The 47,115-nt window shown below is 65.3% G+C and carries 46 protein-coding genes; 33 read left to right on the top strand and 13 right to left on the bottom strand.

Going from position 1 to position 47,115, the window contains the following annotated elements:
* The coding region (locus VL752_RS14300) for an MFS transporter (protein ID WP_325356398.1) at positions 1–1,149 on the top strand (1,149 nt) is incomplete at its 5' end.
* A 190-nt stretch (positions 1,150–1,339) separates the two neighbouring features.
* Entirely contained in the window at positions 1,340–1,996 is a 657-nt protein-coding gene (locus VL752_RS14295) for a hypothetical protein (protein WP_325356396.1), read from the top strand.
* Here the strand turns inward: VL752_RS14295 and hpnH are convergent.
* Together hpnH and ispH are read right to left on the bottom strand one after the other, a co-directional pair.
* Positions 1,922–3,097 (bottom strand): adenosyl-hopene transferase HpnH, encoded by a 1,176-nt coding sequence (hpnH, locus tag VL752_RS14290; protein ID WP_325356394.1) that lies wholly within the window; start codon positions 3,095–3,097, stop codon positions 1,922–1,924. The genes VL752_RS14295 and hpnH overlap by 75 nt on opposite strands.
* Positions 3,098–3,117: 20 nt before the next feature.
* Positions 3,118–4,047: a 4-hydroxy-3-methylbut-2-enyl diphosphate reductase gene (gene ispH, locus VL752_RS14285; protein ID WP_325356392.1), complete on the bottom strand. Its 930-nt coding sequence runs from the start codon at positions 4,045–4,047 to the stop codon at positions 3,118–3,120.
* Between the two features lie 359 nt (positions 4,048–4,406).
* Between ispH and VL752_RS14280 the strand changes: the two genes are divergently transcribed.
* The 4 genes from VL752_RS14280 to hpnK all read left to right on the top strand — a co-directional run bounded on the left by VL752_RS14280 (position 4,407) and on the right by hpnK (position 8,640).
* Positions 4,407–5,036, top strand: coding sequence for an ABC transporter substrate-binding protein (locus VL752_RS14280; RefSeq protein ID WP_325356390.1), 630 nt, complete (start codon positions 4,407–4,409; stop codon positions 5,034–5,036).
* A gap of 36 nt (positions 5,037–5,072) precedes the next feature.
* A complete protein-coding gene (gene hpnI, locus VL752_RS14275) occupies positions 5,073–6,275 on the top strand; it encodes a bacteriohopanetetrol glucosamine biosynthesis glycosyltransferase HpnI (protein ID WP_325356388.1) in 1,203 nt (400 codons plus the stop codon).
* Entirely contained in the window at positions 6,272–7,702 is a 1,431-nt protein-coding gene (hpnJ, locus tag VL752_RS14270; RefSeq protein ID WP_325356386.1) for a hopanoid biosynthesis associated radical SAM protein HpnJ, read from the top strand. The genes hpnI and hpnJ overlap by 4 nt, the downstream gene beginning before the upstream one ends.
* 65 nt (positions 7,703–7,767) lie before the next feature.
* Positions 7,768–8,640, top strand: a complete 873-nt coding sequence (gene hpnK, locus VL752_RS14265; protein ID WP_408863129.1) for a hopanoid biosynthesis-associated protein HpnK — start codon at positions 7,768–7,770, stop codon at positions 8,638–8,640.
* Here hpnK and VL752_RS14260 read toward each other — a convergent pair.
* Entirely contained in the window at positions 8,637–9,854 is a 1,218-nt protein-coding gene (locus VL752_RS14260) for a multidrug effflux MFS transporter (protein WP_325356382.1), read from the bottom strand. The two genes, hpnK and VL752_RS14260, sit on opposite strands and share 4 nt — an antisense overlap.
* 226 nt (positions 9,855–10,080) lie before the next feature.
* On the opposite strand from VL752_RS14260, the gene dapD reads away from it, so the two are divergent.
* Genes dapD through VL752_RS14240 form a run of 4 tightly spaced genes read left to right on the top strand, consistent with a single transcriptional unit; the run spans position 10,081 to position 13,266 of the window.
* Positions 10,081–10,935: a 2,3,4,5-tetrahydropyridine-2,6-dicarboxylate N-succinyltransferase gene (gene dapD / locus VL752_RS14255; protein ID WP_325356380.1), complete on the top strand. Its 855-nt coding sequence runs from the start codon at positions 10,081–10,083 to the stop codon at positions 10,933–10,935.
* Between the two features lie 2 nt (positions 10,936–10,937).
* A complete protein-coding gene (gene dapE, locus VL752_RS14250; protein ID WP_408863131.1) occupies positions 10,938–12,065 on the top strand; it encodes a succinyl-diaminopimelate desuccinylase in 1,128 nt (375 codons plus the stop codon).
* Positions 12,066–12,076: 11 nt separating this feature from the next.
* Positions 12,077–12,664, top strand: coding sequence for a hypothetical protein (locus tag VL752_RS14245; RefSeq protein WP_325356376.1), 588 nt, complete (start codon positions 12,077–12,079; stop codon positions 12,662–12,664).
* Positions 12,661–13,266 carry a hypothetical protein gene (locus VL752_RS14240; RefSeq protein ID WP_325356374.1) on the top strand — a complete coding sequence of 202 codons (606 nt, stop codon included), beginning with the start codon at positions 12,661–12,663 and terminating at the stop codon, positions 13,264–13,266. The genes VL752_RS14245 and VL752_RS14240 overlap by 4 nt, the downstream gene beginning before the upstream one ends.
* Before the next feature lie 57 nt (positions 13,267–13,323).
* Here VL752_RS14240 and VL752_RS14235 read toward each other — a convergent pair whose 3' ends face one another.
* Together VL752_RS14235 and VL752_RS14230 are read right to left on the bottom strand one after the other, a co-directional pair.
* Entirely contained in the window at positions 13,324–14,223 is a 900-nt protein-coding gene (locus VL752_RS14235) for a DUF2076 domain-containing protein (protein ID WP_325356373.1), read from the bottom strand.
* 127 nt (positions 14,224–14,350) lie between these two features.
* Complete coding sequence (locus VL752_RS14230) at positions 14,351–14,800, bottom strand: CoA-binding protein (RefSeq protein WP_325356371.1); 450 nt, start codon at positions 14,798–14,800, stop codon at positions 14,351–14,353.
* Positions 14,801–15,252: 452 nt separating this feature from the next.
* Here VL752_RS14230 and rplM point away from each other — a divergent pair, with 452 nt between their 5' ends.
* The 7 genes from rplM (at position 15,253) to VL752_RS14195 (ending at position 20,043) form a co-directional block, all read left to right on the top strand.
* Positions 15,253–15,717, top strand: coding sequence for a 50S ribosomal protein L13 (rplM, locus tag VL752_RS14225; RefSeq protein ID WP_325356369.1), 465 nt, complete (start codon positions 15,253–15,255; stop codon positions 15,715–15,717).
* Between the two features lie 2 nt (positions 15,718–15,719).
* On the top strand, positions 15,720–16,208 hold the full coding sequence (rpsI, locus tag VL752_RS14220) for a 30S ribosomal protein S9 (protein ID WP_325356367.1): 489 nt from the start codon (positions 15,720–15,722) through the stop codon (positions 16,206–16,208).
* 5 nt (positions 16,209–16,213) lie between these two features.
* A complete protein-coding gene (argC, locus tag VL752_RS14215) occupies positions 16,214–17,176 on the top strand; it encodes an N-acetyl-gamma-glutamyl-phosphate reductase (RefSeq protein ID WP_325356365.1) in 963 nt (320 codons plus the stop codon).
* Entirely contained in the window at positions 17,173–17,697 is a 525-nt protein-coding gene (locus VL752_RS14210) for a gamma carbonic anhydrase family protein (RefSeq protein WP_325356363.1), read from the top strand. Before argC ends, VL752_RS14210 begins: the two co-directional genes overlap by 4 nt.
* 75 nt (positions 17,698–17,772) lie before the next feature.
* A complete protein-coding gene (locus VL752_RS14205) occupies positions 17,773–18,336 on the top strand; it encodes a hypothetical protein (protein ID WP_325356360.1) in 564 nt (187 codons plus the stop codon).
* 89 nt (positions 18,337–18,425) lie between these two features.
* Complete coding sequence (locus VL752_RS14200; protein ID WP_325356358.1) at positions 18,426–18,941, top strand: adenine phosphoribosyltransferase; 516 nt, start codon at positions 18,426–18,428, stop codon at positions 18,939–18,941.
* Positions 18,942–18,963: 22 nt separating this feature from the next.
* Complete coding sequence (locus VL752_RS14195; protein ID WP_325356356.1) at positions 18,964–20,043, top strand: hypothetical protein; 1,080 nt, start codon at positions 18,964–18,966, stop codon at positions 20,041–20,043.
* Positions 20,044–20,124: 81 nt separating this feature from the next.
* Here VL752_RS14195 and VL752_RS14190 read toward each other — a convergent pair whose 3' ends face one another.
* On the bottom strand, positions 20,125–20,577 hold the full coding sequence (locus tag VL752_RS14190) for a DUF2934 domain-containing protein (protein ID WP_325356354.1): 453 nt from the start codon (positions 20,575–20,577) through the stop codon (positions 20,125–20,127).
* Between the two features lie 227 nt (positions 20,578–20,804).
* Between VL752_RS14190 and VL752_RS14185 the strand changes: the two genes are divergently transcribed.
* Positions 20,805–21,581 carry a gamma-glutamyl-gamma-aminobutyrate hydrolase family protein gene (locus VL752_RS14185; RefSeq protein ID WP_325356352.1) on the top strand — a complete coding sequence of 259 codons (777 nt, stop codon included), beginning with the start codon at positions 20,805–20,807 and terminating at the stop codon, positions 21,579–21,581.
* A 57-nt stretch (positions 21,582–21,638) separates the two neighbouring features.
* On the opposite strand, the gene VL752_RS14180 is transcribed toward VL752_RS14185, so the two are convergent.
* Together VL752_RS14180 and VL752_RS14175 are read right to left on the bottom strand one after the other, a co-directional pair.
* Entirely contained in the window at positions 21,639–22,742 is a 1,104-nt protein-coding gene (locus VL752_RS14180) for a potassium channel family protein (protein ID WP_325356350.1), read from the bottom strand.
* A gap of 25 nt (positions 22,743–22,767) precedes the next feature.
* The gene (locus VL752_RS14175; RefSeq protein WP_325356348.1) at positions 22,768–23,181 is read right to left on the bottom strand and encodes a VOC family protein; all 414 of its coding nucleotides are present in this window, start codon (positions 23,179–23,181) and stop codon (positions 22,768–22,770) included.
* Between the two features lie 467 nt (positions 23,182–23,648).
* Here VL752_RS14175 and cyoA point away from each other — a divergent pair, with 467 nt between their 5' ends.
* The 5 genes from cyoA (at position 23,649) to VL752_RS14150 (ending at position 28,996) form a co-directional block, all read left to right on the top strand.
* Positions 23,649–24,557: a ubiquinol oxidase subunit II gene (gene cyoA, locus VL752_RS14170; RefSeq protein WP_325356346.1), complete on the top strand. Its 909-nt coding sequence runs from the start codon at positions 23,649–23,651 to the stop codon at positions 24,555–24,557.
* A 28-nt stretch (positions 24,558–24,585) separates the two neighbouring features.
* The gene (gene cyoB, locus VL752_RS14165) at positions 24,586–26,586 is read left to right on the top strand and encodes a cytochrome o ubiquinol oxidase subunit I (RefSeq protein WP_325356344.1); all 2,001 of its coding nucleotides are present in this window, start codon (positions 24,586–24,588) and stop codon (positions 26,584–26,586) included.
* Positions 26,576–27,202, top strand: coding sequence for a cytochrome o ubiquinol oxidase subunit III (cyoC, locus tag VL752_RS14160; protein ID WP_325356342.1), 627 nt, complete (start codon positions 26,576–26,578; stop codon positions 27,200–27,202). Before cyoB ends, cyoC begins: the two co-directional genes overlap by 11 nt.
* Positions 27,202–27,588, top strand: coding sequence for a cytochrome o ubiquinol oxidase subunit IV (gene cyoD, locus VL752_RS14155; RefSeq protein ID WP_325356340.1), 387 nt, complete (start codon positions 27,202–27,204; stop codon positions 27,586–27,588). The genes cyoC and cyoD overlap by 1 nt, the downstream gene beginning before the upstream one ends.
* Positions 27,589–27,775: 187 nt before the next feature.
* Complete coding sequence (locus VL752_RS14150) at positions 27,776–28,996, top strand: MFS transporter (protein WP_325356338.1); 1,221 nt, start codon at positions 27,776–27,778, stop codon at positions 28,994–28,996.
* A 49-nt stretch (positions 28,997–29,045) separates the two neighbouring features.
* On the opposite strand, the gene VL752_RS14145 is transcribed toward VL752_RS14150, so the two are convergent.
* Both VL752_RS14145 and VL752_RS14140 read right to left on the bottom strand, forming a co-directional pair.
* Positions 29,046–30,884 (bottom strand): glycoside hydrolase family 15 protein, encoded by a 1,839-nt coding sequence (locus VL752_RS14145; protein ID WP_325356336.1) that lies wholly within the window; start codon positions 30,882–30,884, stop codon positions 29,046–29,048.
* Between the two features lie 125 nt (positions 30,885–31,009).
* Positions 31,010–31,684, bottom strand: coding sequence for a DUF1028 domain-containing protein (locus VL752_RS14140; RefSeq protein ID WP_325356334.1), 675 nt, complete (start codon positions 31,682–31,684; stop codon positions 31,010–31,012).
* Positions 31,685–31,760: 76 nt separating this feature from the next.
* Here VL752_RS14140 and VL752_RS14135 point away from each other — a divergent pair, with 76 nt between their 5' ends.
* The 3 genes from VL752_RS14135 (at position 31,761) to VL752_RS14125 (ending at position 34,852) form a co-directional block, all read left to right on the top strand.
* On the top strand, positions 31,761–32,585 hold the full coding sequence (locus VL752_RS14135) for a Cof-type HAD-IIB family hydrolase (protein WP_325356332.1): 825 nt from the start codon (positions 31,761–31,763) through the stop codon (positions 32,583–32,585).
* A 13-nt stretch (positions 32,586–32,598) separates the two neighbouring features.
* Positions 32,599–33,618: a zinc-binding alcohol dehydrogenase family protein gene (locus VL752_RS14130; RefSeq protein WP_325356330.1), complete on the top strand. Its 1,020-nt coding sequence runs from the start codon at positions 32,599–32,601 to the stop codon at positions 33,616–33,618.
* Between the two features lie 232 nt (positions 33,619–33,850).
* A complete protein-coding gene (locus tag VL752_RS14125; RefSeq protein WP_325356328.1) occupies positions 33,851–34,852 on the top strand; it encodes a fatty acid desaturase in 1,002 nt (333 codons plus the stop codon).
* A 75-nt stretch (positions 34,853–34,927) separates the two neighbouring features.
* On the opposite strand, the gene argE is transcribed toward VL752_RS14125, so the two are convergent.
* Positions 34,928–36,061 carry an acetylornithine deacetylase gene (gene argE / locus VL752_RS14120; protein ID WP_325356327.1) on the bottom strand — a complete coding sequence of 378 codons (1,134 nt, stop codon included), beginning with the start codon at positions 36,059–36,061 and terminating at the stop codon, positions 34,928–34,930.
* A 114-nt stretch (positions 36,062–36,175) separates the two neighbouring features.
* On the opposite strand from argE, the gene VL752_RS14115 reads away from it, so the two are divergent.
* The 3 genes from VL752_RS14115 (at position 36,176) to VL752_RS14105 (ending at position 38,959) form a co-directional block, all read left to right on the top strand.
* The gene (locus VL752_RS14115) at positions 36,176–37,069 is read left to right on the top strand and encodes an ABC transporter permease (RefSeq protein WP_325356325.1); all 894 of its coding nucleotides are present in this window, start codon (positions 36,176–36,178) and stop codon (positions 37,067–37,069) included.
* The gene (locus tag VL752_RS14110) at positions 37,066–37,878 is read left to right on the top strand and encodes an ABC transporter ATP-binding protein (protein WP_325356323.1); all 813 of its coding nucleotides are present in this window, start codon (positions 37,066–37,068) and stop codon (positions 37,876–37,878) included. Before VL752_RS14115 ends, VL752_RS14110 begins: the two co-directional genes overlap by 4 nt.
* Before the next feature lie 79 nt (positions 37,879–37,957).
* On the top strand, positions 37,958–38,959 hold the full coding sequence (locus tag VL752_RS14105; protein ID WP_325356321.1) for an ABC transporter substrate-binding protein: 1,002 nt from the start codon (positions 37,958–37,960) through the stop codon (positions 38,957–38,959).
* Positions 38,960–39,033: 74 nt separating this feature from the next.
* Here VL752_RS14105 and VL752_RS14100 read toward each other — a convergent pair whose 3' ends face one another.
* Positions 39,034–40,854 (bottom strand): DEAD/DEAH box helicase, encoded by a 1,821-nt coding sequence (locus tag VL752_RS14100; protein ID WP_325356319.1) that lies wholly within the window; start codon positions 40,852–40,854, stop codon positions 39,034–39,036.
* Between the two features lie 252 nt (positions 40,855–41,106).
* On the opposite strand from VL752_RS14100, the gene VL752_RS14095 reads away from it, so the two are divergent.
* From VL752_RS14095 to VL752_RS14080, 4 genes are read left to right on the top strand one after another with little or no spacing between them, the layout of a single operon-like run.
* Positions 41,107–41,376, top strand: coding sequence for an exodeoxyribonuclease VII small subunit (locus tag VL752_RS14095; protein ID WP_325356400.1), 270 nt, complete (start codon positions 41,107–41,109; stop codon positions 41,374–41,376).
* A gap of 25 nt (positions 41,377–41,401) precedes the next feature.
* Positions 41,402–42,310 (top strand): polyprenyl synthetase family protein, encoded by a 909-nt coding sequence (locus tag VL752_RS14090; protein ID WP_325356316.1) that lies wholly within the window; start codon positions 41,402–41,404, stop codon positions 42,308–42,310.
* Positions 42,311–42,315: 5 nt separating this feature from the next.
* A complete protein-coding gene (dxs, locus tag VL752_RS14085; protein WP_325356314.1) occupies positions 42,316–44,241 on the top strand; it encodes a 1-deoxy-D-xylulose-5-phosphate synthase in 1,926 nt (641 codons plus the stop codon).
* Positions 44,241–45,155 carry a flavin reductase gene (locus VL752_RS14080; protein ID WP_325356312.1) on the top strand — a complete coding sequence of 305 codons (915 nt, stop codon included), beginning with the start codon at positions 44,241–44,243 and terminating at the stop codon, positions 45,153–45,155. Before dxs ends, VL752_RS14080 begins: the two co-directional genes overlap by 1 nt.
* Positions 45,156–45,213: 58 nt before the next feature.
* Here VL752_RS14080 and VL752_RS14075 read toward each other — a convergent pair whose 3' ends face one another.
* Positions 45,214–47,037 carry a hypothetical protein gene (locus VL752_RS14075; protein WP_325356310.1) on the bottom strand — a complete coding sequence of 608 codons (1,824 nt, stop codon included), beginning with the start codon at positions 47,035–47,037 and terminating at the stop codon, positions 45,214–45,216.
* Positions 47,038–47,115: the final 78 nt, after the last annotated feature.

The following is a 47,115-nucleotide window of genomic DNA, read 5'->3' as shown; positions in this document are numbered from 1 at the left end:
GGCACCTGGATGCAGAGGATCGCCCAGGATTGGCTGGTGCTGACGGTGCTGACCCATCGCAACGCGACGGCGCTGGGTCTCGTCATGGCATTGCAATTCGGGCCACAGCTCCTGCTCCTGCCTTGGACGGGCTCGGCTGCCGATCGGCTTGACCGGCGGCGGCTGCTCATCGGGACGCAACTGGCGATGGGAGTGCTGGCACTTCTCTTTGGCATCCTGGTACTCACCGGCGCGGTGCGGCTTTGGGAGGCCTATGTCTTCGCCTTCCTCGCCGGTTGCGTTGCGGCCTTCGACGCGCCGGCGCGGCAGAGCTTCGTCTCCGAACTCGTGGGACCCGAGGATCTGGCCAATGCGGTGGCGCTGAACTCAGCATCCTTCAACGCGGCGCGAATGCTGGGGCCGGCTGTTGCCGGCCTGACCATCGCGCGCTTCGGTTCCGGCCCTGCTTTCCTGATCAACGGATTATCGTTCCTGGCGGTCATCGTCTCGCTGCTGCTGCTGCGGCGGGATGAGCTCGTGCCCGCGCCGCGTGCGCCGCGCCGCACCGGGGATTTCCTGGAAGGACTGCGCTACGCTTGGAAGACGCCAGAGATTCGGGCCTGTCTCGGCATGCTCGTCCTGCTCGGCACCTTCGGTCTCAATTTTCCGATCTTCATCTCGACGATGGCGACCGGCGTGCTGCATCGCGGCGCCAGCGGCTACGGCCTTCTCAATACCGTCATGGCGCTGGGCACCGTCGCCGGCGCTCTTTTCGCGGCCGGGCGCAGGCGGCCAGGATTGCGCCTGCTCTCGGCAAGTGCGGCGATCTTCGGCCTCGGCTTTCTGCCGGGCGTGTTCTGGCCGAATTTCTGGCTCTTCGCCGTCAGCCTGGCGGTGATCGGCTGCGCCGCGCTGATCTTCGCGACTGCGACCAACAGCCTCATGCAGCTTGCTTCCGTGCCTGAGATGCGCGGGCGGGTGATGGCGCTGCGCATCGCGGTCGCCCTTGGCGGCACACCGATCGGCGGCCCGGTCACAGGCTGGATCGCCGATCATGCCGGGCCGCGGGCGGCCTTGCTGGTGGGGGCAGCCGCCGGTCTCGGTGCTGCGATTGTGGGCCTGCGCGCAAGTTTTCGTCGGTGCCCGGACAGTCCGGCGCCGGTAAAATAAATCTAGACTGGCTCGAAAATCATTCTTTCATGCTTGTTTTACGCTGTTTTGTCAGATCAATTCTTGAATGCGACGAGTTCAAGCACCAAACAACGAAGGTTCGGCTTGCCCACAACCATGAACCGTTTCATGATGAGATAGATTTGGGTCAAAACGCGCGCTGATGAGAAAAATCGGGATCGTCGTTGGCATGATATCCGAGGCGCGCATCGCGCAGCGGGCTGGTTGGGCGGTGGCCGTGGGGGGCGGCCTTCCGATGGGAGCGCGCCGCATGGCCGAGCGCCTTGTAGAGGACGGAGCGACCGCTCTGATCAGCTTCGGCCTCGCCGGGGGGCTCGACCCCAGCATCGAGGCTGGCGCGCTCATTCTCCCCCGCGCCGTGTTGATGCAGAACAGATCCTTCGTCTGCGATCCCGCCCTCTTCCAGGATCTGGAGCAGGAAGCCTCTCCCGTAGACCGCGTTCTCGCCGGTGAGGCGGTAGTCGCCCGCGCCTCGGAGAAGGCGAGCCTGTGGCAGCAGCACGGCGCTGCCGCGGTCGATCTCGAAAGTGGGGTCGTGGCGGAAGTGGCGGCGGCGAGGGGCGTTCCCTTCGCGGTGCTGCGCGCGATCTGCGATCCGGCCTGGCGGGACCTGCCGCGTGCGGCGGTCGAGGCACTGGACGAGACGGGCCGCGTGCGGCCCATGAAAATGGCGGGCATTCTGGCCCGCCATCCTCTCGATATCCTCGGCCTGATCGCGCTCGGGCGGGATGCCGCCCGGGCGCGCCGGTCCTTAATCCGCGGCGCCGAACGCCTCGGACGACTTGCTCCGCGTCACGCGGACCTTGGGCTGAGCCTTGGCCTCTAGCTCGCGCATCTTATCTTCCACATGCTGGTTGAAGACGGCGTAATCCGCCGGACGCTGATTATCGAGGGGAATTTCCGCCGCCATCGCGCCTTCGGTCTTCGGCCCGCGGATGGCGGAGACAGCCATTTTGATCGGGTGACGGATGGCTTCCATGACCGCGGTCGCCTCATAACCGGAATGGACCATGCAATCCGCGCATTTTTCGTAATTGCCGGTGCCGTATTTGTCCCAGTCGGTCGTGGCCATCAGCTCCGCGAAGGTCTTCGCATAGCCTTCACCGAGCAGATAGCAGGGCCGCTGCCAGCCGAAGACATTGCGCGCGGGCTTGCCCCAGGGCGTGCAGTGGAAGGTCTGATTGCCGGCCAGGAAGTCCAGGAACAACGACGATTGGTTGAATTTCCACTTCCGGCCTTTGCCATAGCGGAAGATGCCGCGGAACAGTTCCTTGGTCTTCTGACGGTTCAGGAAGTGCTCCTTGTCCGGGGCGCGCTCATAGGCATAGCCCGGCGAGATCATGACGCCGTCGATGCCGAGGTCCATGGCATCGTCGATGAAGCGGCCGACACGCTCGGGCTGGGCACCGTCGAACAGCGTGGTGTTGATGCACAGACGGAAGCCACGCTTCTTGGCATCCTTGATGGCGCGGGTGGCAACCTCGTAGGTGCCTTCCTGGCTCACCGCGTGGTCATGCATTTCGCGGTCGCCGTCGAGATGGATATCCCAGGCGAAATTCTTGTGCGGCTTGTAGAGGTCGATCTTCTTCTCAAGCAGCAACGCGTTGGTGCAGAGGTAGATGAACTTGCCGCGCTTCAGCAGGCCCTCGACGATCTGGGGCATTTCCTTGTGCAGCAGTGGCTCGCCGCCGGCGATGGCGACGATCGGAGCGCCGCATTCGTCGGCTGCCTCCATGCACTCGTCGAAGGACAGGCGCTGATTCAGGATGGGCGCCGGATAGTCGATCTTGCCACAGCCGTTGCAGGCAAGGTTGCAGCGGAACAACGGCTCGAGCATGAGCACGAGCGGGTAGCGCTTGCGTCCGATCAGATGCTGCTTGACGACATAGGCGCCAACGCGGATCGCTTGATTGAGTGGAACACCCATGAGTGGTCAGCCCCTAATTGTTACGCGACGTCAGCGACTTCAGGCGGTAGGCGGAAACGCACGTCTTCAGGCACGCCGTCAAGCAGCCCGACTTCGACATCCCCGAAGCGACGCAGACCGTCGAGCACATTCTGGACGAGAACCTCGGGCGCCGAGGCCCCGGCGGTAACGCCGACGCGGCTGACGCCGGTGAACCACTCGGCCTTCAGCCCATCTTCATCATCGATGAGATAAGAGGGGCAGCCGAGCTCTTCCGCCAGTTCGCGCAGCCGGTTGGAGTTCGAGCTATTGCGCGAGCCGACCACGAGGATGACGTCGACCTGAGTAGCGAGATCCCGCACGGCCTGCTGTCTGTTCTGCGTCGCATAACAGATATCGCGGACGTCCGGCCCCATGATGGTCGGGAAACGCTCCTTGAGCGCCTGAATGATGCCGCGCGTATCGTCAACCGAGAGCGTTGTCTGGGTCACATAGGCCAGCTTGTCCTCGTCCACGACCGAGAGGGTGCCGACATCCTCGACCGTCTGGACGAGGTAGACCTTGGCGGGGATCTGACCAATCGTGCCTTCGACCTCGGCATGGCCGGCATGACCGATAAGGACAATCTCGCGCTCCTGAGCGGCATAGCGCCGGCCCTCGGCATGCACTTTGGCAACCAGAGGGCAGGTGGCGTCGATTACAGGCAAACCCAGGCTTACCGCCTCGTCCTGCACCTTCTTGGCGACTCCATGTGCGCTGAAGACGGTGATAGCACCTTCCGGTACCTCGTCTAGCTCGTCCACGAAGACCGCGCCGCGCTGGCGCAAATCCTCCACGACATGGCGGTTATGAACGATTTCGTGACGGACATAGATGGGCGGACCGTATTTCTTCAACGCCCGCTCCACGATGTCGATCGCGCGGACGACGCCGGCACAAAACCCGCGCGGCTGGGCCAGGAGGACACGCATGATGTCTGGTCTTCTCCAATTCGTTGGCCACCTGTCCCGCAGAGCTTCGGACGGGCACCTGGATCTCGATGGCTCGCAAGCCACTCATATCAACCGATAAGCAATTGCCGAAGCCGCGGCAAGGTATTGCTGCACCGCAAGGACAGAGCTCACGAAGCCGTGGGTTGCCGGCAAGGCTTGTTTTCGGATGACCCTTCTTTACAAGGCCGTGCCACCGGCGTCCGTTGCTGCAAAATTGTCGCGGCTGGCGATGACAGGACGTGGCAGAAGCCCAAGATCGGCAAGCAGGGCGGTTACCTCCGCCGCACTGGACCGGCCTGCGTAAACTCTGGAAGGCGGCGGCCCTGCCGCAAGGATGCATGATGGTGGCGTCAAGGCGCGTGTTTCTGACGGCGTTGGGATCAACAGCGCTCTTCCCCGCTCTGGGCTGGGCTGATGCTGGCACTGGGCCTACTGCGCCGGTGGAGGCTCTCAATCAGGCATTGATTGCGATCATGAAGGCGGGCGATTCGACCCCTTTCCTGAAACGCTTCCAGATGCTGGCTCCGACCGTCGACCAGGTTTTCGATCTTGCGCGCATTCTCCGGGTCTCGGTGGGCGCCTACTGGTCGACCTTGCCGGCCGCCCAGCAGCAAAAGCTGCAGCAGGTGTTTCGCAGCTTCATCGTTGCTACCTATGTCGCGAATTTTCACAGTTATAACGATGAGGTATCTTCCGTTTCTCCGACGACACGGGCAGTGGGGGCGCAGCAGGTCGTGGCGAGCACCCTGGGCAAGCCCTCCGGCGACAGTCTGCGCATCGATTACGTCATGGGTCAGTCCGGGTCCGGTTGGAAAATACAAGACATTCTTCTGGACGGCACGATAAGCAGGGTGGCCGTGCAACGGTCCGACTTCGCATCGCTCCTCTCAGATGGGAATGCAAGCCGGCTCATCGCTAGTCTGGAGCAGAAGGTCTCGACCCTCTCCTCCGGTGCCATCAGTTCGTAAACCCCGGCCAGCGCCGGTCTTGGAGCCGCCCTCGTCTTGACCCTTATCGCTGACGCGACCGCACTATTCGCCGCGGCCGGCCTCGTGCAAGCGGGGGTCGCCCTCTCGGCGGTCAAGCGGTTCAACCTGAGGCCGCGACCTCAGTTCCCGCTGCGCCCGGCGGTCACCATCATGAAGCCCCTGAAGGGGGACGAACCATTGCTGGAGGCAGCGCTTGCCTCCTTCTGCACGCAGTCCTACCCCGACTATCAGTTGGTCTTCGGCGTCCAGGACCGGAACGACCCGGCCATCGCCGTCGTGGAGCGCCTCCGCCGCCTCTTCCCCGAGCGCGACATCGCCCTGGTGGTCGACGAAACGCAGCATGGCGGCAACCGCAAGATCGCAAATCTCATCAACATGTGGCCGGCGGCCAAGCATGACGTCATCGTGCTGGCCGATTCGGACGTGCATGTGACGCCGCAGTTCCTGGAGCGGATCGTGGGCGCGCTGGACGAGCCCGGCGTCGGTGCGGTCACCACGCTGTATTCCGGCGTGCCGAGCGGACGCAGCCCCGTCGCGGCGTTTGGCGCCGCGCAGATCAATCATTTCTTCCTCGGCGGTGTCCTGATCGGCCGCATGCTTGGTCGGCAGGATTGCCTGGGCGCGGCGCTGGCGCTCAGCCGCAGCACGCTCGTGCGGATCGGAGGGCTTCCGGCCCTGCTGCCGCATCTGGCTGATGACGCGGCGCTCGGCCATCTTGTGCGGCGGCTCGGCCTGCGCGTGGCGCTCGCCTCCAGCATCGTCGTCACGACGGTCTCGGAGGAAACGGTCGCTGAGCTCTTCGGGCACGAATTGCGCTGGGCGCGGACCATCCGTGCGCTGGAGCCGCTGACCTATGCCACGACCATCCTGCAGTTCCCGGTCTTCTGGGCGCTTCTCACCATCCCGGCTTCGGACTTCAGCCTTTGGTCGTTGGGCTTTCTGGCGGTCGTCTGGTTCGCCCGCGCCCTGGAGATGCGTGCCATGACCCGGCAGCTGGGGCGCGGTACCTTTTCCGGCTGGCTGTTGCCGGCACGGGAATTTTTCTCGCTTGCCGTGCTGTTCGCGAGCTATTTCGGCAATCGGGTCGTTTGGCGCGGCAGCAGCATGGCTGCGGTCGCCAACCGGCGGCAATTGAAAGCCCGCTCTGGCAAGCTCAGCTTGAGCAAGTTACGGTTCGGCAAGACAGGTCGGCTTACTCGGGGTATCAATCACCTATGATGAAAACACTCTTCCTGCAGCCTCCCTCCTTCGACGGTTTCGATGGGGGTGCTGGTTCGCGCTATCAGGCGCGGCGGGAAATCAAATCCTTCTGGTATCCGACCTGGCTCGCCCAGCCGGCAGCCCTCGTGCCCGGCAGCCGCCTGATCGACGCGCCGCCGGCCCGGATGGGCATGGCGCCGATCCTGGAGGACGTGAAGAACCGCGACCTCGTGATCATCCATACCTCGACGCCCTCCTTCCAGAATGACGTGAAGGTGGCGGAGCAGCTGAAGGCCACCAACCCGGCCGTGAAGATCGGCTTCGTCGGCGCGAAGGTCGCGGTGCAGCCGGCCGAAAGCCTGGCGGCCTCCACTGCCGTTGATTTCGTCGCCCGCAATGAGTTCGACTTCACGATCAAGGAGATCGCAGAAGGACGCGACTGGGCGGAGGTCGACGGCATCTCCTACCGTGACGCTGCCGGCGAGATTAAGCACAACCGCGACCGCGCGATCCTGGAAGACATGGATCAGCTGCCGTTCGTGACCGATGTCTATAAGCGCGATCTGAAGATCGAGGATTATTTCATCGGCTATCTGATGCACCCGTATATCTCGATCTATACGGGCCGCGGCTGCAAATCCCGCTGCACCTTCTGCCTCTGGCCGCAGACCGTGGGTGGCCACCGCTATCGCGTGCGCAGCCCGGAGCACGTCGCCGCCGAAATCAAGCAGGCGATGAAGGACTTCCCGCAGGTGAAGGAGTTCTTCTTCGACGACGACACCTTCACCGACAACCTGCCCCGCGCCGAGGAGATCGCCCGCGAACTGGGCAAGCTCGGCGTCACCTGGTCCTGCAATGCCAAGGCCAATGTACCGCGCAAGACGCTGGAAGTGCTGAAGGCCAACGGCCTGCGGCTGCTTCTGGTGGGCTACGAGAGCGGCAACCAGCAGATCCTGCACAACATCAAGAAGGGCATGCTGGTCACCACGGCGGAGCAGTTCACCAGGGACTGCCACGAACTCGGCATCAAGATCCACGGCACCTTCATCCTCGGTTTGCCCGGCGAGACGAAGGAGACGATCGAGGAAACGATCCAGTTTGCGACGCGCATCAATCCGCACACGATCCAGGTCTCGCTCGCCGCTCCCTATCCGGGCACGGCGCTTTACAAGCAGGCGCTGGAAAATGGCTGGCTCGATGCGAAACATGCCGAGCTGATCGACGACAGCGGCATTCAGATCGCTCCGCTCAGCTACGAGCATCTGACCCACACCGAAATCTTCGACAACGTGGAAGTCTTCTACAAGCGGTTCTATTTCCGCCGCTCGAAGATCGGCTCCATCGTCTGGGAGATGCTGGGCAACCGGCAGATGCTGGTGCGGCGCCTGCGCGAGGGCGTGGAGTTCTTCCAGTTCCTGCGCGAGCGGCACAAGATCGCGGCGTAGGTCGCAGCGGTCGGCCAAACCGGTAGACCCGTGGGCCGAGCGCGGCGGTTCGCATCCCGGCATTGATGACCTCCGTGGGACAGGCTCCGCGCCGCGCGATCTTCTCGGCCGATGATTTCGGCCTCTCTCTCGCCGTCAACGAGGGGATCGAGCGCGCGCATCGCGAGGGTCTGCTCTCGACCGCCAGCCTGATGGTGGCGGGGGAGGCGGCGGCGGATGCGGTGCGTCGGGCGCAGCGGATGCCCGACCTCAAGGTCGGGCTGCACCTCGTCGCCATCGAAGGTCCTGCGGTGCTGCCACCTTCCGACATCGCCGCCCTGTTGGACGTCGAAGGGCACATCCCTTCGGACCAACTCGGCCTTGGCTTGCGCTACGCCTTCAGTCCGCGCGTGCGCGCGCAGCTTGCGCGGGAAATTGCGGCTCAGTTCCGTGCCTTTGCCGCGACCGGCCTGCCGCTCGACCATGCCAATGCCCATAAGCACATGCATTTGCACCCCTATGTCGGTGCCCGGCTGATGGCGGAGGGCAGGGGCCACGGGCTTCGGGCGCTGCGCATTCCAGCCGAACCGGCGGCGGTGATGACCGCGCTTGGCGCCCGCCAAGGGATCGGCGCCCGCGCGCTGCTTGGCTGGACCCGGCTGCTGCGCCGGCAGGCGCGACGGGCCGGGCTCACCACCAACGACTATGCCTTCGGCATCGCCTGGAGCGGCGGCATGACCGAGAGCCGGTTGTTGCGGCTGTTACCGAAACTGCCCGCAGGCCTGAGCGAAATTTATTTTCACCCCGCGGCCGGCCGTGATGCGCTGCTCGACCGGCTCATGCCCGGTTATGCCCATGAGGGCGAGTTGGCGGCGCTGCTCAGCCCTGCTCTGCGGACCGCCGTCCGGGATCAGCATATCGTGTCCACGACCTATTCGCGCGTCGTCGCGTCGGCTTAGGTTTGGCGCACGGCTGCAATGCTGTGCCGGTGCCCATGCCTGGGGAGGAGAAGGAAGGCGAGCCCAGCGGCGAGGGCGAAGAGCAGCATCACGGACGCGACCGCGGCAAGGCCGAATGAGGTGAACAAGAGCGAGACGAGCGCGCTGGAGATCGTGGCGCAGACCATCTGAAAGGACGCCAGAACCCCGCCGGCAACGCCTGCGATTTCGGGGATCGGATCCAGCGTGCCATGGCTCGCATTCGGTGCCACGATCCCGAAGCAGAAGGTCACCAGGACGAACAGGGGCACAAGCAAGACGAGGCTCACCGGCCCCGAGATCGCCAGCACTGTCAGCAGGGCCGTGACCGCAATCATGCAGACAAGGCTGATGGGCAGTAACGGCAGATGATGCGCGCCCTTGGCGCTCAACCAGCCGTTCATCGCCGCTCCGAAGACAATCCCAAGGGCCGTGCAGGCAAAGAGGAGCCCGTATTCTGTCGGCGTCGTCTGATAGAGGCCGATGAGCACCAGGGAAGAGCCGGAAATATAGGCAAAGGCGCTGCCGAAGCCGAAGCCGTAGATCAGAAAATGACCGACGCAGGATCGGTTTCCGAATAGCCGCCGGTAGCCGGACAGGATGCCGGCGCCCGGGCGGCCTCGCTCCAGTCGGCGTGATTCCTCATAGCCGACAGCGCTGACCAGAACGACGATGAAGGCAATAATCGCCAAGCTTCCGAAAATCGCTCTCCAGGAGGCGAAAGCGAGGATCCCGGCGCCAAGCGTCGGGGCGATGACGGGCGCGAAATTCAGGACGACCGTCACCAGGGAGATCCGTGTGCGCGCCGCGGCACCCGAAAAAAGGTCGCGGACGATCGCCAGAGCGATGGTGATGCCGGCGCCAGCGCCGGCGCCTTCCAGCAGGCGGCCGATCAGCAGCATGCCGATGGATGTCGAGACAGCGCAGAGAAGCGACGCGACGGCGAAAAGCAGCAAACCCGCCACGAGCACGGGCTTGCGTCCAAAGCGATCCGATATCGGGCCGTAGAGGAGCGGCGTCGCAGAGAAGCCGGCCATGAACAGGCTGATGGTCAAGGCGCTCAAACCGGACGTCGTCTGAAGGGATTGGGCGATATGACCCAGGGCTGGCAGAGCCATATCGGTTGCCAACGGAGGCATCGCGGACATTGCGCCGAGCAGAATCACAAAGGCAGCTGACTGTGGCCGAATATGCATGAGAGAGCCTAGCCCAGGATGAGCGCCGCTCTATCGGCGATCTATCTGGGGCTGTCCAGAATGCCACCCTCCCGATGCCGAGGTGAGCCTGACGTCACGGCAGGCCCTGGCACGCTGCCAAGCAAGGGCCGTTGATCGTCATGGCGTCGATCGTCCCGCCGGGATCCCGCGTTGACAGGATCGGCCGGGGGCTTAAAGGTCCGCCGCTTCCCGGATGGAGACTGATATGACGAGCGCGAGTCTGGCCGCCTCTGACTTGGCCAAGCTGATCGATGCCCTGTGGGACCGTCGCACCGAGATTTCTTCCAAGACCATGGGCGCGGACCGCGATGCCGTCGACCAGGCGCTGGCCCTGCTGGAAGCGGGCGAGGCGCGCGTGGCGGAGCCGACCGAGGGCGGCTGGCAGGTCAATCAGTGGCTGAAGAAGGCCGTGCTGCTCTCCTTCCGTTTACAGGATTCCGTGCCCATGCCTGGGCCCGGCGGCGCGCCGGTCTATGACAAGGTGCCGATGAAGTTCGAGGGCTGGGGCGACAACCGCTTCGCCGAGGCCGGCTTCCGCGCCGTGCCTGGCGCGGTCGTGCGCCGCTCCGCCTACATCGCCCGCAACGTCGTGCTGATGCCCTGCTTCGTGAATGTCGGCGCCTATGTCGGCGAGGGCACCATGATCGACACCTGGTCCACCGTCGGCTCCTGCGCCCAGGTCGGCCGCAACTGCCACATCAGTGGCGGTGTCGGCTTGGGTGGCGTGCTGGAGCCGCTGCAGGCCGGCCCTGTCATTATCGAGGATGACTGCTTCATCGGCGCGCGTTCCGAGGTGGCCGAAGGCTTCGTCGTGGAACGCGGCTCGGTGGTTTCCATGGGCGTCTTTCTCGGCGCCTCGACCAAGGTGATCGACCGCGCGACGGGCGAGATTTTCCAGGGCCGTGTGCCGGCCTATTCCGTGGTGGTGCCGGGCACGCTGCCGGGGCGCCCGTTGCCTGACGGCACGCCGGGCCCATCGCTGGCCTGCGCCGTGATCGTCAAGCGCGTGGACCAGCGCACGCGCGAGAAGACGTCCGTCAACGAGCTGTTGCGGACGTGAGTTTGACCACGCCCCTGACGGACCCACTTCCGCTCGCCCAGGCCCTGCTGCGCTGTGCGAGCGTGACGCCGGCCGACGGAGGCGCGCAGGACGTGCTGGCCGAGGCCCTGGAGGGTCTCGGCTTCACCATCCATCGCCTGACCTTCGGCGAGACGCCGAACCTCTACGCCCGGCTCGGCAGCGAGGAGCCGCATTTCTGCTTCGCGGGCCATACCGACGTCGTGCCCCCGGGCGAGGGCTGGCGGCACGATCCCTTCGCCGGCGTGGTGGAGGACGGAATCCTCTACGGTCGCGGTGCCTGCGACATGAAGGCGGCGATCGCGGCCTTCGTGGCGGGAGTAGCCCAGGCGAAAGAGGCCGGAACCCTTCCGGGTTCCGTCTCGCTCCTCATCACCGGGGACGAGGAAGGGGCAGCCACGGATGGCACCGTCCGCGTCGTCGACTGGATGCGCGAGCAGGGCGAAGTGCCCGATTTCTGCCTGGTGGGCGAGCCCACCAACCCAAACCATCTCGGCGAGATCATCAAGATCGGCAGGCGGGGCAGCCTCAGCGCCAGCATTGTCGTGCCGGGCGTGCAGGGCCATGCCGCCTACCCGCATCTGGCGGACAATCCTGTCCATAAGCTGATCAGCCTGTTGAACGTGCTGGTCACGCACCGGCTGGACGAGGGCAACCGCTGGTTCCAGCCCTCCTCCCTGCAGGTGACGAGCGTCGACGTCGGCAACCCGGCGACCAATGTCATTCCCCCAAGTGCCACGGCCAAGCTCAATATCCGCTACAACGACGCGCACACGGCTGAGAGCCTGGAGGCTTGGATAAGGGCCGAGGCATCCCGATGGGCGCCCGCGGCCGAGATCGTCTTTCACCGCTCAGGGGATAGTTTTCTGACCGATCCAGGCCCGCGCGTGCAGAGCCTGACGGCGGCGGTGGGCCGCATCTTCGGGACCGAGCCCAGGCTCGATACCGGCGGCGGCACGTCCGACGCTCGTTTCATCACCCATCTTTGCCCGGTTGCCGAATTCGGTCTGGTCGGCGCCAGCATGCATAAGGTGGACGAGCGCACGTCGGTCGCTGAACTGCGGCAGCTCGCCGCCGCCTACGGCGCGATTCTCGCTCAGTTCAAACCATGATGAGGCCCGGCATGAAAGCGCGGCCCAGCCGTTCCAACATCCTCCGCGGCGTCCTGCTGATCTGTCGGGGTCGGATGGAGGGTCTGGCCGAGATCGGCACCGGGCCGGAATCCTTCCTCTCCAGCCTCGCCCCCATGGTGGCCTTTCCGCTGGTCGGCTGCGCGCTCATGGCGACCCAGGGACGCGTCGTGGACGGGATCACCGATTTCCTTGCGTCCCTGGTCGCCATCATGGCGCCAGCGGTAATTTCCCAGTTCCTGGCGCAGCGCTGGGGCAAGGCCGGCGGCTGGTACCGCTTCGCCACTGCCTTCAACTGGTGCCAATGGGTGCTGCCGGTACTGGGCGCGATCCTGGTGCTGGTGGCGGGCGCCCTCGTGCAGGCTGGCCTGCCGCTGAAGGCCGCGATTATCCTGCTCTCTTGCCTGCTGCTGGCCTATGCCTTCTGGCTGCACTGGTTCCTGGCGCGGCATGCCCTGGGCTTCGGGCGCGGCCCGGCGCTCGGCTTCGTCCTTCTCGTCAATGTCGGCACGCTGCTGCTCGTGGGCCTGCCCCAACTCGCTGCCATGTTCGCCGGCGCGCCGCTCGCAGCACCCGGATGAGTGCGAATTTCGTCACCGCCTGCCGCAGCTTCGGCCGCGAAATCGCGGCCGGCTCGCGTGGCATCGCGATGTTGACCTTCGGCCGGGAGGAGGGGATCCGCGCCTTCAACGACGACCGGGACGTGGCGCGGCGCAGCTTCGTCACCGCGCTCTTCGCTTTTCCACTGTTTCTTGTCTTCCACTACCTCGACTGGCTGTCCGGCACCGCGCCGCTCGAGCCGACGCACGCTCTCCTGCTCGATTGCCTGACTTTCCCGATTTCCTGGGCCGGCTTCGCGCTGCTTGCCCAGCCGCTGCTGCGCAGCCTTGGCGTTGAGCCGCGCTGGACGCGCTATATCGCGGCCTGGAACTGGAGCAACCTTGCGCAATACCTGCTGCTGCTGGTGACCTCGCTGCCGCTGGTGCTGCACGCACCCTCCATCCTGGCGCAGACCGCGGTGCTGGTGGGTTACGGCTGGGCGCTCTGGCTGGAATGGACGGTCACCCGGCTCACGCTGCAGGTCTCGCCTCTGGCTGCTGCCATGGTGGTGGCCGCCGATGTCGGTTTCGGCGCGATCGTCTCGCTCATCACGATCTACCCGCTGCCGACCTTTTCCTTCTGACGAAAAAGGGGCGGCGCCACCGCGCCGCCCCTGCTGTATCGCCGGACAAGACCGGGTTTAGACCCAATCGTCGTTGCCGCCGCCGCCATCGAAGCCGCCGCCGGTATCCCAGTCGCCGCCACCGGTATCCGTGCCTGGGTCATTCTGCCAGCCGGTATCGGTGCTCTGGTCCGGCATGGTCTGCCAGCCGCTATTGTCGGCCGCCCCAGTGCCCCAGCCGGACGGATCGGCCGCGCCGGTATCCGGCACCGTCGACCAGCCGCTCTGGTCGAAGCCGCCGCCAGCCTGGTCGGCGCCAAAACCGCCCGCCGCCATCTGTTCGGCGCCGCGGTTGCTGAACAGCCCTTCGATCGCATTGAAGGCCAGCATGCCGCCGGCGACACCCGCCGCCGTGGTCAGCGCGGAACCCAGGAAGCCACTGCCGCCGCGCATCGCCATGCCCTGCTGGCCGTAGCCATAGCCCGGCGCATAACCCGGGGGCGGGGCGCCGAAGCCCGGCTGCTGCTGGGCATAGCCTGGCTGACCATAGGGCGGCCGCCCGTAAGCCTGCTGGCCGTAGGGCTGGGAATAAGGCGGCTGGCCGTAGCCGCCCGGCGCCTGGCTCTGCTGATTGCCGCCGAAAAGCCGGCTGAAGAACCCACCCTGGCTGGGTTGCCCCGGGCCGGGCTGGCCTTGGCCACCACCCTGCATCTGCTCACGCAGCGCCGCATTTTCCTGCTGCAGCGCCTGGATCTGCTGCGCGGCACCCTGCAGCGCCTGCTCCTGCCCGAAAGCGAACTGCGTCATGCGGTAGCGCGCTTCGGGATATTGCTGGAAGAGGCCGCCGAGATGCTGGTCGGCCTCCGGGTCCACGGGTGGTAGCGGCTGCGTGGTTGTGGCGGGAACCGATCCCGTGGCAGGGGCACCGGCCACCCTCTGCACGAAGCGGGAAATGATGTCGCGTTCCTCGGGGCTCATGACTTTGTCCTGTTCAGGATGAGACTTGGGCTCAGATCTGGCGTCGGGGGCGCCTCTTGTCCATCGCGCGCATGTTATCTTACCGAAAAGAGAGACAAGGGTTAGCTCGCGTAGGTGGTTTTGCCGGTCAGCTCTGCGTGAGGCCCAGCCTTGGCCACTCAATCGCCGGGCAGCGGTCCATGATGACGGTCAGGCCCGCGGCCCGCGCCTTGGCTGCAGCCTCGCGGTGGACGACGCCGAGCTGCATCCAGATGACTTTCGCGCCGAGCCCGATCGCCTCGTCGACGACCGGTCCCACCTGGTCCGAGGCGCGGAAGATATCCACGATTTCGAGCGGTCCCGCCTCATCGAGGGAGGCCACGACCGTGCGACCATGGATCACCTGGCCCGCGAGGCCGGGATTGACCGGTGTCACCTCGAATCCGTGGCGGATCAGGAAGCCCATAACGCCGTGGGACGGCCGCTCCGGCTTGGCCGATGCGCCGACGAGGGCGATGCGCCGATAGCCGGTCAGCACGGCGCGGATGGTCTCGTCCGTGGTTTCAAAGAGATCGGTCGGAGGGGACAGTGGGGTCATGCGGCCTCATTCATTGGCGCAGCTTCGGAAGCACGTCACGCATCATATGGGCGTACACTCGCAGATCCGAATAGGCTTGCCGAAGTGGGACGCGCCGCGCCAGACTAGCCCCGCTGGAGCGGGGGTCGGTGACCCCGATCCCATCCCGACATCCGGCAGCCAGGTTTAGGGAGACGTCCGCCGCGCAGGTGACCAAGCCTGACGCTGGCGCGGCCGGTCAAATCGGCGTCGTAGGGAGCAGAGGCAGGCGCGATGCCGCCTCTGCTCGCGCCGCACTCTCTTTCCAAAAACGCTTGCTCAGACACGACTTTCGCCCAGTCTCGCGCCCGGATGCGCGACCCGCGGCATCCCCTCCGCGCATGTGGTATCCCGCTACCACATAGCCGAACGCTTGACCGTCACTGGGGAAGCCGCCATAAGCCGCGCACTCTGAAAGGAACTGAGTTAACAGGATGAAGACAACCCTCTCGCTGAAGCCCGCCGAGGCTCAGAAGAACTGGGTGCTCATCGACGCGGAAGGTCTGGTTCTTGGCCGCCTCGCGGTCGTGATCGCCAACCGTCTGCGCGGCAAGCACAAGCCCCAGTTCACCCCGCATGTCGATTGCGGTGACCATGTGATCGTCGTGAACGCGCGCAAGGTGCGTGTGACCGGCAAGAAGGCCGAACAGTCGGTCTTCTACTACCACACCGGCTATGCCGGCGGCATCAAGGGCCGGACTGTCGGTCAGCGCCTCGCCTCCAATCACCCCGAGCGGGTGATCGAGAAGGCGGTCGAGCGCATGATCACGCGCGGGCCCCTGCAGCGCCAGCAGATGCGCCACCTGTATGTCTATGCTGATGATGCCCATCCGCATGACGGCCAGCAGCCGACGGTACTCGATGTCGGCGCGCTTAACGCCAAGAATCGGAGGGCCTGACCATGTCCGATACCCAGACCCGCACCCTCGCGGATCTCGCGGACGCGCCGGTTGCGACCAGCACCGATGCGGCACCCGCGCGCGTCGAGCCGAAGCGCGACGCTTTCGGCCGATCCTACGCGACCGGCCGCCGCAAGGACGCTGTCGCTCGCGTCTGGATCAAGCCCGGCAAGGGCGAGATCTCGATCAACGGCAAGAAGGCCGCTCAGTATTTCGCACGCCCCGTGCTGCGCATGCTGATCACCCAGCCCTTCCTGGTCGCCGATCGCTACAACCAGTTTGACGTGATCTGCACCGTGACCGGCGGTGGTCTCTCCGGCCAGGCCGGCGCGGTCCGCCACGGCATCAGCCGCGCACTCACCTACTACGAGCCGGATCTGCGCGGCATCCTGAAGGTTGCGGGCTTCCTGACCCGCGACAGCCGCACCGTTGAGCGTAAGAAGTACGGCCGCGCCAAGGCTCGCCGCAGCTTCCAGTTCAGCAAGCGCTAACGACCATGTCGGCACCCGCCCTCGCCGAGATGGCAGACTTCAAGGGGGGAACGGTGCCGACGATCTTCATCGATGGGGAGGCCGGCACCACCGGCCTCCTTATTCGCGACCGGCTCGCCGGTCTCGACACCGTTTCGCTGCTCAGCATCGCGCCCGAAGACCGCAAGGATCCGGCTGTCCGTCAGGCGCTGATGCGCGAGGCCGATCTCGTCATCCTCTGCCTGCCCGACGCCGCCTCGCGCGAAGCGGTGGCGCTCGCCGATGCCCTTGGCACCGATGCGCCGCGCCTGCTCGATGCAAGCAGCGCCTATCGCACCGCGCCCGACTGGGCTTACGGCTTCCCCGAACTCACGGCCGGCCAGACGCAGGCGATCCGCACGGCAGCGCGTGTCTCCAATCCCGGCTGCTATGCGACGGGGGCCATCGCCCTGCTGCGGCCGCTTGTCGATGCCGGACTGATCCCGGCCGATTTCCCGGTCACCATCAATGCCGTCAGCGGCTATTCCGGTGGCGGGCGGAGCATGATCGAAGCCCATGAGGCGGCCGGCGGGCCACCCTTCGAACTCTATGCCCTCGGCCTGGAACACAAGCACGTGCCGGAAATCGAGGTGCAGTCGCGCCTCGCCCGCCGGCCGCTCTTTGTGCCTTCCGTGGGCCATTTCGCGCGCGGCATGCTGGTCTCCATCCCGCTGCATTTGGAGGCGCTGCCCGGCCGCCCGGCCTCGGGTGATCTCGCGGCGGCACTCGCCGCGCATTACGCCGATGCGGCGGATATCACCGTCTCGGCCGCGCCGCTGACCCGGCTGGAGCCAGAGGATCTCAACGGCACCAATGCCATGTCGCTGCATGTGCTGGCCAATGATGCGCGCGGCCATGCCTTGCTCGTCGCCCGGCTGGACAATCTGGGCAAGGGCGCCTCGGGGGCGGCGGTGCAGAACCTGCAACTCATGCTGGGCCTTCCCGCATGAGCGGCGCGGGCCCGACCATCCTCGATTTCGAGGGGAAGCGCCCGCGCATCGACCCGACGGCCTGGATAGCGCCGACCGCTGCCATCATCGGCGATGTCGAGATCGGGGCGCAGTCCTCCATCTGGTTCCACTGCGTGCTGCGCGGAGATACGAATTTCATCCGCATCGGCGCGCGCACCAACATTCAGGACGGTTCTATTCTCCATGTGAACCGGGAGACCTTTCCCTGTATCCTGGGCAGTAACGTGACGGTCGGCCATGGTGCCATCGTCCATGCCTGTACCGTGGAAGACCATGCTTTCATCGGCATGGGATCGACGATCCTGGACGGCGCGGTGGTGGAGGAGGGGGGCGTGCTCGCTGCCGGCGCGCTGCTCACCCCCGGCAAGCGGATCGGCCGGCGCGAACTTTGGGCCGGCAGCCCTGCCCGCTTCGTGCGTGTCCTGGCCGAAGAGGAGCAGGGGCGTTTTGCCGCGACCACGGCGCATTATGTCGAACTCTCCGCGCGCCATCGCGGCTGACGCTTGGCAGGTCCGCGCATCCGGAACTCCTGCCTGTCCGTAGGTCTTAGACCATTTGAGAGAAGGCGTGATGCCGTGAAGCGCTCTGTCCTGTTCACCACTCTGGCCGCAACTCTACTGCTCAGCGCCTGCGCCGAAAGCGCCTATCGCCTGCCGAGCACTGCGGTGATGCCGCCCGGCGCGCTGCAGACGAATGGCGACGTCGATGTCCGCGCGCTTGACATCGCGGCCTATGGTTTCGGCCATTGGCAGGAGATGGTGGGCAATCCCGCGCTTGCCGCCGAGACCGTCGCTTCGCTCGATTACATGGCTGGCAAGCTCAATACCGCCCCGCGCTGGGTCTCCATGCCGGCCATCTTCCGCATGAACATGCTGACCGCGCGCGAGCAGGTGCGGGCGCAGCTTGGCATCGGCCGCGAGGTCCCTTCGCAACAGGTGGTGGACGCTCTCATCGGTCTCGCTGCTGCTTATCGGGCCGGGGATCAGGCCCAGGTGCAGAGGCTTCTGGCCGAGCCGATCTTCACGCTCGGTCCGCAGGAAACGGCGCAGCGGCTTGCGAACCTTCCCTATATGCCCGCCGTCAACAACGCGACGACCCATGCCGACGGCTACGCCTTCGACTACAACTTCCCCGGCTGACGCCGGGTGGTGCGAGGGGTGGGCCGGGGCCGCGCGATTTTGCGCAAGCGGCGCTTTGCCCCCCCGAGCGCCTCCGCTATACAGCCCGCATGAACCTCAAAGATCACATCCGCTCGATCCCGGATTTTCCCAAGCCCGGCATTCTCTTTTACGACATCTCCACGCTCCTGAGGCATGCCGAGGCATGGCAGAACGCGATGAGCCGCATGGCGGAGATGATCGAGGTCTATAAGCCAGACTATCTCGCCGGGCTCGAAAGCCGCGGCTTCCTCTTCGCCGCACCCCTCGCCCTCAAGCTCGGCTGCGGCTTCGTCATGCTGCGCAAGCCCGGCAAGCTGCCGGGAGAAGTCGTCGGTCTCGATTATGCGCTGGAATACCGCTCCGACCGGATCGAAGTGCAGGCCGATGCGGTGCCCCCCGGGGCGCGGGTCGTTGTGGTCGATGATCTTCTGGCCACAGGAGGCACGCTCTCGGCCGGTATCCGCCTGCTGCGCGAACTCAAGGCCGAGGTTCCGGCCGCGGTGACGCTGATCGAACTCTCCTTCCTCGACGGCCGCAAGCTGCTGGACGTTCCTTTCCAGTCGCTGCTGCAGTACGAGAGCTAGGGGCCTCGCCGGGGCAAGTCGGATGACGACAACCGGAATTTCCCGCCGCGCTTTGATAGGATTGACGGGTGCGGCGCTTGCGGCCGCTGCGGCAGGCCCGGCGCTGGCCACCGAAGCGCCAGCCGAGGCGGTCTTCGCCAATGGCGTGACGGTGCTGAGCAGCGGGCCGGCTTTCGGCTACATCGCTGGTTGGGCCAAGCTTCTCACCCCGTATCTGCTCGATGGCCTGCCGCGAGACGTGACGTCGAGCTTCGAAGCCATGGGCGGTCCGGACGGCGTTACCGTCTGCAACGCCTTCGGCGCGCGGATGGACCCCGACGGCAGCACCATGATGGTGACGCCTGGAGCGGCCTTTCTCGCCTGGCTCGAAGGGGACAGCCGCGTCAAATACGATCCCAGCCATTGGATTCCGGCGCTCATCGGCACGACCCGGCTGGTCCTGGTCAGCACCCGCCCGATAACGGAGATCGTAACCCGAAAGCGCGCGGTGCGGCTCGGCGCGATGAATCCGATCGGGCCGGAACTCGCCGCCATGTTCGCCCTCGACCTGCTCGGCGTTCCAGTGGCTCCGGTCTTCGGCCAGGGCGACACGAAAACCCTCGTCGATGGGCTGCGCCATGGCCGGATCGACGTCGCCCTGCTCTCGGGCCCCAAGATCAGGGACGCGCTGGCGGCGGCGCGGGCAGTCGGTGCCGCACCGCTCTTTATCCTCGCCTCCGCCACCTCCTGCGACGGGCCAGCGACTCGGGATCCCCTGCTGCCGGGAATTCCGACCTTCCTTGAGGCCGCCGATGCACTGAGGCGGCCGCTGCCGGACGATGCCCGTTTCGGCGCCTATGAGGCTGCGACCATTGCCGCCTCCACCTGTTTCGCAGCGGTGCTGCCCGATCTCGTGCGGCCTGGAACGGTCGCCTCCTGGCGACGGGGCGCGCAGCTTGCGGCCGACAACCTTTCGCTCGCCGCCGTCGCGACGCAGCAGGAACTGCGGTTTCAGACCGGAGATTGCGCGGCGCATCTGATGCAGCGGATGACGGGTTCGGCCGGTGCGGTCGCCGCGCTCCGTGCAACCCTTCTGCACCGCTTTGGTTGGCACGCCTCCTGAACGACTGCGCCCGGGCGGCTCCGGGCGCTGGCGTTAAGGCGCGATCAGGCTTGCGCGATTTAATCTGATCCGATCAGACCCTTAGCGTCCGGGTTTGGCTGACTTCGAGGAGGGCTTCGGGCCCGACTTGGCAGCGGCTTTGGCCGCCTGCTTGGAGCCTGCCTTCGCGGCCGGCTTTCCTGCCGGTGTCGCTGGCGGCTTGGGGGCGGCATTCGCGGCTTTGGCGGCCGGCTTCTTCGCCTTGGGTGCCTGAAGATCGTCGCCTTGGTCGGTCAACTGGCCGGGGAATTCCCCGAGATTCTCCTGCAGGAAGGCTTCCTCGACCCCTTCTGGCGCGCGCGGGTCCCGGCCCTCGGCCTGCGGGTTAGGCAACTGTCCAGGATTGCCGCTTTCCTCCATCAGGACGAGTTCCGAGGCCCGTTCCCAGAATTCCGCCGCCCGCCCGTGCGGCTGTCCTTCGCTTTGCCAGAGGTGATAGGCGCGCGTGCGAATAAGTTCCTCGCGCGCGGGGTCGAACTTGAGCGGGTTACTCATCTCTCTCTCCATCCAGAAATTGACCCTCGCCGCGGGTCTGTCCTGCGCGGCGCTCCCTCCGCAGATGGAGAGCCCGATTCAGGCTTCAATCACCCAAGGGAGACTAGCGCAGGACGGCAGTCAGGCGACTGAGTTTTGGCATGGCTGCAAAACCATGATCCCAATTATATGCCGCTTTGCGATAGAAACGCTTCCATCGACTGAACCTCTGCCTCATTCTCGCACAAATGAAGTCCCTGATCGGTATCTCCTGCTGCCAGAAGTCTTTCGGCCGGTTCGCGATGCTGAATCATGCGGTGTCCGATACCTATGTCCGCGCGGTCGGTGATCTGATGGAAGCGGTCCCCGTTCTCATCCCCGCCAACGGTCCGCAGGCGGATCTTGCCTGTCTGCTTTCGCGGCTGGACGGCATCCTGCTCACGGGCAGCCCATCCAATGTCGAACCGGCCCAATATGGCGGACCGCCGCACCCCGAGGAGACACCGGAGGACCGCTATCGCGACGGGGTCACGATTCCGCTCATTCGCATGGCGGTAGAGCAGGGGGTGCCGCTGCTCGGCATCTGCCGGGGCCTTCAGGAGATGAACGTGGCACTCGGCGGCACGCTGCATCAGCGGCTGCAGGATCTTCCCGGCCGGATCGACCATTCGACGCCGATGCAGCCTCTGGCCGCCATCCGCCACGCCAAGGCGCACAGCCTGCGGGTGGTGCCCGGAAGCTGGCTGCATCGTGTCGCCCAATCGCGCGAGATTGCGGTGAATTCGCTGCATAACCAGGGGATCGACCAGCTGGCACCCGGCCTGGTCGCCGAGGGCGTGGCGCCTGACGGCACGATCGAGGCCTTTCGGGTGGCGAATGCCACGGGCTTTGCGGTCGCGGTGCAGTGGCACCCGGAATACGACATGGAGCGTGATCCAGTGTCCCGCCGCATCTTCCTCTCCTTCGCCGATGCGGTTCTGGCCTATCGCCGTGGCGATCAGGCGCGGGCCTTCGCCGCCGACTAGAGCACGGTGAACTTGGGCGAAGCGGCCCAACGTCATCTCGCCTTGAGGCGGCCGGTCTCAGATCGTGCTGAAAGCCCCCCCGAAAAGGCGGGCCACCGTTTGCGCATGGCCATCGCGCGCGAGCAGCACGACACCATCGCGCTCACCCACGATCGTCTCAACCGGCGGTCGGCTCAGGCTCTGCCCGCCCGGGCGTTCAAGACCCACGATGAAGAAGCTACCCGCCGCTTCGGCCTCGATCGCGCCGATGCTGCGGCCGATGCAGGGGCTGTCCGGCGCCACCGGATGGGTGAAGACCTTCAGGCCGAGCGCCATCAAATGGCGCTGAAAACCCCGCATGCGCTCGCTGTCCTCGAGCAGCCGGTCGCGTTCGGGAAAAAGGATCATCTGGGCGATGCGCTCGGCGCCGATATGGGTCGGCATCACCACGCGGCTGGCCCCCGCCTGGATGAGCTTGCGCTCGGTGGAGGCGACCTCGCCGCGGGCGATGATCTCGATATCGGGATTGAGGCTGCGGGCACTCAAGGTGATGAAGACATTCGCGGCATCGTCCGGCAGCACGGTCGCGAGAACCCGCGCGCGGGCGACGCCGGCATGCTGCAGCGTGGTCTCCTCGGTCGCATCCGCCTGGATGGCGAGATAGCCCGCGTCCCGCGCTTCGGCGAAGCGGCGCTCGCTTCGCTCCAGGATGACGAAGGGGCTTTGCCCGGCCGCCAGTTCCTGGGCCAGCATGGAGCCGATCCGGCCGAAGCCGCAGACGATGACATGGCCGCTGAGGGTCTCGATGTCGTGTTTCATGCGCCTCGTGCCGAAGAGCTGCTGGAACTGGGTGATGGTGATGAACTGAACGAGCGCGCCGGTGAGGAAGATCATCCCGGTGCAGCCAAGGACGATGAGCATCATCGTATTGGCGCGGAGGAAGGGTGTGTTGATCACCCGCACCTCGTCATAGCCCACGGTATAGATGGTGAGCACGACCATGTAGAGGGCGTCGCCGAGGTGCCAGCCGGCGGCGAGATAGCCGCAGGTGGCAAGCAGGCAGACCGTGAGCACGAAAGCGCCGCCCATGAGGAGGTTGCGAAGCGGCGAGGCGAGCAGCCGCAGGCTCCAGGTCGGCAGCAGCCAGCGCGCGCGCGGCGGGGAGGGGAGCCGTTTTCTCATCCAGGCCGGCCGGGGCGTTGCGCGCTCAGGCGGTCGCCAGAATCATCCAGCCGACGCCGAACGGGTCCGTCACCATGCCGAAGGCGGGCGAGAAGAAGGTTTTCCGCATTGGCATGACGATCTGGCCCGTCGCGGTCAGCGCATGGAAGAGCCGCTCCGCCTCCTCCGGCTCAGCGACCTGAAGGCAGAGGGACGAGCCGGCGAAGCGGGCACCTCCGCCGCAGCGGCCGTCCGAGGCGAGGATCGTCGTCTGGCCGATCCGGAAGGTGCTGTGCATCACCATCTCGCCGGCGCCGGGCGGGAAGTTCCGGCCTTCGGGGTCGTCCGGATTTTCGTGAAAGCGGATGATGGGGCCGACCTCGGCGCCCAGGGTCTTCTGGTAGAAGTCAAGAGCTTCCTCGCAGCGGCCTTCGAAGAAAAGATAGGTTTGTACCTGCATGATCCCCTGATCTCCGCGCCGGCCGATCTCAGAATGGTACCATGATGGAAGGAAAAAGGGTTAAAAAGGGATAAAAAAATGGGCAATCGGGCGCCGTCACCGGTGCGGAAGACTCGGTGGGCGCCATGGAATCGTCGACCGCCTACCCTCGTCCGGACGGCATATCGGATCGCGGCCCGGCCCTGCGGCCTGCCCCGCGTACCTGACCACAGGGCCCCGATGATGATTGTTGACAGCCAACGCGCAAAAAGACACCTACCGTGACGCTATCCGGGAGATTGACCTTCGTTCATGTAGGGACGTCCGTCCGATCCCCGGGCCAGGACGGAAGGTGAGGGCTCTGATGCAATCCACCTATGCTGCCTGGAGGAGGATGCCCATGGCTCAGTGCTTGACCTTCCCGCGCGGGCGCGCTTTCAACAGCGTTCCCAGATTTCAAAAATGATTGAAATGGCAAGAGATCCACGATGAATGACTTTTTCAGGCGGATGAGGCGGGCAAAACCGTTGCTCATCCTGCCCCTGCTGCTTCTATCCGGCTGTAAATGGGCCCTGATGGACCCGCAGGGGCCGGTTGGCGAGGCGGAGAAGAGCCTGATCTTCACCGCCGTGATTCTCATGCTGATCGTGGTTGTCCCGGTCATCGTCCTGACGCTGGTCTTCGCCTGGCACTTCCGTGCCAGCAATAAGAAGGCCATCTATCGTCCCGACTTCCACCATTCCGTGCCGATCGAAATCATCGTCTGGGTCATCCCCTGCCTGATCATCCTGGGCCTGAGCATCCTCACTTGGAAGACGACCCACGAGCTTGATCCCTACAAGAAACTCGCCTCCACGAAGACGCCGGTTCAGGTCGAGGTCGTGGCGCTCGATTGGAAGTGGCTGTTCATCTATCCGCAGCTGCACATCGCGACCGTGAATGAGATGGCGATGCCGGTCGGCACGCCGGTCGACTTCAAGATCACCTCGGCGACGGTGATGAACGCATTCTTCATTCCCCGCCTCGGAACCCAGATCTACGCCATGGGTGGCATGCAGACAGAACTGCATCTGATGGCCGATCATCCGGGTACCTATCAGGGACTGTCGGCGAACTTCAGTGGCGACGGCTTCTCTGGCATGCGGTTCAACGCCATCGCGGCGGATCAGGCCGGCTTCGACGCCTGGGTCAAGAAGGTTCGGGCTTCCGGCCAGACGCTGGATGCGCAGAGCTACGACCAGCTGGCCAAACCCTCTGAGAACGTGCCGCCGGCTTATTATGGTTCAGTCAACGGCGATATCTTTTATGGTGTGATCTCGTCCTTCATGGGCAAGGCGATGAGCATGAAGACGCCCAGCGAAACCACCACGCATTCCTCCTCCATGAGCGGGATGTGAGGGATCAGCGAGATGAAGGTGCAGTAAAATGCTCGGTAAATTAACCTGGTCGGCGATCCCGCTCGACAATCCCATCGAAATGGGCGCGGTCGGCCTGATGGGCATTGTCGTGCTCATCGTCCTGGGCTTCGTCGCCCGTTACAACCTTTGGCTCTATTTGTGGAAAGAGTGGATCACCACGATCGACCACAAGAAGATCGGGATCATGTACATCCTGATGGCGATGGTGATGCTGCTGCGCGGCTTCGTCGATGCCATCATGATGCGCACGCAGCTCGCTTTCTCCCACGGGGCGAGCCACGGCTATCTGCCACCGGAACACTACGACCAGATCTTTTCGGCGCATGGCGTCATCATGATCTTCTTCGTGGCGATGCCCTTCGTCATCGGGTTCATGAACGTGGCCGTGCCCTTGCAGATCGGCGCCCGGGACGTGGCCTTCCCCTTCCTGAACTCGATCAGCTTCTGGCTGACCTTCGTCGGCATGGCGCTGGTCAATCTTTCTCTCGCCATCGGTGAGTTCGGCCAGGCCGGTTGGCTCGCCTATCCGCCGCTCTCCGAGCTGAAATACAGCCCCGGCAGCGGCATCGACTACTGGATCTGGTCGCTGCAGATTTCCGGTATCGGCACCCTGCTGACGGGCGTGAACTTCTTCGTCACCATCATCAAGATGCGGGCGCCGGGCATGACCTTCATGCGCATGCCGGTCTTCGTCTGGACGATCCTCTGCACTTCCATCCTGATCATGGCCGCCTTCCCCGTGCTGACGGCGACGATCGGCATGCTGACGCTGGACCGTTATCTGGACTTCCACTTCTTCAGCAATGACGGTGGCGGAAACCAGATGATGTATGTGAATCTCATCTGGGCCTGGGGGCATCCCGAGGTCTACATCCTCATCTTGCCGGTCTTCGGTGTCTTCTCCGAAGTCGTTTCGACCTATAGCGGCAAGCGTCTCTTCGCCTATACCTCCATGGTGTGGGCGACGGTGGCGATTACCTTCCTCTCCTTCGTCGTCTGGCTGCACCACTTCTTCACCATGGGGTCGGGTGCAGACGTGAATGCCTTCTTCGGCATTTCGACCATGATCATCGCCATCCCGACCGGCGTGAAGATCTTCAACTGGCTCTTCACCATGTATGGCGGCCGCGTGCGCTACGAGCCCGCCATGCTGTGGACCATCGGTTTCATGGTCACCTTTACCATCGGCGGCATGACCGGCGTGATGATGGCTGTGCCGGGCATCGACTTCGTCGTCCATAACAGCCTCTTCCTGATCGCGCATTTCCACAACGTGATCATCGGCGGCGTCGTCTTCGGCTGCTTTGCCGGCCTGAACTACTGGTTCCCCAAGATGTTCGGCTTCCGGCTGGAGTCCAAGTGGGGCACGCGCTCCTTCTGGTTTTGGCTGGTCGGCTTCTACTTCGCCTTCGTGCCGCTTTATGCGCTGGGCTTCATGGGCGCGACGCGCCGCATGGAGCACTACGACAACCCGGCTTGGGTGCCCTACATGTGGGTGGCGCTCTTCGGCGCTTGCCTCATCCTCTGCGGCATCATCTGCTCGATCCTGCAGATCGTGGTCTCCATCCGCGACCGCAAGCAGCTGATGGACGTGACCGGCGATGTCTGGGGCGGCCGCACGCTGGAATGGGCCATCTCCTCGCCGCCGCCTTTCTACAACTTCGCCACCACCCCGGTTGTCGGCGACGCCGAGCCGCTGTGGGACGCGAAGCAGCGCGGCACGATCGAGCGCGAGGCGCGGGACCATTACGAAGACATCCACATGCCGAGGAATACGGGGGCTGGCTTCATCATCGCCGTGTTCGCCGGCGTCTTCGGCTTCGCGATGATCTGGTACATCTGGTGGCTGGCCATCATCAGCGTGATCGGCATCGTACTGACGCTGATCATCCGCACCTGCAATGACGACATCGACTATTACGTGCCCGGCGAAGAAGTGAAGCGCATCGAGAAGGCGCATTTCCTGAAGGTCGCCTCGCTCGAGACGGAGAAGCAGCATGCCGACTGATGCCGTCGCCGCACACGGCGGCCACGACCACCACCACGATCACGCCCAGGAGCAGATGGACAATAAGGTCTTCGGCTTCTGGCTCTATCTGATGACTGACTGCGTGCTCTTCGCCACCGCCTTCGCGGGCGTGGCGGTGAACGGGCATTCTTATGCCGGCGGGCCAACCGGAAAAGACATCTTCGAGCTGAACGGCGTCATCCTCGAAACCGCCTGCCTTCTCATCAGCTCGGTGACCTATGGCTTCGCCATGCTGGGGGCCTACCGCCACAACAAGTCTCAGGTCATGATGTGGCTGGCTATCACCTTCCTCTTCGGCCTCGGCTTTATCGGGCTCGAAGTGAAGGAATTCGTTCATCTCGTTTCCGAAGGCAACGGGCCGGAACGCAGCGCCTTCCTGTCCTCCTTCTTCCTGCTGGTCGCCACCCACGGCTGTCACGTGACGGCGGGCCTGCTGTGGATGGGCACGCTCATGTTCCAGATGGGCGTGATGGGTAAGCCGCTGAACACGACCTATATGAGCCGGCTGACCATGCTCAGCCTGTTCTGGCACTTCCTCGACATCGTCTGGATCGGGGTCTTCACGGTCGTCTATCTGCTGGGGAGCATGACCTGATGGCACACGCGCAGTCCGGCCACGGCCATACCGATGCCGCTGGCCAGAGCCATGGCAGCTTCGGCTCCTATGCCGTTGGCTTCGTTGTCTCCGTCATCCTGACGGCGGCTGCCTTCTGGGCGGTGATGTCTCACACGCTGTCGCCTTCTTCGGCGGTAGCCACGATCTTCGTTCTGGCGGTCGTGCAGATCAGCGTGCATCTGGTGTTCTTCCTGCATCTCAACTTCCGTTCCGAGCAGCGCTGGAACGTCACCGCCTTCGCTTTCGCGGTGCTGGTCGTCTTCATCGTCATCGGTGGTTCGCTGTGGATCATCCACAACATGACCGAGCGCATGATGGACCACACGCCGAACGGCCCCCTGCCGACCTTGCAGGAACAGCCGTAAGCCATTTTCGCCGGTTCGCTGGTGGACTTCGGCAAAGGGGAGCGGCGACGCTCCCCTTTTTCGTGGGCAAAGCGCAGGCATGGGACCGGCGCAAATCTTCCGCGCGGCGAGACATGTTCTTAAGAGCGAAGATCTTGCCTTATAGGGAAGCCATGTCTCTCTCTTCGTCTCTGCCCCCGGTCCGGTGATGGCTACCGAAATCCAGCCGGCCATTCGCCCCACAGGCTCTCCCGTTGCGCGGGGCGGATTGCGCGAGATCCTGGTCACCGTCGTCTATACGCTGACCGCCTATCTTATCGTCGGTCTGCCACTGGCGGCCCTGCCACCCTTCGTGCATGGCGCGCTCGGTTTCAGCGCGGTCCTCGCGGGGCTTTCCGTCAGCGTCCAATACCTCGCGACCTTCCTCACCCGCGCCCCTATCGGACGGATGACGGATACGGTCGGCCCGAAGCAGATGGTGATCTTTGGCCTCGGCGCCTGTGTTTGCAGCGGCCTTTTCACCGTCGCGGGTGGCCTCGTGGCACCTGGGCATCCTGCGTTGAGCCTGACCCTTCTGCTGATCGGCCGTCTCTGCTTGGGCGCTGGGGAAAGCGGTGTTTCAACCGGGGCGATCACCTGGGCGATCGGGCGGACGGCGCCGAACCAGAGTGCGCGGGTCATCTCCTGGAACGGTATCGCGACCTATGGCGGCATCGCCTTCGGCGCCCCCATCGGCATCCTGATCCAGTCGCTGATCGGCTTCTGGGGCATCGGCCTGGTGATGGCGCTCGGGGGGCTGATTGCGCTGCCTTTCGCCGCGCGTGGCCCGGTTATCCGTCGCGCTTCCGGCGTTCAGATGCCGATGCGAAGCGTGCTCGGCAGGGTGCTGCCGCACGGCGTGGCGTTGGCCTTGGGTTCCCTTGGCTTCGGCACCATCGCCTCCTTCGTCACGCTGTTCTTTGCCGGCCGCCATTGGGCGGGGGCGGCGCTGGCGGTCACGGCGTTCGGCCTCTTCTTCATCCTGGCGCGCCTGATCTTCGTGAACAGTATCGCGCGGGAGGGTGGATTGCGGGTTGCTTGCGCCTCTTTCGCCACGGAGGCGCTGGGGCTGATCATCCTGGGCCTGGCACCGTCGCCACTTATCGCCGTGGCCGGCGCGGCACTGACCGGCTTCGGCTTCGCGCTGGTCTTCCCGGCGCTCGGCGTGGAGGCTTTCGCGCGCGTGCCGGCGACCAGCCGGGGAGCGGCACTCGGCGTCTTCACTGTTTTCCTCGACGTCGCCCTTGGCGTCACCGGGCCAGTCGCGGGCTTCCTCTCGGCCGCCTACGGCTACGCGTCAATCTTCCTTCTGGCCGGTGTCGCTGCCATCATCGGCGGGGGAATCGCGGTCGCCCTTGGCGCCCGGCTTGCCCGGCCGAAGACTGCCTAGATTTCTGAATGGGGCCTGATTTACGGTTCGGATTGAGTGCTCCCGCGATTCAATCCGAACCGGAATCCGCCTTGTGCGCATCGTCTGCTCCGGCGCGGCCGGCGGCGATGGCAAAGGCCGTATTCACGACGGCCACATGGGTGAAGGCCTGCGGGAAATTGCCAAGCTGACGGCCGAGATCGGGCGCATATTCTTCGGCCAGCAGGCCGAGATCGTTCGCCAGGCCGAGAAGCCGTTCGAACAGCGCCGCTGCCTCGTCGATCCGGCCCTGATAGGCGTAGTTGTCCGCGAGCCAGAAGCTGCAGGCCAGGAAGACGCCTTCACCCGGCGGCAGCCCGTCCTGGCTGATACGGGTATCGTAACGCTGCACCAGCCCATTCACGACGAGACCCTTCTCGATGGCGGCGACCGTGCCTTTCATGCGCGGGTCGTTGGCTGAGACGAAGCCGGTGCGGGGGATCAGCAGGAGGCTCGCGTCCAGCTTGTCGCTGTCATAGACCTGGGTGAAAGCGCCCAGTTCCTTGTTGAAGCCATGTTCGAGGATTTCGGCGCATAAGGCCTCGCGGTTTTCCCGCCAAACGTCCAAGGGCGCTGCGAAGCCGTGGTTCTCCGCATCCTGGATCGAACGATCGAGGGCGGCCCAGCAGCCGATCTTGGAGAAGACGAAAGGCTGGCGGCCGCTCCGCACTTCCCAGATGCCGTCGTCATTGTCGCGCCAGATGACGCAGAGATGGTCGGTCAGCGCACGCTGCAGGCCCCAGCCGTCCGGCTGGTCGGCGAGGCCGAGGCGCCTGCCCTCGGAGAGGACGGACATGACCTCGCCGTAGATATCCAGCTGCAACTGGCCGGCGGCCGCATTGCCGATGCGGACCGGGGCCGAGTTTTCGTAACCCGGAAGCCAGGGCACTTCCCATTCGTCCAGCCGACGCTCCCCGGCGATGCCGTACATGATCTGGATCTGGTCGGGCATGCCGGCGGCGGCGCGCATCAGCCAGTCCCGCCAATCCTTCGCTTCGCCGAGATAGCCGGCGCGGAGCAGGGCACCGAGGGTGAGTGAGGCATCCCGCAACCAGCAATATCGGTAGTCCCAGTTCCGGCTGGAGCCGATCTGTTCCGGCAGCGAGGTGGTGGCGGCGGCGACGATGCCGCCCGTCGGCACATAGGTCAGCGCCTTGAGCGTAATGAGCGAGCGGCGCACCTGTTCGGTCCAGGCGCCCGCGTAATTCGAGGTTTTCGACCAGTCCTCCCAGAAGGTGACGGTTTCCTTGAGGGCGAGATCGGCGTCCGGTCGGTCCGGCAGGTCGAAATGGGACGGGTTATGGACCAGGATGAAGGTCTGCCGGTCGCCCGCGCTGAGGGTGAAGCGCGCTTCGGTCGCCAGATGTTCGCTGACCAGCGGCATCGAGGAAAAGAGCGTCACGCGGTCCGGCCCGCAAATTGCCTGCAGGCCGCTCTGGTCTCCCAACCCGATGACCCAGGGAATGGCGCTGCCGTAATCGAAGCGGAGCGTGAGATCGAGCGCCATGTCGACCTGGCCCTCGAGCCCTTCGGCGACCCGGATGATGGTGCTGTTGACCGAGCCGATGGGCATGAAATCCGTCACCATCACGCGGCCGGTCTCGGTTTCGATGATCGTGTCGATGATCACGCTGCCGTCGCGATAGGAGCGGGAGATGCGCGCCCCCGGTTCGGCAGGCGCCAGGCGCCAGCGCCCATGCTCCTCCGTGCCGAGAAGGGCTGCGAGACAGGCGGCACTGTCGAAGCGGGGCAGGCACAGCCAGTCGATCGAGCCGTCGCGGCTGACGAGGGCGGCGGTCCGGCAATCGCCGATCATGCCGTAATCCTCGATCTTGGGATGGGTCGCCGTTGCGGCTGCGGTATCGGGCATAAGGCTCGGGTCTCCTGGCGGTGGGTGGCTGGCCCCGCTGGGGGCCGGCGTCGACGCAGGCCGGATCTTGGGTCGTTTGTCGCGTAGTGAACCGCCTCCCGCGCAGGGGAGCAACCCGGGGGCGGCTATTCGTCGCCGGGCACGCCGTAGGACGGTGCATCCGAGGGGTTCAACGCCCGCGTGACATAGGCCTCCATCTGCGGTTTCCAGACCTCCCAGAGCAGACCGAGTTCGGCGATCGGTGCATCATGCCAGTCGATGCGCAGATCCGCGATGGCCCAAGGCACGTCGCCGAACAGCAGCATGCCGGCGGAGCGGATCGGCCCGGCCTCGCCCCCCGCCGCGAGCCCCGCCGCCATGCCAGCGAGAATACGGTCCCCGAGCGCCTGACCGTCTGTGGCTTCGAAGGCCCTGACGATCGCGCGGGGGACGCTGGTATTCGCCAGCAGATTGCCGGCAGAGACGACGTGCAATCCCTCCGCCTCGGCGTGAAGACCGAGCGTCTGGATGCCGGAGAAGGCCGCCGTGCGGCCTCGTGCGTCGATCACGGTCAGCTGGCGATGAGCGGCATGCGGCGCGGTCGCGGCGATGATGTTCCGCGCCTCGGGGCCGCTGGCACCGAGGGCGAGCAGGTCAAGCGCCTGGCGACCGAGCCGTGGATCGGTCACGTTCTGGCTGGTGACGGCACCGATCCCGGCCCGGCCATGGGCGCAGCGGGCGGCCACGGCGGGGGACGAGGAGGCGACGGCCACGCCGAAACGCCCGGTTTTCGCGCAACGCGCGGCGATCGAAAATGTCATCTGTCATACCTGTCGCCTTGACCCGGATCGCGCAAGCATCCTCTTCTGCACCCACAGCACAGAGAGACCCCCGAGCATGAGCGGCACCGCCGGCACCAAGCCCATTCGTCTCGTCATATCCGATGTGGACGGCACGCTCGTCCGCCACGACAAGAGCCTGCATCCGGAAACGATCAAGGCCGCGCATGAGTTGAAGGCGGCCGGCATCACCCTGTGCCTTGTTTCGAGTCGGCCGCCGCGGGGCGTGGAAATGTTCCTCGGGCCCCTGGGCGTGACCGCGCCCCATGCCGGCTTCAACGGCGGGCAGATCGTGGCCGGGGACAACAAGACCATTATCGAGGAGCTCTCGATCCCCGAGGAGGCGGCGCGCGAGGCTGTGGCGCACATGACGGAAGCGGGGCTCGACGTCTGGGTCTTCGCCGGTGCCGGCTGGTATGTGAAGGCGCCCATCGGCCCCTATGTCGAGCACGAGGCGGAGGTGACGCGGAACACCTACACCGTGGTCGAGGATTTCTCGCCCTATCTTTCGATCACCAACAAGATCATGTCCTCGTCGAAGGATTTCGATCTCGTGGGCCGGGTGGAGGGCGATCTGCAACAGCGCTTGGGTAACCGTGCCTCGGTCAACCGCTCCTCGAGCTATTATTGCGACGTAACCCATGTGGACGCGAACAAGGGCCATGCCGCATTGGCGCTCGCCAAGATCGTGGGCGTGACGCCACAGGAGATGGCCTGCCTGGGGGACATGAATGTCGATATCCCGATGCTGAAGGTTGCCGGACTTTCCATTGCCATGGGCAATGCGGCGGAGAGCGTGAAGGCGGCGGCCATGGTGGTGACCGGCACGAATGACGAATCCGGCTGGGCGGACGCCGTCCGCCGCTATGTGCTGAAGACGTAAAGGAGAGGCCGCCATGCGCGCCATTGGTTACAAAACGCCCCAGGCGATCGAGCATCCCGAAGCATTGGTCGATGCCGAATTGCCGAAGCCCGAGGCGCAGGGCCGCGATCTGCTCGTGGAAATCCGCGCCGTCGCCGTCAATCCCATCGATACCAAGGTCCGCAGGCGCGGCGGGGCGCCGGATGGCGGCTGGCGCGTGCTCGGCTGGGACGCGGCCGGTGTGGTCGCGGGCATCGGGCCTCAGGTGACGGGCTTCGCGGTGGGCGATGAGGTTTTCTATGCCGGCGCTTTGGAGCGCCAGGGCACGAATGCCGAATTCCATCTGGTCGATGAGCGGATCGTCGGCCGCAAGCCCCGGAGTATCGGCTGGGCCGAGGCGGCTGCCCTGCCGCTCACCGCCATCACCGCCTGGGAGGGGATGTTCGACCGCTTGGACGTGCGGCGACCGGTGCCCGGCGTGGCGCCGATGATCCTGATCATCGGCGGCGCGGGCGGCGTTGCCTCCATCGCCGTCCAGCTTGCCAAGAAGTTGACCGATCTCACCGTCATCGGTACCGCCTCACGGCCGGAGACAGCGAAGTGGGTGAAGAGCCTCGGCGCCGATCATGTCGTAGACCACGCCAAACCCCTGGCCGAGGAGGTGGCGAAGCTCGGCCTCGGCGCGCCGGGCTTCGTCTATTCGACAACGCGGACGGATCTGCATCTCGCGGCGATCGGGGATCTCATCGCGCCGCAGGGGCGTTTCGTGCTCATCGACGATCCTGGCCCGCTCGACGTCTCGCTCTTCAAGCGCAAGAGCGTCTCGACTCATTGGGAGCTGATGTTCACCCGCTCGATGTTCGGGACGGCCGACATGGCGGAGCAGGGCGTGCTGTTGAACGAGGTTGCCCGGCTTGTGGATGACGGTGAGATCCGCACGACGATGGGCGAGCATTATGGCGTGATCAACGCCGAGAACCTTCGCCGCGCGCATGCCATGGTGGAAAGCGGCAAGGCTGTCGGAAAGATCGTGCTGGAGGGATTCGAGGGCTGACACGCAATCGGCGCATCGAAGGTTTCCGGCCCATTACGATCACGGAAAGTGCCGATATGATCAAAGCCTGTGGCGCACCGGACTCGGTTAGGACCGAGGACGGGTCCGCCACAGCGCAGATACCGTGAACCAGCGAAATCGACTTTCTGCAATTTGGCGTTATGCTGACATCAGGATAGTCCGATCCGGGGCTGTACAAAGGATTTGCCTCGTGTCGGAGAATTCAGCGACGATGCCCCGTCCACTGGACGCTGCTGAGAAAGCCCGCTTGCGCACGTTTCAATCCTCGCTGCGCATGCGCGCGGTGTGGCAAGTGGTTTCGACCTTCGGCCTTTATGTAATGCTAACCGCTGCCATGTATGCGCTGGCGAGAGTTTCGCTATGGCTGACGCTGCTGCTGGCAATTCCCTATAGCGGGCTGATGGTCCGCATCTTTATTCTTCAGCATGATTGCGGACATAACTCGTTTTTTGCCACCCCCCTGCATAACCGGATTCTCGGGCGTGCGTGCAGTCTGGTCACGCTGACGCCCTTTGCGTGGTGGCGACGGGTGCATGCGCGGCATCATGTCACGTACAACAATCTGGACCTCCGCGGCTGCCCGGCGGATTTTTACACGGACTGTCTGACGTTGGCCGAATATGAGGAATTAAGCCGGTTTAAGCGTCGGGTATATCGCTTCAGCCATCATCCGGTTCTTATCCATCTGCTGCAGCCGCCGTTGGTCTTTCTCCTGCTGCAACGCCTGCCTTTCGATACGCCGGCGTCCTTTGCGGCGGAGCGGCGGAGTGTCTATGGGCTGAATCTCGGCCTGCTGGTCATGTTTGGCACCCTGATACATTTTTTCGGTCTTAAAACAGTGCTTCTGGTGCATTTGCCGGCGTTACTGCTCGCTTCAATCATCGGCATCTGGCTGTTCTCGGTGCAGCACAGGTTCGAGGCATCGCAATGGTTTCCCAAAGCGGATTGGACGCAGGCGAGTGCCGCCTTGCACGGCACGTCCTATTTGAAATTGCCGCGGCTATTGCGTTGGTTCAGCGCTGATATCGGTACCCACCACGTCCATCATCTGCGCCCGTCAATCCCGAATTACCGGCTGCACGAATGCCATGAAGCCTGCCAGCAGACGATGGCGGCGGTGACCACTCTGACCATCACCGAAGCGCTGAAAACGCCCAGCTTCGCGCTGTGGGACGAAAATCGCCGCCGCATGGTACCGTTTCCGGCGCGATAAGGTGTTCGGTCACGCCACCCAGGGCGGGCAGACCGCTTCCTACCCCGGGCGGCCGCCCGGTATTGGGTTCTCCCCCTAAACCAAACTCTCCACCACGCGGCCGAGGAAAGCATCTCCGGCGGCGAGTTCATCCCGCGTGATGAACTCGTCCGGCTTGTGGGCGCGGCTGATCGAGCCCGGCCCGCAGACCACCGAGGGCAGGCCCAGCATTTCGCGGAACAGCCCCGCCTCGGTTCCGAAATCGAGCTTCGTGAAGGCTCTGCGGCCGCCGGCCGCGGCGGCCAGGGTGACAGCCGGCGAGTCCTCGGGTTCGGCGAGGCCGGGATAGAGATTGGTGACCGTGATCTCGATTTCGCCACCGCGTGCCCCTGCGACAAGGACCGCGCGGGCGCGCAGCCGCTCCAGAAGCGCCGCGTGGTCTTCGCCAGCCGGAAAGCGGATCTCGAAGGCGAGTTCGGCTTCGGCCGGCACGATGTTGAGCGCCGTGCCGCCCTGGATGGTGCCGACCTGCGCCGTGCCATGGGGCACGGCATAGGCGGCGTCCCGAACGCCCTCGGCCGCGAGCCAGGCGGCCAGCCCCTCGACTTCGGCCACCATTGCGGCGGCGATGCCGATGGCATTCACGCCCAGGCCCGGATTGGCCGAATGCGCGGCCCGCCCGCGCACGGCAATGCGTGCCGCGAGCTTTCCCTTATGGCCCGTCGCGATGACCAGATCCGTGGGCTCGCCGACGATACAGGCAGCGGCCTGAAACCGTTCGTCCGCCAGCGCCCGGAGCATGGGGCGGACGCCAACGCAGCCGATCTCCTCGTCATGCGACACCAGAAGATGAAGCGGGCGGGTGAGGGGCAGCCGACGCGCCTTTTCGGCCGCCGTCACCATGCCGGCGAGAAACCCCTTCATGTCCACGGCACCCCGTGCGTACAGCCGTCCCTCGCGCTCAGTGAGCGCAAAGGGGTCGCTGCTCCATGCCTGGCCGGCGACAGGCACAACATCGGCATGGGCCGAGAGCACGATGCCGCCCGGCCCCTCAGGCCCCAGCATTGCCCAAAGGTTGATCCGTTGAGCATCCGTTCCGGGCATCACGCGAAGGCGCGCGCCGGTGGCCGTGAGCCTCGTCTGCAACCAGCCCATGAGGTCGAGATTGGGACCGGTGGCCAGCGTGGGGAAGGAGACGAGTTTCGCTAGGGTATCGATCGTGTCGGTCATGTCCGGTCCTCTAGCACGGCGCCTTCGTGCTGCGGCATGGGCATAAAGCCCTTCCGAGTGACCCGCCCCCGAGCGCATGCTGGAGTTGGAACGGTTTTTGCGTGAGGCTACGGCATGCAATTCGACAAAACATTCTCATCTGCCGATGGCGCCGCGAGTGGTGTTACGGTCCTGGAAGCCAAGGCGGCGTCACCCGTGCGCCGAGTGAAGAAGGAGCGCGGCTTCGTCGACCGGGCGCTGACGCCGCGCGCGCCCATCTCAGCGCGCGCAAGCCTCTTCGCCGGCATCAGCGTTTGGATCGTGGTGCTCGCCGGCTGGTCCTGCCTCACCTATGGCGGCGTGATGCCGGACATCTTCCTGCCCTCGCCGACGGCGGTGATCGAACGCGGCATTTCGATGATTTCGGATGGCACGCTCTGGCCCAATATGTGGGCCTCGATCGAGGTCATCCTGCTCGGCTTCCTCATTTCATCGGTCGTGGCCGTGCCGCTCGGCCTGCTCATGGGGACCTTCCGCGTCGTTCAGGCGGCGCTTGAGCCGCTGGTCAATTTCATCCGCTATCTGCCGGTCACGGCCTTCGTCCCGCTGTTCATCCTGTGGATCGGCCTCGGCCTCAGCCAGCGCGTCTCCATCATCATCTTCGGCACATTCTTCCAGCAGATCGTCATGATCATGGACGTCGTCCGCAGCGTGCCGGACGATATGCTCAACGCCTCCTACACGCTCGGCTCCTCGCGGCGGGACGTGTTGACGCATGTCATCCTGCCGGCGGCCAAGCCCGGTATCATCGACACCCTGCGCATCACCATGGGCTGGGCCTGGACCTATCTCGTGGTCGCCGAACTCGTGGCCGCCGATAGCGGCCTCGGCTATATGAGCATGCAGGCGATGCGCGGCTTCCAGGTGGACAAGATCTTCCTCGCCATCGGCATCATCGGCATCCTCGGCCTCATCACCGATACCTGCTTCCGTATCCTGCGCGCCCGCTGGGCGGGGTGGGCGGCATGATCCCGACCAGGGCGGACATTCGTTCCTGCACCATCGGCGGGCCGCTGCTCGAAGCCCGTTCGGTGGAGCTGCGCTACAATACCGGCAACAATTCGGTGCTCGCGCTCGACCATGTCTCGCTCGACGTGCGGGAGAAGGAATTCGCCGTCATCGTCGGCCCCTCGGGCTGCGGCAAATCGAGCCTGCTCTATCTCGCGGCCGGCTTGCTCGACAGTACAGGTGGCGAGATCGAGGTCGGCGGCGAGGAAGTGACCGGCCCGGGGCGCGACCGCGGCATGGTCTTCCAGGCCTATACGCTGTTTCCCTGGCTGACGGTCGCCGAGAACGTGGAATTCGGCCTCAAGCGCCGCCGCATGCCGGCAAAGGAACGCCAGGAGATCGTCTCCTATTATCTCAACGAGGTCGGGCTCTCTCAATTCGGCGGCCATTATCCGAAGCAGCTTTCCGGTGGCATGAAGCAGCGCGTGGCCATCGCCCGCGCGCTCGCCAACGATCCGAAAATCCTGCTCATGGACGAGCCCTTCGGCGCGCTCGACAGCCAGACCCGCGCGACCATGCAGAAGCTCTTGCTCCGGGTCTGGGAGCACAGCCACAAGACCGTGCTTTTCGTGACGCATGACATCGACGAGGCCATCATCCTCGGCGACCGCGTGCATGTGATGACGGCGCGGCCCGGCCGGATGAAGGCCGTGGTCGACATCGACATTCCGCGACCCCGCTCGCTCGATATGATGCTCGACCCCGACTTTATCGCCATCAAGCGGCAGATCATCGGGCTCCTGCATGACGAGATCGACGAGGACCACTGACGCTCGCACGCCCGCGGGAGTCCCCGCGACGTTCCACCTTCGGCCCTATCGTGACTGTTCAATCAAGGAGAGGACTGCGATGAAGACCTTCAAATGGCGCCGCTACGCGGGTGCGGCCATGGGCATCGTGCTTGCCGCGGCAGCGACGCTCGGCACCGCGAAGCCGGCCGAGGCGGGCAAGCTCAGCCTCTCCATGACCGTCTGGGTCGGCTACGGCCCGATTTTCCTGGCGCGCGACATGGGCTTTTTCAAGAAGCGCGGCCTCGACGTCAATCTGCGCATCGTCAGCGATTCCGCGCTCTCCATGGGCGCGATGGCGGCGAACCAGATCCAGGGCACCGCGGTGACGCTGGACGAAATCCTGAAATACCGCTCGCCCGAATTCTGCTTCAAGACCGTGATGGCGCTGGATGACAGCGCCGGTGCGGACGGCATGGTGGCGGGCAAGGACATCACCAGCATCGCCCAGCTCAAGGGCAAGAAGATTGCCATGAACGAGGGCTCCACGAGCCAGTTCTGGTTCAACTACCTGCTCGCCAAGCAGGGCATGACGCAGAGTGACTTCAAGGTCGTCAACATGACCGCGGACGATGCGGCCGCCGCCTTCATCGCCGGCCGCGTGCCCGCCGCCGTCACCTGGGAACCCAACCTCTCCTTCGTGAAGGAGCACGACAAGGGCAAGGTGCTGGTTGACAGTGCCTCGACGCCGGGCGTGATCCTCGATGTTCTCATCCTGCGTTGCGACACCATCAAGAACGATCCGAAGGATGTGCAGGCGCTGGTCGACGGCATTCTCGAAGCGGTCGACTACACCAAGACGCATCAGGACGCGGCCTATGCCGATATGGCGAAGAGCGTCGGCGGCTACCTGTCCAACCCGAAGGATTTCGCCGCCGCCGCCGGCGGCGTGCATTTCTACACGGGCGCGATGAACAAGGCCTATTTCGGCTCCCTGGCGCAGCCGGGTCCGGCCGCGGGCGTGATCAAGCTTGGCCTCGAGATCTGGGGCAAGCTCTCCAAGATCAAGATGCCGATTACCTATGCCGACGTGATCGACCCGAGCTTCATCGACCAGAAGTAAGCGCTCTCAAACAAAAAAGCGCCGGAGGGGAAACCCTCCGGCGCTTTTTTGTTTAAGCCTTTGCTTCGGCTCATTCAGCCCTTGGCGCGGCTACGTATGCTGCGGCCGAGGCCGCCGTCGGGCTTGGCGAAGCGTGCCTTGCGGGCGGCAAAATCCGGCCGGTCGCCGTCACGGCCGTCACGGCGCGGCGGGCGGCTGCGGGCGAAATCGCCCCGCGGACGGGCGCTCTCCTGCGTCGGAGGGCCATCGGCCTGCTCGATGCGGATTTCGTTCTCGCCTGCGGTCTCGAGAGCGGCGACGAAATCCTGTACCGCTGCAGCGGTAATCTGGAAGCGCGTCTCGCTGTCAGCGATGCGAATGGCGCCGACATCCTTCTTGGTCACACCGCCCAGCCGGCAGATCAGCGGCAGCAGCCACTTCGGATCGGCCTTCTTGCTGCGGCCCACGCTGGTGCGGAACCAGACCATGGGCTCGCCGTCATTCTCGTAGAAGGCGGCGCGGGGACGCTCGCTACGCTCGAAGCGGCCAACCGGCTCGCGGCGTTCACGATCACGCTCGCGGAAGCCCTGGCGGGGCTCCTCGAAGCCCGGCCTTGCGCCTTCGATCTCCGCCGGGACGGGGAGGGACTGGCGGCGGAGGCGGATGAAGGCGGCGGCCATGGCTTCCGCGCCGTAGCGCTCGGCCATCTGGTAGGCCAGTGCCGCATCCTCGTCCGAGGTCGGTTCGGCGATGATCGCATCGTTCAGCAGCCGCGCGCGATCTTGCTCATGGATTTCCTGCGCCGAGGGCGCCGTGCTCCAGCGCACCGCCACGCCCGCGGCGGCCAGCATCTGCTCGGCCCGCCGGCGCCGGCTATGCGGCACCAGAAGGACGCAGATGCCCTTGCGACCCGCACGCCCGGTGCGGCCGGAGCGATGCAGCAGCGTCTCCTTGTTGGTCGGCAGATCGGCATGGATGACGAGGCCGAGTTCCGGCAGGTCGATGCCCCGGGCGGCAACGTCGGTCGCGACGCAAACGCGCGCCCGGCCGCTGCGGATCGCCTGCAGGGCGTTGTTGCGCTCCTGTTGCGAGAGCTCGCCGGAAAGGGCGACGGTCGAGAAGCCGCGGGCATTCAGCGACTCGGCCATGGCGCGGACACCGTCGCGCCGGGCGCAGAAGATGAGGGCCGGGCTGTCGATGAGGCGCAGCGTATTGACGGTCGCGGCCTCGGCGTCCCGTGCGTCGATTTTCATGGCGCGGTATTCGATGTCGGCATGCGGCTGGCTGCGATCCACCGTGTCGATGCGCAACGCGTCGCGCTGGTAGCGGCGGGCGAGCATGGCGATGTCGCGCGCGATGGTGGCCGAGAAGAGCAGGGTGCGACGCTCGGCGGGTGCGGCGTCGAGAATGAATTCCAGCTCCTCGCGGAATCCGAGGTCGAGCATCTCGTCTGCCTCGTCCAGCACCACGACCCGCAGGTTCGAGGGGTCGAGCTGGCGGCGTTCCAGATGGTCCTTCAGGCGGCCAGGGGTTCCCACGACAATATGCGTGCCGCGCGCAAGGGCGCGGGCTTCGGTCCGTGCATCCATGCCGCCGACGCAGACGACCACGCGCGCATGCGCCTCGGCATAGAGCCAGGTGAGTTCGGCGTGGACCTGCTGCGCAAGTTCCCGGGTCGGCGCGATAATGAGGGCGAGCGGAGCGCCCGCCGGCGGCAGACGGCTCTCTTCGCCAAAGAGGCTGTCGGCGAAGGCGAGGCCATAGGCCACGGTCTTCCCCGAGCCGGTCTGGGCGGAGACCAGCAGGTCGCGGCCGGTCTCTGCCGCCAGGATCGCGGCCTGGACAGGGGTCGGTTCGGCATAGCCGCGCGCTTCAAGGGCCTGCGCCAGAGGGGCGTGGGGGGTCGGAAAGGGCATATTCGATCGGGGATCCGCTGAGTGGGAGCGCGCTCCTTAGCTTAAAGCCGCCGTGTTTTGCGAGCGATTCCGCGACAGGGGAGGGGTGCGTCCGGCAACGGACGGCGGGTCTGCTGCGGCAGGCACGTCCCCCTTGTCCTGCAGCCAGAAGGATGGCTTTGCATGAACGAGGGGTTGGCGGCGCCGCAGCAAAAGGATTACGAGAATGGTCATGTTGGAATTCTGGCTCTGTTTGCCCCCGGGGGGCGCCTGATGTCCGCCGCGTCAGCACCGGCCGTGCCGCCTAACGCGGCGGGCGGAGAGGTCGCGCAGCTCTCCTTCGAGGAAGCGCTCGCCGAACTCGAGAAGATTGTTCGCGGCCTGGAAAGCGGCCAGCAGAAGCTGGAGGAGGCGATCACTGCTTTCGAGCGGGGTAGCGCCTTGCGCCGGCATTGCGAGGCGAAGCTTGCCGAAGCCGAGACGCGCATCCAGGCGATCGTCGAGCGGGCCGACGGCGCGCTCGCCACCCGGTCGATCGACTAACGGTTATGAACAGAGTGGAACACGGATGAAGCGAGTGAGCGAGCAGGCAGCCAAGCTTGCCGACGTCATGAAGAAGCGGGCGCAGGAGATCGAGCATGCGATCGACGTGCTGCTACCGCTGCCGGACGGGCAGGAGAAGCGGCTGATCGAGGCCATGCGCTATGCTGTGCTCGGCGGTGGCAAGCGGCTGCGCGGCTTTCTGGTGATGGAGGTAGCGAGCCTTTTCTCCGTTGCTCCAGCCTGCGCTGCTCGCGTCGCGGCCTCGGTCGAGATGCTGCACGCTTATTCCCTGGTGCATGACGATCTGCCGGCGATGGACGACGATGATCTGCGCCGCGGCCAGCCCTCCTGCCATAAGGCCTTCGACGAGGCGACCGCGATTCTGGCGGGCGACGCGCTGCTGACCCGCGCCTTCGAGGTGCTGGTCGATTCCGACACCCATTCCGATTCGCAGGCGCGCTGCGAACTGGTCGCGGCCCTCGGTGCCGCCGCCGGCGCGCGCGGCATGGTCGGCGGCCAGATGATCGACATGGTCTCGGAAGGCCGTGCGCTCTCTGGCCCGGAAGTGACCCGCCTGCAGGCGCTGAAAACCGGACGGCTGATCCAGTACAGCGCCGAGGCCGGCGCCATCCTGGGCCGTGCCCCGGCGCAGCAGCGCCACCTGATCGCGGCCTTCGGCCGGGATCTCGGTGCCGCCTTCCAGATCGCCGACGACATCCTGGATACGGAAGGTACCGAACAGGAAATCGGCAAGACCGTCGGCAAGGATGCCGCGGCCGACAAGGCCACCATGGTGTCCATCATGGGGCTGGACCAGGCCCGCGCGCATGCCGCCATGCTGGCCGAACAGGCTGCCAACTATCTCGCAAGTTTCGGCGAGCGCGCGCAGACTCTGGCCGCCCTCACCGACTTCGTGGTTTCGAGACGGAGCTGACGCCCATGCCCCCGCACACACCGCTTCTCGACCGCGTCCGTATTCCGGCCGATCTCCGCAATTTCTCGGCCGATCAGCTGGCCGAGCTCGCGCAGGAGCTGCGCTCCGAGGTCGTCGATACCGTCTCCGTTACCGGCGGCCATCTCGGTTCAGCCCTCGGAGTCATCGAACTCACGGTCGCGATTCACGCCATTTTCGACACGCCGCGCGACCGGCTGATCTGGGATGTCGGCCATCAGGCCTATCCACACAAAATTTTGACCGGCCGACGGGACCGCATCCGCACGCTGCGCCAGCCGGGCGGTCTGTCCGGCTTCACCCGCCGTTCCGAGAGCGAATACGACCCCTTCGGCGCCGCCCATTCCTCGACGTCCATCTCGGCCGGTCTCGGCATGGCGGTGGCGCGGGACCTCAAGCATCCGGAGAGCGAGCAGCAGGTCGTCTGCGTCATCGGCGACGGCTCAATGAGTGCCGGCATGGCTTATGAGGCGATGAACAATGCGGGCTCGATGAAGAGCCGCCTCGTCGTCATCCTCAACGACAATGACATGTCGATCGCGCCGCCGGTCGGGGCCATGAGCGCCTATCTCTCGCGCCTTATCTCCTCTCGCTCCTTCCTCAGCTTGCGCGATCTCGCGGCCAAGATGGCGAAGCGCTTTCCGCGCTCCATCGAGCGCACCGCGAAGCGGGCGGAGGAATATGCCCGCGGCATCCTGACCGGCGGCACGCTTTTCGAGGAGATGGGCTTCTATTACGTGGGTCCGATCGACGGTCACAACATGGACCACCTCCTGCCGGTGCTGCGCAATCTGCGCGATGCCGAGGAGAGCGGGCCGGTGCTGCTCCATGTCGTGACCCAGAAGGGCAAGGGCTACGCCCCGGCTGAAGCGAGCCCGGACAAATATCACGGTGTCACGCGCTTCAACGTCGTGACCGGCGAACAGGGCAAGGCACCCCCGGGGCCGCCGAGCTTCACCAAGGTTTTCGCCAAGGCCCTGATCGCCGAAGCCGAGCAGGACTCCGCGATCGTTGCCGTGACCGCTGCGATGCCATCCGGCACGGGGCTCGACGCATTCGCCAAGAAATTCCCGACCCGTACCTTCGATGTCGGCATCGCCGAGCAGCATGGCGTGACCTTCGCCGCCGGCATGGCGACCGAGGGGATGAAGCCCTTTGTGGCGATCTATTCCACCTTCCTGCAGCGCGCCTACGACCAGGTCGTGCATGACGTGGCGATCCAGCGCCTGCCGGTACGCTTCGCCATGGACCGCGCCGGCATGGTCGGAGCCGACGGCCACACCCATGCCGGGGTCTATGATCTCTGCTTCATGGGCTGCCTCCCGGGCATGGTGGTGATGGCGCCGTCGGACGAGGTCGAGCTGATGCATGCGGTCGCGACCACGACCGCTATCGACGACGGGCCAAGCGCCTTCCGCTATCCGCGTGGTGAGGGCTTCGGCCTGGATCTGCCGGAGCGCGGTTCCGTGCTCGAACTCGGCCGTGGCCGCGTGATGCGGGAAGGCTCCAAGGTCGCCATCCTCGCCCTCGGGCCGCGTCTTTACGAGGCGATGAAGGCGGCGGACGAGCTGGCCGCCCGCGGCCTCAGTACCACGGTCGCCGATGCGCGATTCATGAAACCGCTGGATACCGGGCTGATCTCCCAACTCGCCCGCCATCACGAGGTGCTGATTACCATCGAGGACAATGTCTCGGGTGGCTTCGGCGCGGCCGTCATGCATCACATGGCGCTCAACGGCCTGCTGGACGGCGGCGTCAAGGTGCGGCCGATGGTGATCCCTGATCGACTGATCGACCACAACACGCCGGCCGGCCAGTCGATCGACGCGAAACTGACGGCAAAGGATATCGTGGAGATGGCGCTGTCCGCGCTCGGCGTGGCGAGCAGTTCCGGCGCGGCGGTGCGCGCCTGATGTCCACCCCCGTCCTCGACAAGACGCGCCTGTTCCGCAACGCCCTCGGCTCCTTCGCCACGGGGGTCACGATCGTCACCGCGCGGTCGGCGGAGGGCGCCGATGTCGGGGTCACCGCCAATAGCTTCAACTCGGTTTCGCTCGATCCGCCGATGGTGCTCTGGAGCATCGGCAAGAATTCATCGAGCCTCGCGGCCTTCATGGAGGCCGAGCGGTTCGCCGTGCATATTCTCGCCGCCGAGCAGGAGCATCTCTCCGGCCGCTTCGCGAAATCCGGCACCGACAAGTTCGCGGGCCTGGAGATCGTCCGCGGCCATGGCGACGTGCCGCTGCTTCAGAACTGCGCCGCGCGCTTCCAGTGCCGCGTCGCCTTTCGTCATGAGGCGGGCGATCACTATATTCTGGTCGGCGAGGTCGATGAGTTCGACCATGACGACCATGCCCCGCTTGCCTTCCATAGCGGCCGCTACGGCTTGTTCGTCCGCAACGAGCCGCCGGCCGCGGCCGAGGGGGCGGCGCCGCCGCTCCTCGCCGAGCTGCTGGTCCGCGCGGAGGATGCGCTGCTTCGCCGCGTCGAAGGGGCCATGGGCGAATCAGGCCTCTCTCTTGCCGAATACGAGGTGCTGCGCAGTCTGGTCGATCTACCGCTCACGCTGGAAGATCTCGAGGATTGGGCGGGTCCCGCGCAGGAGATTCCCACCGTCGTCCTGGTCGAGGATCTGGCCGAGCGCGGCCTGCTCGATGCGCCCGAGGGCGGTGCGGTTTCGCTGACCGATGCCGGGCGTGATGCGCTGGCTCGTGGCACGGCGGAAATCGCGGCGATCGAGGGAACGGAACTCGGCGGGCTGACGCCGCATGAGGCGCAGCTGCTGCGGCGCTTCCTCAGCCGGATCGCGGCCTCGGCCGAAGACTGAGATCCAGACCCTGCCGAAGTGAAAAAGGCCCCGGGCATTTGTCCGGGGCCTCTTTCGTTCAATCAGCCGAAAGCTGGAGGTTGAGCGCTGACTGGGCAGCGCGCAGATTGGGGCCCAGCAGCCCCGCGACGGGCACCGGCTTCACCGGCGCCGTGGTAATCGTCAGCGTCTTCGGATCGGCGATGAAGGCGCCGATCTGTTGGCCGGCATCCGCCTGATCCGGTACCACCGCCGCCGCCATGAAGGAGGCGGCGGTGCGGGCGCCGCTGGTGATCTGGGCCTCGCTCTGCCCGGAGCGCTTGGCCATCATGACGATGATCTTTTGCACCAGGGTCTGATTGGTGAAGCTGAGCTTGGCGTGGCCGATGCCGATCTGGCTGAGCACCGTCATCGGATCGGCGCTGTCCGTTACGCTGCGGGGCAGGTTGGCGAACTGGCCGGAGAGAGAAAGGCTGCCGAGCCCTGCCGCGGTCAGCACGACATGGTCGAGGGTCGATGAGCCCGTCGTCTGGTCGAAGCTGCCCGCCTCGTCGAAATCGAGCACGAGCGTCTCAATGCCGAGCGGCTCCAGCAGACCCTGCAGCGACGGGCTGATGGAGGCGGGCAGGCTCAGCCCCTGCAACGAAAATTGCGTGGCGAGTGGGTTCGTGCCGCTGACGCTTTCCTTGAGCGCCTGAAGCGTGACGGTCTGGTTCCCCGGCAGATGGGCCGCGACCTTGGCAACCTCCATGCCGCCGAGCTTGACCTCGCCCGTCTGCACGGCGGTGATCCAATCCTCCGGCGCGAGGTCGGCGTCCTTGGCGAGCAGGCCGCTGGCGTCGAATTTCGTGAGCTGCATCTGGCCGACGCTGACCGTGGCCTGGTGCGGGCTGGTCACGGACCAGTCGTTGAGCGCGAAATGCGCCAGGCTGCCGGCCTGATAGCCGCTGACCGTGATCTGGCCGAGACTGCCGCTGGTGCCGGTCTCCTTGTCGGAGAAGGTCAGTCCGCCGAGTGAGAAATTGCTCAGCGACACGGCTTCGGCCGCGTCCCTGCGGAAAGCATCGGTCTGGCAATGCGCGCCCGTCGGCGAGAGTGCGAAGGGACGAGCGGCAAAGCCATCGAGCGTCATATGGTCGATGCTGCTGCTGCCATGGCTGCCCTTGGTCACGAAGCCGCTGATTTCGGCGTGGCCGATCAGCGGGCGCAGTCCGGTCCAGCTTGCCGCATCGATCGTGTAGCGCCCGGTATCGAAGACACGGTCAAGCCCGCCGAGGTCGATCTGCTCTGCCGCGAGCGTCGCTATCCGGTTGCCCTGACGGTCGGCGAAATCCCGTGCGCTTGCCTCGCGCAGCTTGCCGTCGTCGTAACCGGTGGCGGAAACCGCGGCGAGGGTGGTGCCGTTGTCGTCCGCGATATCGGTCGCGGCGATGGAGCCGGCGGAGAGCAGAGTGCCGTCAGCGGTGGAGCGCAGCCAGAGCGGCGTCGTCGGCGGGCTCGGCAGGCCGGGTGCCAGGAAGGCCGCGTCTTTCACGATGGCATGGCTGACGGTGATGCGATGGCCGCCGCGCCACGCGTCCAACTCGGTCACATTGATGGTATCGGCATGCAGCGGGTTCGCATCACTGCCCTCGCCGGACAGGTGATGAAGCACCGCGCGGTGGACCGACAGGAAGGGCTGGCCATTCTCTGCGATGGCGAGGCCGGTGAGCCGCAAGGTGCGGGTGAAGACATTATAGTCAAGCTGCTGGTAGTGACCGGTCGCTCCCGCCGGAAGGGCGGCGAGGGTCTGCTCCACCCGGAGCCGGGCTTCATGCTGGCCCCAGAGCTGCGCGCCGCCGGCGATAGCCGCCAGTAGCACGATGGCGGACGGGATCGCGATCTGAGTCTTCGAGAGTTTCACGGTCAGGCCCTTCCTCAACGTCCTGCCTCTTCTCATCTGGCGGAGAGAGCGGCGCAAGAGCCCTCGGGCAACGGGAAA

This window comes from Acidisoma sp. (genome assembly GCF_035492295.1).
Taxonomy (GTDB): Bacteria; Pseudomonadota; Alphaproteobacteria; order Acetobacterales; family Acetobacteraceae; genus Acidisoma.
Note: the sequence above shows the minus strand (reverse complement) of the source record. Positions and strands in the feature narration are given on the sequence as shown.

What these genes read in the sequence shown, in the direction of transcription:
- VL752_RS14295 (WP_325356396.1), top strand. Translation starts at nt 1,340, where the DNA reads ATGATATCCGAGGCGCGCATCGCGCAGCGGGCTGGTTGGGCGGTGGCC.
- hpnH (WP_325356394.1), bottom strand. Translation starts at nt 3,097, where the DNA reads ATGGGTGTTCCACTCAATCAAGCGATCCGCGTTGGCGCCTATGTCGTC.
- ispH (WP_325356392.1), bottom strand. Translation starts at nt 4,047, where the DNA reads ATGCGTGTCCTCCTGGCCCAGCCGCGCGGGTTTTGTGCCGGCGTCGTC.
- VL752_RS14280 (WP_325356390.1), top strand. Translation starts at nt 4,407, where the DNA reads ATGATGGTGGCGTCAAGGCGCGTGTTTCTGACGGCGTTGGGATCAACA.
- hpnJ (WP_325356386.1), top strand. Translation starts at nt 6,272, where the DNA reads ATGATGAAAACACTCTTCCTGCAGCCTCCCTCCTTCGACGGTTTCGAT.
- hpnK (WP_408863129.1), top strand. Translation starts at nt 7,768, where the DNA reads ATGACCTCCGTGGGACAGGCTCCGCGCCGCGCGATCTTCTCGGCCGAT.
- VL752_RS14260 (WP_325356382.1), bottom strand. Translation starts at nt 9,854, where the DNA reads ATGCATATTCGGCCACAGTCAGCTGCCTTTGTGATTCTGCTCGGCGCA.
- dapD (WP_325356380.1), top strand. Translation starts at nt 10,081, where the DNA reads ATGACGAGCGCGAGTCTGGCCGCCTCTGACTTGGCCAAGCTGATCGAT.
- VL752_RS14245 (WP_325356376.1), top strand. Translation starts at nt 12,077, where the DNA reads ATGAAAGCGCGGCCCAGCCGTTCCAACATCCTCCGCGGCGTCCTGCTG.
- VL752_RS14240 (WP_325356374.1), top strand. Translation starts at nt 12,661, where the DNA reads ATGAGTGCGAATTTCGTCACCGCCTGCCGCAGCTTCGGCCGCGAAATC.
- VL752_RS14235 (WP_325356373.1), bottom strand. Translation starts at nt 14,223, where the DNA reads ATGAGCCCCGAGGAACGCGACATCATTTCCCGCTTCGTGCAGAGGGTG.
- VL752_RS14230 (WP_325356371.1), bottom strand. Translation starts at nt 14,800, where the DNA reads ATGACCCCACTGTCCCCTCCGACCGATCTCTTTGAAACCACGGACGAG.
- rplM (WP_325356369.1), top strand. Translation starts at nt 15,253, where the DNA reads ATGAAGACAACCCTCTCGCTGAAGCCCGCCGAGGCTCAGAAGAACTGG.
- rpsI (WP_325356367.1), top strand. Translation starts at nt 15,720, where the DNA reads ATGTCCGATACCCAGACCCGCACCCTCGCGGATCTCGCGGACGCGCCG.
- argC (WP_325356365.1), top strand. Translation starts at nt 16,214, where the DNA reads ATGTCGGCACCCGCCCTCGCCGAGATGGCAGACTTCAAGGGGGGAACG.
- VL752_RS14210 (WP_325356363.1), top strand. Translation starts at nt 17,173, where the DNA reads ATGAGCGGCGCGGGCCCGACCATCCTCGATTTCGAGGGGAAGCGCCCG.
- VL752_RS14200 (WP_325356358.1), top strand. Translation starts at nt 18,426, where the DNA reads ATGAACCTCAAAGATCACATCCGCTCGATCCCGGATTTTCCCAAGCCC.
- VL752_RS14195 (WP_325356356.1), top strand. Translation starts at nt 18,964, where the DNA reads ATGACGACAACCGGAATTTCCCGCCGCGCTTTGATAGGATTGACGGGT.
- VL752_RS14190 (WP_325356354.1), bottom strand. Translation starts at nt 20,577, where the DNA reads ATGAGTAACCCGCTCAAGTTCGACCCCGCGCGCGAGGAACTTATTCGC.
- VL752_RS14185 (WP_325356352.1), top strand. Translation starts at nt 20,805, where the DNA reads ATGAAGTCCCTGATCGGTATCTCCTGCTGCCAGAAGTCTTTCGGCCGG.
- VL752_RS14180 (WP_325356350.1), bottom strand. Translation starts at nt 22,742, where the DNA reads ATGAGAAAACGGCTCCCCTCCCCGCCGCGCGCGCGCTGGCTGCTGCCG.
- VL752_RS14175 (WP_325356348.1), bottom strand. Translation starts at nt 23,181, where the DNA reads ATGCAGGTACAAACCTATCTTTTCTTCGAAGGCCGCTGCGAGGAAGCT.
- cyoA (WP_325356346.1), top strand. Translation starts at nt 23,649, where the DNA reads ATGAATGACTTTTTCAGGCGGATGAGGCGGGCAAAACCGTTGCTCATC.
- cyoB (WP_325356344.1), top strand. Translation starts at nt 24,586, where the DNA reads ATGCTCGGTAAATTAACCTGGTCGGCGATCCCGCTCGACAATCCCATC.
- cyoC (WP_325356342.1), top strand. Translation starts at nt 26,576, where the DNA reads ATGCCGACTGATGCCGTCGCCGCACACGGCGGCCACGACCACCACCAC.
- cyoD (WP_325356340.1), top strand. Translation starts at nt 27,202, where the DNA reads ATGGCACACGCGCAGTCCGGCCACGGCCATACCGATGCCGCTGGCCAG.
- VL752_RS14150 (WP_325356338.1), top strand. Translation starts at nt 27,776, where the DNA reads ATGGCTACCGAAATCCAGCCGGCCATTCGCCCCACAGGCTCTCCCGTT.
- VL752_RS14145 (WP_325356336.1), bottom strand. Translation starts at nt 30,884, where the DNA reads ATGCCCGATACCGCAGCCGCAACGGCGACCCATCCCAAGATCGAGGAT.
- VL752_RS14140 (WP_325356334.1), bottom strand. Translation starts at nt 31,684, where the DNA reads ATGACATTTTCGATCGCCGCGCGTTGCGCGAAAACCGGGCGTTTCGGC.
- VL752_RS14135 (WP_325356332.1), top strand. Translation starts at nt 31,761, where the DNA reads ATGAGCGGCACCGCCGGCACCAAGCCCATTCGTCTCGTCATATCCGAT.
- VL752_RS14130 (WP_325356330.1), top strand. Translation starts at nt 32,599, where the DNA reads ATGCGCGCCATTGGTTACAAAACGCCCCAGGCGATCGAGCATCCCGAA.
- VL752_RS14125 (WP_325356328.1), top strand. Translation starts at nt 33,851, where the DNA reads ATGCCCCGTCCACTGGACGCTGCTGAGAAAGCCCGCTTGCGCACGTTT.
- argE (WP_325356327.1), bottom strand. Translation starts at nt 36,061, where the DNA reads ATGACCGACACGATCGATACCCTAGCGAAACTCGTCTCCTTCCCCACG.
- VL752_RS14115 (WP_325356325.1), top strand. Translation starts at nt 36,176, where the DNA reads ATGCAATTCGACAAAACATTCTCATCTGCCGATGGCGCCGCGAGTGGT.
- VL752_RS14110 (WP_325356323.1), top strand. Translation starts at nt 37,066, where the DNA reads ATGATCCCGACCAGGGCGGACATTCGTTCCTGCACCATCGGCGGGCCG.
- VL752_RS14105 (WP_325356321.1), top strand. Translation starts at nt 37,958, where the DNA reads ATGAAGACCTTCAAATGGCGCCGCTACGCGGGTGCGGCCATGGGCATC.
- VL752_RS14100 (WP_325356319.1), bottom strand. Translation starts at nt 40,854, where the DNA reads ATGCCCTTTCCGACCCCCCACGCCCCTCTGGCGCAGGCCCTTGAAGCG.
- VL752_RS14095 (WP_325356400.1), top strand. Translation starts at nt 41,107, where the DNA reads ATGTCCGCCGCGTCAGCACCGGCCGTGCCGCCTAACGCGGCGGGCGGA.
- VL752_RS14090 (WP_325356316.1), top strand. Translation starts at nt 41,402, where the DNA reads ATGAAGCGAGTGAGCGAGCAGGCAGCCAAGCTTGCCGACGTCATGAAG.
- dxs (WP_325356314.1), top strand. Translation starts at nt 42,316, where the DNA reads ATGCCCCCGCACACACCGCTTCTCGACCGCGTCCGTATTCCGGCCGAT.
- VL752_RS14080 (WP_325356312.1), top strand. Translation starts at nt 44,241, where the DNA reads ATGTCCACCCCCGTCCTCGACAAGACGCGCCTGTTCCGCAACGCCCTC.